Genomic DNA, 57,671 nt, shown 5'->3' on the forward strand with positions numbered 1-57,671 from the left:
AGCAGCCGCGCAACTGACAACAGAAGGCAAAAAAGTACGCGTAGTTTCTATGCCTGCAACGGATGTGTTTGATAAGCAAGACGCCGCTTATCGTGAAGCTGTTCTTCCTGCTGACGTAAGAGCACGTATTGCTGTTGAAGCAGGTATTGCTGATTTCTGGTACAAGTACGTTGGTTTTGACGGTCGTATTATCGGAATGACCACCTTTGGTGAGTCTGCTCCAGCGGGTGAACTCTTCAAGATGTTCGGCTTTACAGTCGAGAACGTGGTTAAAGCCGCGAATGAAGTGCTCGCGTAACCGTACGCATCATCGCGAAATCAAACCGAGCACTTTGCTCGGTTTTTTTCTGCATGCGATTTATCTCTATATCCAGTATTATCCTTGTTCAGACAAAAAGGATGAGATATCAGTCGATGCTAAAAATAGCAATTAATGGCTTCGGCCGGATAGGTCGTAATGTGCTGCGAGCGCTTTATGAAAGTGGTAAAAATAACCAGATTCAAGTTGTTGCCGTCAATGAGTTGGCACAACCGGATGCGATGGCGCATCTGCTTCAATACGACACTAGCCATGGACGTTTTGGTAAAAAAGTATCTAACGACCAAGAACACCTTTTTATCCATCATCAAAATGGCGAGTTTGATTCGGTTCGAATTCTTCATTTAGCGGATATTGAGCTACTACCGTGGAGAGATCTGCAAGTCGATATTGTTTTAGATTGCACGGGTGTATATGGAAATAGAGAAGATGGGCTTAAACATATTGCGGCGGGCTCAAAAAAGGTATTGTTTTCTCATCCAGGAGCAAACGATCTAGACAATACCATTATCTATGGTGTTAACCATGAAACGCTTCTGGATAAGCACAATATTGTGTCAAATGGTTCCTGTACAACCAACTGTATCGTACCGATAATTAAAGTATTGGATGAGGCATTTGGAATCGACTCTGGCACTATCACCACGATTCATTCATCGATGAATGATCAACAAGTTATTGATGCTTATCATCCGGATCTGAGAAGGTCTCGCTCCGCTAGCCAGTCAATCATTCCTGTGGATACGAAACTTCATAAAGGAATCGAAAGAATATTTCCGAAATTTTCCAACAAATTTGAAGCAATTTCGGTACGAGTACCGACTGTAAATGTGACGGCAATGGATTTAAGCGTCACAATTAACACAAAAGTGAAAGTTAATGACGTAAATCAAACCATCATAGAGGCATCTCAGTGTACATTACGTCACATTGTTGACTATACTGAGAAGCCTTTAGTTTCGATCGACTTCAATCATGATTCACACAGTGCAATCGTGGATGGTTCGCAAACTAGAGTGAGTGATGGTCGTCTAGTGAAAATGCTAGTTTGGTGTGACAACGAATGGGGTTTCGCCAATAGGATGCTAGACACAACTATTGCAATGCTGTCGTGTAAAAAGTAGCTTAAATAATTTATTTGCCCATTGAAATAAATGGAATCTACCCCCACATGACATAGCAGTTAAAGAATTTCTATGCTTGGGTATATGCCGAGCTAAACAAACTTTCTTAAATTTATAAATCGAGAGGACAAACAATGTCTGTAATCAAGATGACTGACCTGGATCTAGCAGGTAAACGTGTATTTATTCGTGCTGATCTAAACGTACCAGTAAAAAACGGTAAAGTAACTTCTGATGCGCGTATTCTAGCATCACTTCCAACTATCAAGATGTGCCTAGAAGCTGGCGCCAAAGTTATGGTTACTTCACACTTAGGTCGTCCTACAGAAGGCGAATATGCTGAAGAGTTCTCTCTAGCACCTGTAGTTAACTATTTAAACGATGCACTTGATTGCGAAGTAAAACTTGCAAAAGATTACCTAAACGGTCTTGAACTAAACACGGGTGAGCTTGTTGTTCTTGAAAATGTTCGCTTTAATAAAGGCGAGAAGAAGAACGAAGAAGCGCTTTCTAAGAAGTATGCGGCGCTTTGTGATGTATTTGTAATGGATGCGTTTGGTACTGCTCACCGAGCTCAAGCTTCAACTCACGGTGTTGGAACTAACGCACCAATTGCTTGTGCAGGCCCTCTTCTTGCTGCAGAACTTGAAGCACTAGGCAAAGCGATGGACAATCCAGCGCGTCCTCTTGTTGCTATTGTTGGTGGTTCTAAGGTTTCAACTAAACTAACCGTTCTTAAGTCACTCTCTAAAATTGCGGACCAACTTGTTGTTGGTGGTGGTATTGCGAATACATTTATCGCAGCTGAAGGTCACAATGTAGGTAAGTCTTTATACGAGGCAGACCTAGTTGAAACCGCTAAGATATTAATGAAAGAATGTGCAATCCCTGTAGCAACGGATGTTGCTTGTGCAAAAGCATTTGATGAAAATGCGGAAGCGGTAATTAAGCATGTATCTGAGGTTCAAGATGATGACATGATTTTTGACCTTGGCCCAGATTCTACCGCGGTTCTTGCTGATATTATCAGCAACGCTAAAACCATTCTTTGGAATGGTCCTGTTGGCGTATTTGAATTCAAAAACTTTGAAGCAGGCACCGCTGGTATCTCTAAAGCTATTGCTGAATCAGAAGGTTTCTCTGTCGCTGGAGGAGGTGATACTCTTGCTGCCATCGACAAATTCGGTATTAAAGCAGATGTGTCTTACATCTCAACAGGTGGCGGTGCATTCCTTGAGTTTGTTGAAGGCAAAGTACTTCCTGCTGTAGCAATGCTAGAAGAACGTGCTAAAGCATAATGATTTATGGAGGCGAGAATATACTCTCGCCTTTGTGTTTGCTGATGCTGGCTATTTATTGTTAGAATGCCTGCGCGTTATGAGCAAACGATTGCAAATTTTTAAGAATTTAATTTAAAACGACAGAAAATAGGACTCATTCCATGTCTAAGATCTTCGATTTCGTAAAACCAGGTGTTATCTCTGGAGCAGACGTACAAAAAGTATTTGAAGTTGCAAAAGAAAACAACTTTGCACTTCCAGCAGTTAACTGTATTGGTACTGATTCTGTAAACGCAGTATTAGAAGCAGCAGCTAAAGCTAAAGCTCCTGTTATCGTTCAGTTCTCTAACGGCGGTGCTGCATTCTTCGCTGGTAAAGGTGTTAAGTTAGAAGGTCAAGGCGCTGCGGTTCTAGGTGCTGTAGCTGGTGCTAAATATGTACACGCTGTTGCCGCTACTTACGGTGTTCCAGTTATTCTGCATACTGACCACGCAGCTAAGAAGCTTCTTCCTTGGATTGACGGAATGCTAGATGCAGGTGAAGAGTTCTTCGCTCAAACGGGTAAGCCTCTATTCTCTTCTCACATGATCGATCTTTCTGAAGAGCCTCTTGAAGAAAACATTGAAATTTGTGGTCAATATCTTGCTCGCATGGCGAAAATGGGTATGACTCTAGAGATTGAACTAGGTTGTACTGGTGGTGAAGAAGATGGCGTAGATAACTCTGATATGGACGCGTCTGAGCTTTACACTTCTCCTGAAGATGTTGCATATTCATATGAGAAGTTGAACGCTATCAGCCCTAACTTCACTATCGCTGCATCTTTCGGTAACGTACACGGTGTTTACCAAGCTGGTAACGTTGTACTTACTCCAACTATTTTACGTGACTCTCAAGCTTACTGTATTGAGAAATTTGGTCTTGCACCAAATGCACTTAACTTCGTATTCCACGGTGGATCTGGTTCTTCTGAAGAAGAGATTCAAGAGTCTATCGGTTATGGTGTTATCAAAATGAACATCGATACTGATACTCAGTGGGCATGTTGGGATGGTATCCGTCAATACGAAGCGGCTAATCACGATTTCTTGCAGGGTCAAATCGGTAACCCAACGGGTGAATCAGCACCTAACAAGAAACATTACGATCCACGTGTATGGTTACGTGCTGCTCAAGTTTCTATGGTTACGCGCCTTGAAAAAGCGTTCTCTGACCTTAACGCGGTAGACGTACTATAATTCGTTTAAATCGTTAAATAGTAAAAACCGCTCGATAGAGCGGTTTTTTTGTGCTTAAATTTCACAACAGCATAACAATAAACAACATTAGTAGTGAAATTATCGTTATTTTTAGTTTAGAGTCTGGATTTTTTTTTGGTGGTTGCGTTATCGTCTACCTATCAGAAACATGTTTCTTTATGAACGATAAAACAACAGCATGCTAATGTAGTATAAATTAATTTAATGTAATTTTGTTTTGAGCTGACTAAAGCGATATAAATCATGATGCCTTTGCTACGGGAATAAAATTCTTATAGCGTAAGGTCAGTGGTATAACTAATTTTTAAGGATGGAAAAATGGCGAGTGAAGACACGGTAGTTGCAGGTGTAACGGATAGTCTCTCAATGGCAGAGACGTGGTTTACCGATAACTCAGATCTATTGATTCAATACGGCGTAAATATCATCTCTGCTGTGCTGATTCTCTTTATTGGTAACTTGATTGTAAAAGGTATAGCTAACACTGTCGCCAAGGCTTTAAATAAGAAAAACTTGGACAAAGCGGTTGTTGATTTTGTCCATGCTTTAGTTCGTTATCTTTTGTTTGTCATCGTATTGATTGCTGCGTTAGGTCGGCTTGGTGTTCAAACCGCCTCAGTGGTTGCGGTTATTGGTGCTGCAGGCTTAGCCGTTGGTTTAGCCTTACAAGGATCGCTTTCTAATTTTGCTGCGGGTGTCCTTATTGTTGCGTTCCGTCCATTTAAGTCGGGTGACTATGTTGAAATTGGCGGAGTAGCTGGCTCAGTTCAATCTATTCAAATATTTCAAACGGTATTAACCACACCTGATAATAAAATGGTCGTGGTTCCTAATGGCGCTGTGATTGGTGGGGCAATTGTTAACTACTCACATCATGATACTCGCCGTATTGATCATGTTATCGGTGTATCATATTCTGCAGATCTTCAGAAAACTAAAGAAGTGATTACTCGAATTCTTGAAGCTGACGAACGTATTTTAAAAGAGCCGGGAATCACGGTTGGTGTTGTTGCTCTTGCTGATTCATCGGTTAACTTTGTTGCTCGCCCTTGGTGCAGCACTGCAGATTACTGGGCTGTTTATTTTGATACCCTTCAAGCTATCAAAGAAGGCTTGGATAAAGAGGGCATTGAGATTCCGTTCCCACAGATGGATGTGCATCTAAACAAAGAGAGTTAAATAATAATCCTTTTCATTATAAGAAAGCCCTTAGATTGGGCAATGTTGTTCACTTAAGAGATCAAACTCCGTCATCCTCACGAAAGTGGGGATCTAAACCCACACAGATTCCCGTTTTCACGGGAATGACGATGACTACTTTGTCTTAAATGATCGGCATTACCTAAATTGGGGCTTTTTTTTGATGCAAATTTCATCCGTTATAGATGTTGAATGATAAGTTCTTTGGCAAGAGACGCCGCAATGAGAAACATAATTAGAGCGACACCTATATCGATACTTGCTTTTACTTTGGGTTTTGACAGTGTTGGCGCGAGCTTAGATGCTGCAATTGATAAGGCAAAAAACCAGACAAATGAAGCGGTCATGGTACCAATAGCGAAAGATAATCTATCATTCCCTTCAAATTGACCTCCAATGGAACCGAGGACAACAACGGTATCCAAATAGACATGTGGGTTGAGTAGAGACACGGCGAACACACTTAGAATTACGCTACGTCGACTTTTGGTAATGGTACTGATATCGAGCTTTTCAGTTTGAGATTGAAAGGCACTTTTTAGAGATAAGTAACCGTAAAAAGTAAGAAAAGCAATGCCACCTATAGTTACCGTGCTTAATAAAAGTTCGTTTTGAGATAAAATGGCACCGCCACCAAAAACACCAAGTGAGATTAATAATGCATCTATCAAGCTGCACAACGTGGCGGCGGTTAAATGATGATTCTTTTTTATCCCTTGATTTAAGATATAAGCGTTCTGCGCACCAATGGGGATGATCATGCTCGCCCCCAATCCAAAACCTTGAAATAAAATCCAAAAATTCACGTCTGTACCTTAATGTCGATCAGAAATTGAATACAGCATAATGAATGTACTAACATAAATAAATTTAATAATATTAATATATAATAAGTAATGCTAATAATTATTAAGGAACTCTCTATGAGAGGTTTGGATTATCGATGGATAGAAACGCTAGATGCCGTGGTTGACTATCGCAGTTTTGAGAAAGCCGCAAAAAAATTGTGTATTTCTCAATCGGCTGTTTCTCAAAGAATTAAGCAGTTGGAGAAGTGGTCTTCACAACCAGTATTGGTAAGAGAGCAACCACCGAGAGCAACACTGGTAGGTCAAAAACTTTTGGGGCTATATCGTAGGGTTTCTCTGTTGGAACAAGATCTTCTGCCGGATCTAAACAGCAGCGACAGTGATCTGCCCATCGATGTGTCAATAGCGACTAATGCAGACAGTTTAGCCACTTGGTTGTTGCCAAGCCTTGCACCGATTCTTTTAGAATCCAAGTTAGCGCTTAACTTCATTGTTGATGATGAAAATCGAACCTTAGAGAAACTAAGGACAGGTGAAGTGGTGGGGGCAATATGTATAGAAAACGACTCAATACCCGGTTGCGTAGCTGATTTTTTGGGGGTGTCAGAGTATATATGTGTGGCAAGCCCAGACTTCTGCCAACGTTACTTCTCTGATGGTGTCACCAGAGAATCCTTAATGAAGGCGCCAGCTGTTGTATTTAATCAATACGATCATATGCATGAACAATTTATTCAAAAAAACTTCTCTTTATCGATCACGAGTGTGGTTAAACATACAGTAAGAAGTTCAGAAGCGTTTGTTAATTTGACCACCTTAGGCGTGGCGTATTCATTGATTCCTAAACTGCAAATTAGTGAAGAACTTAAAGTAGGAAGCTTAGTTAATATTGTTCCTGATCTTGGTATTTCTAACCCGTTGTATTGGCATCATTGGCAGCTGGAAAGCGGTGTGCTTAAGCAACTTTCTAATGCAATTATCCAATACGCAAAAGAAAAACTGCCACAATAGAAATAAATCTAACGTTTTGATGACGTAAATGAAATTTTAGCCGTTAACATATCATCTTCAAATTGTAATTAAGGTTATTGGAATGAAAAGAATTCTTACGTCAGTTGTCGCTATTTTATCGCTCTACAGCATACCTTCTTGGGCTGAAAACTGGAATTTCCCTCATGTAGAAACGTCTGGTTATGGTGAAGTGATTGTCAAACCCGATATGGCTGAATTTACGGTAAGAGTGGAAGAGTCAACGCTTACTGCAGAAGATGCAAAGAAAAGAGTGGATGACGTAGTAACTGCTTTCATAGCAAGACTAACCAATGCCGGCGTATCTAGAGATGACATCTCAGCGACGAATATTCACTTGTCTCCTAAATATAGTTACCCAAAATCAGGAAAATCAGAGCTTGTCGGATATCAAGCATCGAGAAGTATGACGGTTGTTGTGACGCAGTTAGAGCATTTGAATACTTATATTGATGGCGCGTTAGGTGATGGCATCAATCGCATAGATACTATTCAGTTGAAAGTAACCGAACACAAAAAATATCAAGAGCTAGCCAGAAACGAAGCCATTAAAGATGCTAACGAGAAAGCGCAATCTTTGGCGAGAGGGTTTGGGATGGATCTCGATGGTGTTTGGAAAATATCGTACAACAATTCATATGCGCCACCGATTATGATGAAAACAATGGATAGTCGAAGCGAGTCAGCTCCTGCTGGGTATGACGATTCTACCTTAGTTATTAAAGATAGAGTATCGGTGATATATAAATTGGCAGACTAAGTAATACTATTCGCGATGTTCATCTGATTGATATAGATTGAAGATGAACTCACTCGTTGTGAACAAAAAATCAAAGGTAAATAAAAACATCACCAGATGTAATGTTGTTCACTTAAGACATCAAACACCGTCATCCCGGTGAAAATTGACCTATTTTCACGAAAACCAACGTCATCCCCATGAAAATGGGGATCTAATATCACCAAGATTCCCGTTTGCACGGGAATGACGACGAATACCTTGTCTTAAATGCTAGGCATTAATCGCCAGATGCCATTTTATTTATATATACTTAGTGAAGTAGACGAGCTCTAATCGTGCCTTCAATCTCTTTCAGTTTTACAAGAGCTTCTTGCGAACGGCTTGCTTCTACATCAATAACCACGTAGCCCATATCAGAGTTTGTTTGCAGGTACTGACCCGCAATGTTAATACCTTCCTCAGCAAAGATGGTATTTATCTGGGTCAGGATGCCTGGACGGTTCTCGTGGATATGGAGCAATCGAGATGCCTCTTTATGGATTGGTAAAGATACCTCAGGAAAGTTCACTGAAGAAAGCGTTGAGCCATTATCAGAGTATTTAGCAAGTTTGCCCGCGACTTCAATACCGATATTCTCTTGTGCCTCTTGAGTCGATCCCCCGACATGAGGTGTTAAGATGACATTGTCAAACTTCATCAATGGGGATTCAAACGGGTCTGCATTTGTTTTTGGTTCTGTTGGGAATACATCAATAGCAGCACCACCAAGATGACCCGATTCAAGTGCCTCACAAAGCGCTGGGATATCCACGACGGTTCCGCGAGCGGCGTTGATAAAGATGGCACCAGGTTTCATGCGTGAGAACTCTTCAGCACCCATCATATTTTTAGTACCATCAGTTTCAGGTACGTGAAGTGAAATAACATCACATTTATTAAGCAGTTCGCTCATGGTATGGACTTGCGTCGCGTTACCTAACGATAACTTGTTTTCGATATCGTAAAAGTAGACGCGCATCCCTAAGTTCTCAGCAATAATGCCGAGTTGAGTACCGATATGTCCATAACCTATGATGCCAAGTCTTTTGCCACGAGCTTCGTATGAAGCATCGGCTGATTTTTTCCATATCCCACGGTGCGCTAGAGCATTTTTTTCTGGGATGCCTCTTAACATGAGAAGAACTTGACCTAATACCAACTCAGCTACGCTGCGCGTATTGGAGAATGGGGCGTTGAATACTGGAATGCCACGTTTTGCCGCGGACTTTAGGTTTACTTGGTTTGTCCCAATACAGAAGCAACCAACGGCAACTAACTTCTTTGCTGCTTGGAATACTTCGTCTGTTAAATTTGTTCGGGATCGTATACCAATAAAATGCACATCTTTTACCGCTTCTAGCAATTCTTCATCAGATAAAGAGCCTTTGTGGTATGCAATATTGGTATAACCAGCAGACTCTAAAACCTCTACAGTTGAAGGGTGTAGGCCTTCTAACAGCAGAATTTTAATCTTATCTTTTTCCAGTGATACTTTAGCCATTAATTCTCGTCCTTAAAATGGGGGGTGTTTCGTCGGCACAAATTATAGTAATCAATGTATAACCTTTGTCTGACTTATTTGCCAAACGATACTGCTGTACATTTTCTGACTCCTAAATTATCAAAAAAAATGACAAAAGGGTAAGAATATTACGGAATAATTAATAAAAAACGGCGCATAAATGCACCGTTTGTAGTCAAATTACGGAAAATTTATTATTTACTCTTCAATTCTTGCACCATTTGGTGTTCCAGTAATGACAACATCAGCGCCGCGATGAGCAAATAGACCAACGGTAACAACGCCAGGTAAAGCATTAATTTGATCTTCTAGTCGTTTTGGATTGATGATTTTTAAGCCGTACACGTCAATGATAATGTTTCCGTTGTCCGTTACCACGCCTTCGCGATAAGCAGGATCACCACCTAATTTAACTAGCTCGCGTCCAATGAATGAACGAGCCATTGGAATAACTTCTACAGGTAGGGGAAACTCGCCCATGACATCAACTGCTTTGCTGCCATCGACGATACAGATGAATTTGTCTGAAAGCGCAGCAACAATTTTTTCACGAGTCAGTGCTGCTCCACCGCCTTTGATCATCTCTTTTGCGGGATTGATTTCATCTGCGCCATCAACATACACATCTAATTTATCGATTTCGTTACAATCAAAGACCTCGATTCCCAGAGCCTTCAGTTTCTCTGTTGAGTCTATAGAGCTAGATACCGCCCCTTTGATGTCATCCTTCATGGTTCCAAGTGCATCAATGAAGTGTTTAACTGTTGAGCCTGTACCAACTCCAACAATGCTTCCTGCTTCAACATACTTGAGTGCAGCCCAGCCAGCTTCCTTCTTCATTTCATCTTGTGTCATGATGTTCTCCAGAACGTATAATTTAATAGTAAGGGTATGATAGTCTCGATAATGCGTGCGGGATTATAGCGACTAATTGACTAATTTCCCAATGGAGACCGTGACCACTGCCAAATTTTACTTGGTGTAATAATGATAGGTAGTGGGACATCCCAATTTTCGTTTGGTAGCTTGTCGACTTGTTGGCAGTTGTGAGCAATGCCAATTGGAGTTGCCCCTCGTCCGGTTTTAAACCATTGTTCCAACGTTCTATCGTAATACCCTCCCCCCATACCTAATCGGTTCCCAGTCATATCGAAAGCAACAAGTGGCGTAAATATAATATCGAGTTGAGCGATAGGGATAAGTTTGGTTTGGTCAAGCTTAGGTTCTTTTATATTGAATTTGTTCTCAATCATTGGCGTGTCTATATCGTAACGCAAAAAGAGCAGATGACCTTTAGCAAAAGGGTGTAGGACTGGTAGGTAAACGTTTTTGCCTTTTTGCCAGAAATATTCGATGGTGGGGTGGGTGTCGAGCTCGCCATCAACAGTAAGGTAGATGGCGATGTTTTTTGCTTCTTGCAGTCGCGGTAGTTGCTTTATCTTTGATAGCGTATCGTTAGCCGCTATGGTTTGATCAAGAGAAGAAATATGATTTCTTTTTTGCCTGATCTCTTTACGTATTGATAAACGTAAGTCTTGCATGAGGATACCCCAGAGTGCCGTTGAGGATTAATGGCCCTTGAACCAGCTGGTTCAAGGCGGATCAGCAATGGTTACCGTAGGCTTCTCGATACGAGTCGAGCTTGCGCAATAGTAATCAAGTACTAACCCTTGGGTATTGCTTATCGGCTCAGGGACTTAAATCCTACTGACAAACACCCCAGGGTAAAACAGTTTAATACGATCCTAGATAAATAGTCTACCTAGTAAAATTTATTTGGGTAAATTAAGCGCTTCATCTAATGAAGCACTGAGTTGTTCAATGCGTTTTGAAATTTGGTCTTGATTGTTATCTTTTTTATTCTGCACTTGTTGCAATTCATAGCAAACATTGAGGGCGGCGATAGTGAGCAGTTTTTCCGTATTGGACACTTTAGTTCGCTCTGTCATTTCTTTTAATCGATTATCAAGATCTTGCGCAGCTTCACGCAAAGACTCTTCTTGTCCTGGAGGACAATTAACTCGAGTTAACTTACCCAATATTTCAATTTCAACCGCATGATTACTCATAGTGAACTAACTCTTATCACGTATATACCCAAATCACCTGAGCTATAAAGTCACTTGGGTATATATTTGTGCTATAGCCGAACAAGCACTATAGAAAATGCCATGTGAAGATTCAAGTATTTCACACTATTACTAGCAAAATGGCGAAGTGACAACACAGTAATTCAGCAATGTGACCAAAAGGTAATCAAATTTTCTTTCAGTTTTCGCTAACAAGTGGAAATGCTAGAATATGTTATCTTTAGTAAAAATGTGAGCAATCATGAGCAAAACAACACTTCCAGATTATGTAACTATAGCATCTGGACTTCAGGCATCTAGCCTTTCTGTTACTCCAGCAGAATTACACGGGTTATTAGTTGGAATGTTAAGTGGTGGGTTGTCTATTTCAGACAAAAGTTGGCAACCACTGATTTTTGATTATACCAATGATGGGATGGGGTGGCCGGATAGGGCATTAAAGTATGCGGAGTCCGTGTTATCTCTAAGTATCGAGGAGCTAACAGGTACCGATATGGAATTGTTTATGCTACTTCCTGATGATGATGCCGATTTGATGGAAATGGCAGATGCGTTGTCTGAGTGGGTTAACCATTTTATTTCTGGCCTTGGTTTGGTCAATGTGGCTCTGAGAAAGGCGCCTAAAGACATAAAAGAAGCCCTGACTGATTTAGAAGAGATCAGTAAGTTAGGTATAGATGAAGATGACGATTTAGTAGAGCAAGCTGATTTACTAGAGCAAGTTATCGAGCATGTAAAAGCGTGCGTACTTACTATCCATGCAGAGTTTGGTAAAAAGCCGCCTCAAGATAAAGTGGATACAACGATACATTAAGGCGATACCACGAAATGAAAACTTACGACGTTGCAATTGCTGGCGGGGCGATGGCAGGATCTACTCTGGCTTTGGCTCTTAGCAATGTATCGAAAGGCGCTCTTTCCATTGCTGTTGTTGAACCATACCCAGTGGACAAAGAAAATCATCCAGGGTTTGACTCACGGTCTATTGCTTTGTCGTATGGTACTAAGTTGATCTTAGAAGGGTTTAAGCTTTGGCCTAAAATCAAACCACTTACGACTGAAATCAAATATATTCATGTTTCTGACCGTGGACATGCAGGAATCACAGAGATAACAAAAGACGAGTATAATACGCCAGCGTTGGGTTATGTTGTAGAACTGGCTAACGTCGGTTCTCTCTATAGCGATCTTATTTCAGAATCAGATAATATCGACTACTTATGCCCCGACTCTGTAGATCGGATTTCAAGACACGCGCAGAAGAATAAAATTATACTCAGCAGTGGCAAAGAGATTGAATGTAAACTTCTCGTTGCTGCAGATGGTGCAGATTCAATATGCAGTCATATATTGGGTCACAGCAACAGCGAATTTGATTTTGATCAGGTCGCCGTTATTGCCAATGTAGAGGTATCGGAACATCACAATGGAAGAGCATTTGAACGCTTTACACCAAGTGGTCCACTCGCATTATTACCTATGTCTAAAAATCGAATGTCCGTTGTGTGGTGCTTGAAACCTGCAGAAGCTGAAAAAATGGTAGGTCTATCAGACCAAGCATTCATAGAAGAGTTACAACAAGCTTTTGGATGGCGGTTAGGTAAAATAATTAAAACTGGAGTGATGGCTAGTTATCCATTGATCTTAAAACAGAAAGATCAAATAGTGTCTCACCGCTTTGCTACTGTTGGAAATGCAGCACAGTTGCTTCACCCTATGGCAGGTCAAGGGTTTAACCTTGGCATTCGTGATATTGCAAGTCTAGTCGAAAATATTGATGGTCAAATAGATGTAGGGGATTATTCAGTATTGAGTGGGTACAGGAAATGTCGGGAACAAGATCGTTCTCGCACGATAGCTTTAATTACTGGTATGGTACAAATATTCTCTAATGATTGGTTGTCTCTACGTGTAGGGCGAAACCTTGGATTAATGGCGATGGACAATATTCCTTTATTAAAAATGCCTCTGTTGCGAAGAACAATGGGTTTGGTGAAAAGGTAAATTATGATGCAGAGTGTAGACATTGCGATAATTGGCGGAGGAATGGTCGGATTAACCCTTGCCGCTGCTCTAAAAGATACCGATTTGCGAATAGCGGTTATTGAAGGTTATGAACCGGAAAGAACATTAAATATTTTGGCTGACGTTAGAGTGTCAGCCTTAAGCCGTGCAAGTGAGCAAATATTAAAAAATGTAGGGGCTTGGTCTGGTATAGAACAAAGAAGAACAGCCCCTTATTGCGCTATGGAAGTTTGGGAGCAAGATAGCTTTGCGCGTATAGAATTTGATTCTACACAACTTGGCCAGCCTAATTTAGGACATATTGTAGAAAATAGGATCATTCAGCTTGCTTTACTTGATCAAATAACAAGCCAAGAGAATGTGTCACTTTTCATGCCAGCTAAATGTAATGCGCTTGTAATGGGTGAAAGTGAAGCGTGGTTAACGTTAGATAGTGGCGAGTCTTTAACTGCGAAATTGGTTGTTGGTGCTGATGGTGCAAATTCTTGGGTTAGAGAACAGGCTGATATTCCGTTGACGCATTGGGATTATGGGCACAGTGCCTTAGTCGCTAATATTCAGACGTCTGAAGATCATGATAAAGTCGCAAGACAGGTATTTACCCCTCTTGGGCCTTTAGCTTTCCTACCTTTATCTGATACGAATATGAGCTCGATTGTGTGGTCAACAGAACCGAATAGAGCCCAGCAGTTACTTACTATGCCAGAAGTCGAATTTAATAAGCATCTCAGTGCAGAGTTTGATATGCGACTGGGTAAGTGCAAACTGATTGGTGAGAGGCAAGCCTTTCCTTTAAAAATGAGATACGCCAGAGATTTTGTTTTAGATCGAATCGCATTGGTCGGTGATGCTGCACATACTATTCACCCACTGGCTGGGCAAGGGGTAAACTTAGGCCTGTTGGATGCGGCTTCTCTTGCTCAAGAAGTCATTCGTTTGTGGAATGCAGGTGAAGATATAGGTAAACGCAGTAACCTACGTATATACGAGCGATGGCGTAAAGCTGAAGCGGCAAAAGTCATTGCGGCCATGCAAGGATTCAAAGACCTATTTGAGGGCGGAAATCCAGCTAAAAAGTTAATTCGAGGGCTTGGAATGACACTGGCTAGTCGCTTACCAGGTGCAAAAGATGAAGTAATGAAACGAGCCTTAGGGTTAAAAGGTAACTTACCTGATATTGCAAAACAACAAAATATATCGCAGCAGGTTTAAACTTGATAACAGGTTGTTCTATAAACTAAAAAGTTTGGCATTTGCCAAACTTTTTAGTTTTGTAATTAGTTTAAGAGTCAGTATGCTTTAAATAATTATGCGTCTTAATAGATTGAGAATCTAATTATGCGTAAGCACAGCGCAGTCTCATGATTTCTTGATTTATTTCTTTTACTGTCTGGAAATGACGCTTTTCTGCTTTTTCGGGAATAATTAATTTTCCATTATCAAATTCAAATCTTCCTATTCCGTAGATGTATATTCTTCCCTTAAAAAGTCGACTTATATGTTTCGCTATCATACTTGGTGTATAGCGCTTAAATAGCCTCATATTTTATCCTTGTTATATACCGTACGATGTAGATTATACCTTGAGGTATGTGAACATATTGTGATTGAATTGGTGGAATCCCGTCACGATGTGGATTAAATTGGGTTTTTGTGCTGATTAAGTCAAAAATGAAGCATTTATGCTATCTGGTCGTGATGTGTGCCTCAAAATAAAACATTCATTAGCAATTGATGAAATACTCAAAAGAAGCCTCTGATGGAAATTTATACAAACTACGATGAGTACTTTAAAAGAATAGACTACTTTCTGTTTTTTGTAACAAAATAGGGTACTAAGAGATAAAAAAAACCCGCCAAAAATGGCGGGCGAATAGTCATAGATGCATTACACAAAAGTGGATGTAACTGACTCAATCAGTGGATTCACTTTACCTGCTCTTAGGTGTTAACGGAGTATAAAAGCAGGGAAAGGGAGGATATAGGAGGCATGGAATAATGAGTATATATATTCATTAATCGGAATAAAAATGCACAACTAATGTCAGGTTATTATACATTTGTTCCATTTATTTGTCCCTTGTTACAGAAATTCTTAAATTTGATAACGCTATTTTCTAACACTATCGGATAGTTGAGGGAGGGAATTCAGATTATATAGAGGATGGTGGGATGTTACTTCGGTCATGTTGCTTTCGTTGTTCATTGCTATTTTTTGCATATTCAGTGCGATTTATATAGGGAGTCGTGAGGCAACATTCGATATGTCACCTCGTCCTCGGTTCCAAATTCACTGTGATTTTTTACATTACTCCTCAATAGAATATGGGAGATTTTCTATCTGCCAGTTAGTGTCGGGTTGATTGACTAGCCTTAATGTTGTTTCTTTATCTAAGTTGTTCGGAAGAATAATCAAGCCAATAGTGATTCCGTCAGCATATCTATAATGCGCAAATAATGCGCCTACACTACGCCAATTTTCGCCAACACTCCTTTCCAGTTCTAGTGGTAAGTCAGATGCAGATTCAAGATAGCCTTTAACTATCGCCATCGCCCTTTTGTTTGTTCCTCTATATTTTGCTCTTGCGACGGTTTCTTGGCCTGTATAACAACCTTTGCTAAAGCTAATACCATTGATGGCTTGTAAATTAAATGCCTGAGGGATTTGAGTGTTTTGGGTTGCCTCTATGATTCTTGGTATTCCTTTTTCAATATCAAATTTGTCCCAAATATCTTCTTCAGCGAAAAAGGCATTGTGTAGGTTATCTAAAATTGCTTCGACTGCATCACAATTCAATACTAGGAGCCATCGATTATTCTCAATTTTAACGGCACTTCCACCGTCTATCGCTCGTACGTTGCCACGAGTTGGGCCTAAGTTATCAATGACGTTATCCGCATTGCTACCAAGTAGACCAATAGCAATATCAGAACTGATATCTAGATCTACTTTGGAAAAAACAGAATATTTCTTTATTTCTTTCAAAGAGGTTTCAATTGTTGAGGAGTGATGAAAAAGCGCGTAACTATCTTTGTGCTGAAAACAGCGGAAGATACTAAACACTTTACCTTTCGCGTCACAATGAGCGGCTAGCGTCGATTCATGTGGGCTGACAGTCGCTAGGTCACAGGTTAGTTGGCCTTGCAGGTATGACTCTTTATCGTCTCCCGTGACCGATATTAAATTCCATGATTTAAGGTCGGTCACCATTAATTCTGGTATATGGTCAGTTGAATTTAGTTCGAGCTTTGTGAATCGGTTTTGCCATTTCATAGTAGTATCGCCTTGGCTATGTCATTCTTAGAATGGGTATCTTATTGCCATAATGTTAATCTGCTTACATTTTTTTGTCAGCTATCCTTTCATTATTGTTTATACCCATTGGATTAGCGTTATCATGTCTAGGTAGCTGTAATATTCAGTATAAAGGACTAATCAGAGGTAGTTAGATGTATAAACGAGAAGATAAAGCACGTATTAAATGGGCATGTCGAAGGGGCATGTTAGAGCTCGATGTTGTCATCATGCCGTTTTATGATGAGTGCTTTGATTCACTTTCTGAAGATGAGAAGCATGATTTTGTTGCTCTTTTAGAGTGCGATGATCCCGATCTTTTTAATTGGGTGATGAAGCACGGAAGAAGTGATGATGAAAAATTAGCCAATATGATTGATAAAATTGTTGCGCATAACAGAAGCAAACTACGCTAATAATAGTTTAGTTAGTCTGTACTTACGTCCTTCAAAAATGGCTCATTTCATTCAAATTAGTATTTTAATTTCGATGATATGGGCTGTGTTACATTCCACTCTACCCACAGTGGTCTCCTTGTATTTGATGGTTCCTCTTGTTCGGCTGATTTTTGTTGGTGACTTTTATTCGAATACTGGACGGTTAGAAATTTATTCGTCTGGTGATTTGAAGTTGAACAACCATCGGAGTAGGTGCAGAAGTGTTTTTATTTTGTATAAGCCAATTATGGTTCAGATCAGCACGCTTGAAGGGACCAAAATTAATATTTGGTGTGATGCATGTATTGAGAAAGATTATCGTCAGTTTCTCGTGATGTTACGATCTATCATCGCAAAGAAAAGGGAGTGATGACCATTACTCCCTTTTGCTTCGCAGTTGATATTAAGATTCTTCTCCAGGGACTAATATCGTTGGTCCAGAACCTTCAATAAGCTCAGGGTAGTCGAGCGTATAATGCAGTCCGCGACTCTCCTTACGCTTCATTGCACAGCGTACCATTAACTCCGCTACTTGGAGCAGGTTACGCATTTCCAATAGGTTATTAGACACCCTAAAGTTACTATAATAATCATGTGTTTCTTGTTGAAGCATCTGAATTCGTCTCATCGCGCGCTCCAAACGCTTATCGGTACGGACAATACCCATATAATCCCACATAAACAGTCTTAACTCGTGCCAGTTATGTTGAATGACTACCTCTTCATCCGAATTATTTACCTGACTTTCATCCCAAGCGGGTACTTTTGGCGGTAATTTTGCATCATCGAGTTTTGTTAGTATATCTTTTGCAGCAGACCATGCATAAACCACACACTCTAAAAGGGAGTTGGATGCCATACGATTCGCACCATGTAATCCTGTGTAACTCACTTCTCCAATCGCGTATAGGTGATTTAGATCGCTTTGACCTTGTTGATTCACCATTACACCGCCACAGGTATAGTGTGCTGCCGGTACAATAGGAATAGGTTCCTTCGTCATATCAATGCCTAAGTCTTGAAGACGCATATGAATGGTTGGGAAGTGTTTTTCAATAAACTCATCGGGTTTGTGACTAATATCTAGATACATACAATCCGCCCCCAATCGTTTCATTTCGAAATCTATCGCTCTCGCGACAACATCACGAGGCGCGAGTTCTTCTCTTTTATCAAAGTCAGGCATAAATCGAGAGCCATCAGGACGAAGCAGGTATGCCCCTTCACCTCTTAGAGCCTCGGTAAGTAAAAAATTACGCGCTTCAGGATGGAATAGACAAGTAGGGTGGAATTGGTTGAACTCCATATTCGCAACTCGACACCCTGCACGCCATGCCATTGCAATACCATCACCAGACGATACATCAGGATTTGAGGTGTACTGATAAACCTTAGACGCCCCACCAGTGGCTAAAACAACAAATTTGGCCCGAATAGTTTCAACGTGTTCATCGTTACGGTTCCATATGTACGCACCGATGATTTTTTTCTTGTCGCCGCCAACTTTATCTTCAGTAATGAGATCAAGTGCGTTGTATCTTTCAAAAATAGAAATATTGGGGTGGTTATGCGCATTATCTTGTAAAGAGGTTTGCATCGCCATTCCGGTTGCATCAGCCGCATGTAAGATACGACGATGGCTGTGGCCACCTTCTCGTGTTAAGTGGTAGCGTGGCTTTTCTTCGGAATAGTCTTCCTCTCTATCGAATGGCACACCGCCATCGATAAGCCATTGCACACATTTTTTGCCGTTTTTGGCAATAAATTCCACGGTTTCTTTTTCACAAAGATCGGCTCCTGCTATGAGCGTATCTTCTACGTGAGACTCAATACTATCGGATTCATCAAATACAGCAGCAATCCCTCCCTGCGCATAAAAAGTCGAGCCTTCACTTCTAGGCCCTTTACTTAATACAACGACTTTTGCATTTTTAGCAATACGCAACGCTAGAGTCAGGCCAGCCGCTCCGCTACCAATAACTAATACGTCACATTGATGATCTCGATTTGTGTCCATAAATCTTTTTTCCTGTTTAGAGCACGATACTACGCAGTCTTATATTACTTGAGTTACGCCAATGATTATGTGGCTAAAAGGCTTTGCCTTCAAATTTCTTTCACAATAAGGACAGAAGAACGGTTGCAATTCGGTAATATCGCCCTCACTATCCCAATTAAAGAAGCTGGTAAAGTTGAAGTGGTGGGCGTTTAAAAGCGCGAATTTTAACAACGGATAATCAGTTAGTTTGTGTTTACACAGTACACTGTTCAATAAATTGATAAATTATTCAATAATCATTGAACTTCTTTCATTTACTAGAGTCACAATAGTGCTCATGTAAACTGTGGTGTCAACACTACATTATTGAATAATAAAAGTTCATATCTGAGAAGATAAGGCCGTTAACATAGGAGTATGTGCTCGAATGAACGAGCAGTTGACCGATCAAGTACTCATTGAGCGAGTTCAGAATGGAGATAAACAAGCATTTAATCTTTTGGTCATTAAGTACCAAAATAAAGTGTGTAACCTAATCTCTAGGTATGTTGGTAATTCAGGTGATGTCCAAGATGTCGCGCAAGAGGCTTTTATAAAAGCTTATCGTGCTATCCCTAACTTTAGGGGTGAAAGTGCGTTTTATACTTGGCTTTATAGAATTGCTGTCAATACCGCGAAGAACCACATCGTTGCGCAAGGAAGAAGACCCCCTGCAAGCGATGTTGATGCTGATGAAGCTGAATATTACGAAACGGGCAGTGCATTAAAAGAAATATCGAACCCTGAGAACTTAGCGTTGTCCAATGAATTGAAACGCGTAGTTTTTGGTGCGATAGAAGCACTACCTGAAGATTTGAAAACAGCGATGACACTGCGAGAGCTAGATGGCTTAAGTTATGAAGATATCGCTGCAATAATGGATTGTCCTGTAGGGACAGTACGTTCACGTATTTTCCGTGCAAGAGAAGCGGTTGAAAAGAAGATTGAACCGCTTTTGAAACGTTAATGTTTTTTCTGGTTAGTTCCAGAATACTGATATGGTGAATTAAATGGCTGACAAAGAACTACTTTCAGCACTTATGGATGGAGAAACTGTGGATGAAGCTCTGATTGTAGAGCTCGAACAGGATGTTGAAAGTCAGGATACTTGGAAAAACTATCATCTTATTGGTGATGTTATGAGAGGTGAGGCTCCTGAAACAGTAAATTGGGATATTGCTGGAAGTGTAGCAGCAGCGCTCAATGCAGAGCCTGAACATCAACCAGTGGTTACTCCATTAATTGAGTCTCAACCTACTCCAGCACAAGCTCGGCGTCGTTTACCTGCATGGTTAACACAAATTGGTCAGGTTGGTGTGGCCGCGTGTGTTTCTCTTATGGTAATAGTTGGTGTGCAACAGTATGGTGGCTCTGAATCTACCAATATTGCATCTAAACAACTACCTGTTCTGCAAACTATCCCTTTTGCAGGTAGTGTAGAACCTGTAAGTTTGACTAGAGACTCGGTGTCTGCAAAGCAGAATAATGAGGCTCAACAACTGACGCAGCAGCGCAAACGTATAAACGCGATGCTACAAGATTATGAACTTCAACTTCGCCTATCGTCTGAGCAATCAGGTGTTAACGGATTAGAAGTAGAATCGGTAACTGAATGAAAAAATTTCTGATCAGTGCTTTGACACTGTTCAGTTTGATATCAACGCAAGCCTCAGCTGAGGAAATATCAGCTGAGGCTTTGTTGCATCAAATGAACCAAGCAAGCAAGCACTTAAATTATGAACTCTCCTATATTCTAATTAAAAAAAACAGTATTGAACCTCTTCGGTACATGCATGCTAATGACGATAATATGGTGTACGCGCATCTTGTTTATCTAAGCGGACCTGTTAGAGAAGTTATTCGCCGTGGGAAGGAAATTAGCTATATAGAGCCGGGTGTAGAGCCTTTTTCTATCGAATCAGGAAACATGGTTGCGCCACTCATTCCTATGCTTGATAGCGATGTTGGGAAACTGAGTGAGTATTACGACTTTGTACTGATGGGGCGGGCTAGAGAAGCCAATTCGGCTACACAAGTTGTTCGCGTTGTACCTAAAGACGGTCAACGATATTCTTATGTGATGTGGATAGATGAGAAATCTAAATTACCCCTTAGAGCCGACCTCGTTGACAGAGATGGTGAAGTATTAGAGCAATATAGAACGATCTCTTACACGGTGAGTGATCGTATTGCTTCAGCATTAGTTAAGTTAGGGGACGTTAAGCTACCAAATGTTATCTCATTGCCTAAGCAAGAAACGACGGAGTCATTTTGGAAGGTAAAATGGATACCATCAGGGTTCGAAGCACACAATTTAAATCGTTATAAAATGGTTACGACACAAAAAGTAGTAGAGAGCCAAATGTATAGCGATGGATTGTTCAGTTTTTCGGTTTACGTTTCTGAAGCGGATGATTTGTCACTAAAAAACAAACTAATTAGGCAAGGGAGAAGGACACTTCAGAGCTTCGTTAGAGGAAGCAAAGAAGTGACTGTTGTAGGCGACATTCCACCTGCGACTGCAGTTAAAATAGCCAAATCAGTGAACTTTAGTACCCCTGCAGAATTAGAATCGCCTTTGAAGGCAACTGAAGAAGTTTCTACTCAATGATGACAGCATTGGCAACCGTTGTTTCTGTGAAAGAGACAAAGCAGGGATATCAAATTGGCTTATCCTGTGAACAGCAGACCAGCTGTAGCCATTGCTCTTCACAAAAAAGTTGCGGTACTGGTATTGTCTCTAAAGCGATTGGTAATAAGAGCCATGCATGGACATTGATGACTCAAGAAAATGTAAAAGCAGGACAGATGATAGAGATTGGTCTACCTGAAAAAAACCTGCTTCAATTTGCTTCTCTTGTTTATCTTCTCCCCCTCGCTGCGTTGATGTTAGGGGCGCTATTTGGACAACTGGTTATTAGCCCACTGTTCGGTGGTGGAGATATCAGTGGCGGGGAAGGATGGACGATACTATGTTCCCTTCTTTTTATGGGAGGAGGAGTCTGGCTTGCTCGCCATTTTTCAACTAAGCTTCAATCGAAATCAGAACAAATGGTCACCTTACTAAAAGTGTTTGGCAACAAAATTGATATTGCTGAGCGAGTATCCTGACGTTAGTTAAAGGTAACAAATAACATCAAATTAACGTTTGAATGTAAATGAAGATAGCGGCAAAGCCTGAAATTGGGTAGAATCGCGCAACTTGATCGAAATACCATCATTGATGCGTATTTTTCCCATTCAATTTTTGCAACGAGTTAAGTCACACCAACCTATGAAGCACATTCGTAATTTTTCTATTATCGCCCATATCGACCACGGTAAGTCGACACTTTCAGACCGCTTGATCCAAATTTGCGGAGGCTTAAGTGAACGTGAAATGGATACTCAAGTCCTTGATTCTATGGATATAGAGCGCGAGCGCGGTATCACAATCAAAGCTCAGAGTGTTACGTTAGACTATAAAGCTCAAGATGGTGAAACATATCAACTGAACTTTATTGACACCCCAGGTCATGTAGATTTTTCTTATGAAGTATCTCGCTCTTTAGCGGCATGTGAAGGTGCGCTTCTTGTTGTTGATGCAGGCCAAGGTGTTGAAGCTCAAACGGTAGCGAATTGCTATACAGCGATTGAAATGGATTTAGAAGTCGTTCCAATCCTAAATAAAATTGATTTGCCTGCGGCTGATCCCGAACGTGTCTCTGAAGAGATCGAAGAAATCGTAGGTATTGAAGCATTAGAAGCAACATGTTGCTCGGCTAAAACAGGGCTAGGTGTTGATGCAGTACTTGAAAACATCGTTCGCTCAATTCCAGCGCCAAAAGGCGATACAAAAGCCCCGCTGCAAGCATTGATTATTGACTCTTGGTTTGATAACTATCTTGGTGTCGTTTCTCTGGTACGTATTAAAAATGGCGTATTGAAGAAAAATGACAAAATTAGAGTGATGAGTACAGGGCAAGATTGGGGTGTGGACCGAATTGGTATCTTCACTCCTAAGCGCCTTGATACTGATCAACTTAGCACTGGCGAAGTAGGTTGGGTTGTTTGTGGTATCAAAGACATATTGGGCGCACCCGTTGGTGATACATTAACGCATGCTAAGCACGGAAGTGTAGAAGCGCTACCGGGTTTCCAAAAGGTTAAGCCTCAGGTATATGCAGGCTTATTCCCCGTTTCGTCAGACGATTATGAAAACTTTCGTGATGCGCTCGGTAAACTTAGCCTTAATGACGCTTCACTATTCTATGAGCCTGAAAGTTCAGCCGCTCTAGGGTTTGGTTTTCGATGTGGTTTCTTAGGCATGTTGCATATGGAGATCATTCAAGAGCGTCTAGAGCGTGAATATGATCTCGACCTAATTACTACTGCTCCGACAGTGGTATACGAAGTTAAGAAAAACAATGGTGATGTACTCTATGTTGATAGTCCTGCGAAGCTCCCTGCAGTTAATGATCTAGAAGAAATTCGCGAACCAATCGCACGTTGTAATATTCTTGTGCCTGCAGAATATCTAGGTAATGTTATTACTCTGTGTGTCGAGAAGCGTGGTACACAAGTGGATATGGTTTATCACGGTACCCAAGTCGCGATTACTTATGATGTCCCAATGGCGGAAGTGGTTTTAGACTTCTTTGATCGTTTGAAATCGACCTCTCGTGGATATGCATCGCTTGACTACAATTTTCATCATTTTACTGAATCCGATATGGTACGCGTAGATGTACTTATTAACGGAGATAAAGTGGACGCACTTGCTATTATTACTCACAAAGATATCGCTCAGTCTCGTGGGCGTTTACTTGTCGAGAAAATGAAAGAGTTTATCCCTCGTCAAATGTTTGATATTGCGATTCAAGCCGCAATTGGTAGTCATATCATTGCTCGTTCAACGGTTAAACAGTTACGTAAAAACGTCATTGCAAAATGTTACGGCGGCGATATTAGCCGTAAGAAAAAACTGTTGAAAAAACAGAAAGAAGGTAAGAAACGTATGAAGCGGATAGGTAATGTTGAATTACCACAAGAAGCTTTCCTTGCGATTCTTCATGTCGGCAAAGATTAATAATACAATCTAGACCAAATTTTAATAAAGAAAGGGTATTTCAATGCCCTTTCTTCTTTTTAGAAATAAAGGGAAATCGATGGCTAATACATTCTCACTCATATTGGTAATAGTAACTCTCGTTACCGGAGTTGTTTGGCTCTTAGAAAGATTAGTATGGGGAAAAAGACGCCAGCTAAAGGTTGCAGAAGTACAAGCGCAAACAAATGGCTTAACAGAAGACATTACGCGTAAACTTTCGACGCAACCATGGTGGATTGAAAATAGCGTATCAATTTTTCCGGTTATTGCTTTTGTATTAATACTGCGTTCGTTTATTTATGAACCATTTCAGATTCCATCTGGATCCATGATGCCAACATTGTTGGTGGGTGATTTTATCTTGGTGGAGAAGTACGCTTATGGGATCAAAGATCCTGTGTTTCGCTCTCAATTAGTCGAAACAGGCAAACCAGAACGTGGTGATGTTGTTGTCTTTAAATATCCACCACAACCTAATATTGACTATATTAAACGTGTGGTTGGTATGCCTGGCGATACCGTACGATATAATAAGAAAAAAGAAGTTTGCATTCAACCACAAGGTGAGCAAACGTGTAAGCAAGTTGACTTATCTAACGTAGTAGAAAGTGAATTTCAGCAACAAGGTATTCCTCTTATTCAGCTTGATGAAAAGCTTGGAGAAGCGGATCACCAAATTTTAATTAACCCGCTTCGCCAAGATAATGTTGGCGCGTATCAACCACGTGGTGGTGTGAGCGAGTGGGTTGTACCAAAAGATCAGTACTTTGTTATGGGAGATAACCGCGACAACAGTGCAGATAGTCGTTACTGGGGCTTTGTACCAGAAGCGAACTTAGTTGGCAAAGCAGTCGGTATTTGGATTAGCTTTGAGTTTGAACGTGGTGCAAGCAGTGCACTGCCTTCATGGATTCCTACAGGTGTGCGTTTTAATCGCATCGGTGGCATAGATTAATATTAATAGAGAGAGCATGGTTACTACTCCAATCTCCAAATTAGAGAAAAAGATCGGCTATAAGTTTAATGATGCTGATCTTTTTCATTTGGCGCTTACTCATCGTAGCGCCAATGGAAAACACAACGAACGTCTTGAATTTCTGGGCGATTCAATTTTAAGTTTTGTCATTGCAGACGATCTTTATCACCGTTTCCCTAAGATTGATGAAGGGGACATGAGCCGCATGCGTGCAACTCTAGTGCGTGGAAAAACGCTAGCGGAACTAGGACGTGAGTTCGTTCTAGGAGATTACTTAAAATTAGGTCCAGGTGAGCTAAAAAGTGGTGGTTTTCGTCGTGACTCAATTCTTGCGGACGCAGTGGAAGCAATCATTGGTGCCGTTTATCTTGATAGCGATGTTGAGGGAGTACGAAGAATTATTCTCTCTTGGTATCAATCTCGTTTAGAGTCGATTGAGCCGGGTGTATCACAAAAAGATCCAAAGACTCGCTTGCAAGAGTGTTTGCAAGGACGTAAAAAGCCGTTGCCAATCTACACAGTGACTAATATTAAAGGTGAAGCCCATAACCAAGAGTTTACGGTTTCATGTATTTTAGCGGGTGTGGATAAACCTGTTATTGGAATTGGAACCAGTCGCCGCAAGGCAGAACAAGCGGCTGCAGAAATAGCACTGGAGAAAGTAACCAATGGCTGAAGATAACAATGAAATTGATTTGGATGCATATTTTGCTAAAAATAGTGAGAAAAGCGTCTCTACAGAAGATCAACGTTGCGGATTTATAGCGATTGTTGGTCGTCCGAATGTAGGAAAGTCGACTCTACTCAATCATATTCTTGGGCAGAAAATTTCGATCACATCGCGAAAGCCGCAAACGACTCGCCATAGAATTATGGGTGTAGAGACAGATGGTGACTTCCAGGCTATCTATATTGATACCCCTGGTTTACATATTGAAGAAAAGCGCGCGATTAACCGATTAATGAATCGAGCAGCAAATAGTTCATTAAGCGATGTTAACTTGGTTCTGTTTTTAGTGGATGGCACACACTGGACTAACGACGATGAGATGGTGTTGAACAAGCTGAAGAAAGCGAATTTCCCAGTTGTTCTTTGCATGAATAAGGTAGATAACGTCAAGGATCGTAACGACGTTATGCTCCATATGCAGGCGCTATCGACCAAGATGGATTTCGTTGATGTCGTGCCTATTTCAGCTAAAAATGGTAAGAACACAGACGTACTGCGTAAGCATGTTCGTGAGCACTTGCCTCTAGCCGTACACCACTTTCCAGAAGAGTATGTCACCGATCGTTCTCAGCGTTTCATGGCATCAGAAATCGTGCGCGAAAAACTGATGCGTTTTACTGGTGATGAATTACCATATTCCATTACCGTTGAGATAGAGAGATTTGATTACAACCCTGACACGGATGGGTTTCACATCAATGCCTTGATTTTTGTCGAGCGCAGTGGCCAGAAAAAAATGGTCATCGGTAAAGGTGGCGACAAGATAAAGACGATTGGACGTGAGGCTCGTTTAGATATGGAAGAGCTGTTTGGTCGCAAGGTTTATCTAGAAACATGGGTTAAAGTGAAATCTGGCTGGGCCGATGACGAAAGGGCGCTTCGTTCATTGGGTTACATGGACGATTTGTAAATTCTCCCATGAAAAACAGCAGCACTCTCAGGTGCTGTTGTTTTGCTTCTAGAAATCAACTGGCTGCATGGTGTAGCACATTTAAGGAACATGTATTTAGCTTCTTAGGGATGCACTATGATAGAAAATCTGCAGAGATGTTTTGTTCTTCATCGGCGTTCCTATAGCGAATCCAGCTTAATTCTTGATGTATTCAGCGAAGAATATGGACGGGTTAGCATTATGGCCAAGGGAGCCAGAGGAAAACGTTCCAATTTAAAAGGTGCATTACAACCCTTTACACCTTTACTCATGAAGTGGTCTGGAAAAGGCAGTATGAAAACACTTCGCCAGGCCGAACCAATTAGTTTGGGGCTGCCAATCCACGGTATTAATTTATACTCTGCACTGTATGTGAATGAACTGCTCGATCGAGTAATAGAAAATGAGACACCTTACCCTGCATTATTTCACGACTATCTTCATGCTCTTACTGAACTTGCACAAACTGAAAATCCAGAACCTGCGCTTAGGCGTTTTGAATTGGCATTGTTGTCCTCTTTAGGTTATGGCGTCGATTTTATGCATTGCGCAGGGACAGGAGAACCTGTTGATCCTGAAATGACCTATCGATTTAGAGAACAAAAAGGCTTTATTGCCAGTGTTCGCAACGATAACCTTACTTTCTTTGGTAATGAGCTTATTGCTATTTCAGAAAGACGATTTTTAACTAAAGAGCAGCTAAAAGCGGCAAAACGCTTTACACGTATAGCCTTAAAGCCTTATCTTGGCGGTAAACCATTAAAAAGTCGGGAACTATTTGCTGTCAGAACAGCTATTCCCAAAAACACGGAGTAATGAGAAATGAGCTCTATTCTTTTAGGGGTCAATATCGACCATATTGCCACTTTACGTAATGCACGAGGAACAAAATATCCCGATCCAGTACACGCAGCTGAGATAGCGGAAAGAGCGGGTGCCGATGGTATCACGGTTCATTTACGTGAAGATCGCCGTCATATTTTAGATCGAGATGTGCGAATTCTTCGTGAAACCATTCAGACTCGCATGAACTTAGAAATGGCGGTCACCGATGAAATGGTGGAAATAGCGATCGAGACCAAACCTGAGTTTGTTTGTCTTGTCCCTGAAAAACGTGAAGAACTTACCACTGAAGGTGGCTTGGATGTTAAAGGCCAATTAGAGAAGATTAAAGCAGCAACCAAAAAACTCACTGAAGCCGGTATTAAAGTATCGTTATTTATTGATGCTGACCGTGAGCAAATTGATGCAGCCAAAGCTTGTAAAGCACCATTTATAGAGCTTCATACCGGTCATTATGCGGACGCAAAAACAGAGCAAGATCAACAAGACGAACTCAAAAAAATTGCTGCGGCTGCAAGCTATGCAGATGATCAAGGCATAACCGTAAATGCAGGCCATGGATTAACGTATCACAACGTTGGTGCTATTGCCGCGCTTCCTGAGCTCTATGAGCTTAATATAGGGCACTCTATCATGGGGCGCGCTGTGTTTGACGGCCTAGACAAAGCGGTTGCAGATATGAGAACGGCAATGATACAAGCTAGACGATAGATCGATGGCTATTGTTGGGCTAGGAACGGATATTGCGGAAATAGAGCGATTAGAAAAAGCGTTATCAAGAAATGGTGATGCTTTTGCCAAAAGAATTCTAGCGGAATCTGAATATCGAATCTATCTGACTCTTAAGCAGCAAGGCCGTTTTTTGGCTAAGCGCTTTGCTGCAAAAGAAGCCGCGTCTAAAGCCTTGGGGACGGGGATTGCCCATGGCGTTACCTTCCATGACTTCGTCATTAGTAATGATGAAAATGGCAAACCGATTCTAATGTTAGAAAACAGAGCCAAAGATATTGCCGATAAGCGAGGTGTTACGCACGTACACTTGTCTATTTCTGATGAACGACATTACGCTGTCGCGACGGTATTGATGGAATCTTAGTCACCATAAAAGCTGTATTTATTATTAAGATACAGCTTTTATTTTAAGTACAGATCTTATTTGAGATAAAGCTTCGCTGTCGTGAGAACCTTGTCCATTTCGTCTTGCAGTTCAAATAGTTCTGGTTCGATATCTTCTATACTTCTTCCCGAACGAAGTGATTTTTCAATCTCAGCACACACCGCTTTTAATTTTGGAACACCGCTGTATGAACAACTGCCATGAAGTTTGTGGATGTAGTGTAAGAGTTCCTCTGTTGAATAATCATCCTCTTCCAATACCTGTTCCACTACCACTGAAACCTCAGCAATAAAGTCTATTAGCATTTGTAGCATTTCTTTAGCAAGTTCCACTTTATTGGCTGCCTGTTTTAGCGCGGTTTGCCAATCAACAATAACATCTGTTTTAGGTTTGTCGGTCGAACTCTCTATTATCACTTCAGAGGGCAGTTCCAGTTTCTCAACGGACTCTTGAGCGTTTGGGTTCCAGTGAACTAATACCTGCTGAAGGATATGTTCCTCTATCGGTTTGGTTAGATAATCATCCATGCCAGCGTTGAGTAAACGATCTCTTTCGCCGCTCATTGCGTGTGCTGTCACAGCAATGACAGGGGTATCGCTGTTTAGCTGTATTTCTCTTATCTTCCTACTCGCCGTTACCCCATCCATATGAGGCATCTGAATATCCATGAGCACAATATCAAATTTCTGCTTCGTCGCTTCGTCTATCGCCTTTTTGCCGCTAGAACAAGAGACCACATATTCAACACGTTCCGAAAGCAATGCTGTAATCAATTTTAGATTGGCAGGATTGTCATCTACTGCCATCACTTTGAGGTCCATTTTTTCGTAGTCATCTATTTCAACGACTTCAGGTTCAGCTAGCACCACACTTGTTTGCTGTTGATGCTTAGCAAGTGAACCTAATAGTTTTCTGCGTGAAAGTGGTTTCGTCATACATTGGATGTGAAAGGTTTCAGATATTTTTTCTGCTAACGCAAGTTCTGTGCTTGGAATTGCGATGATAACTTGATCCGCATAGGTTTGAGTTTTTTCTATCCATTCGCTGACCTCTTTAAAGCTATTCTCTTTTTTAGGAGAAAGACTGATCAATGCACAATCCTGTCTATCGAAATCATTTGGCACGCTGGTTTGGTAGGTAACCAGTAAGCCTTCTTGGCCAAGTTGTTGCTGAACGATCGAGGCGGCCTGCATATTTGGTTCAATAAGAAGAACGCGCTTATTTTGCAAATATTGGCTTTCAACTTGATGAAGCTGCGGAAGGTCGGTCGTTGCAAGACGTAAAGTAAACCAGAATGTAGACCCTTGGTGTAATCGGCTTGTAAGGCTAATCTCTCCTCCCATTTGACCAACTAATTTCTGGGTGATGACCAAACCTAAACCTGTCCCTCCATATCTTCTCGAAATACTCGCGTCTGCTTGACTAAATGCTTGAAATAGTTGAGATTGCTGCCTTTCTGAAATGCCTATACCGGTATCTCGAACCATAAATTGCAACTCAACACTGTCGTCTTTCTTTGCTCGTAACTCGACGCTGATATCAATGTTACCTCGTTCAGTGAATTTAATGGAATTACCCATCAAATTTGTCAAAACTTGTTGAATACGTAACGGATCACCAATGAGCCCCGCAGGGATTTTAGGGTCGACCTTGAGAGTGATTTCCAACCCCTTTTCATGAGCAGTGGTCGCCTGTAAGCTAACCACTTCTTCTAAACTTTCTTGGAATTCAAACGGGATGTTTTCGAGCAATAGCTTGCCGGCTTCAAGTTTCGAGAAGTCTAATATGTCATTGATAATATGTAATAAGTTGTTGGCGGAACGTTCAATAGTTTGTAGGTAATCAGTCTGGCTTGAGGATAGATTTGTCTTGAGCATTTGGCGCGTAAAACCAATTACGCCATTAAGTGGTGTTCTTAATTCATGAGACATATTAGCTAAGAATTCAGATTTAACGCGAGCGGCTTCCTGAGCCCGTTTTTTGGCGATATCTAATTCAACATTCTGAATTTCAAGTTGTTCTAATGTTTCTCTAAGATCGGATGTTGCTTGGTCAATACTATGCTGCATTTCTACATGGTATTCAGACAAAGACATTGCCATGGCATTGATACCATTTTTAAGAGAATCAAGTTCACCATGCATTGTGCCTTCAATTCGTGAATCTAGATGACCACGACGAATTCGGTCGACGGTCTCTTGCATGTTGGTGATGGGTTGTGTTACATCGTGCATTAACCGATACGCAAATACAGCAGAAAGACCAAGACCTAGAACTAATACGACGAGCGCAGCAAAGATTTCCTGATATTGTTGTAATCTAAGCGTCGATAAATCGAGCTCCATGGAAATGTAGCCAAGGGGTTGATTGAGATCAGTCGCGGTCTCACTCTGCAGAAAAAACTTTCCTTCGGCAATAATGGGTGCTCTTAGTATCAAACGAGAGTCAACAAGTTCGATATGGGTCAACAGCGGTATTGGTTTATCTCGGGGAAATGTTAGTGCTTCAAAATTTGGATGAAAATTAGATGTTACAAATAGTTGATGGTTAGCATCAAAAACGGCAATGCTCCGAACGATAGCCGAATTTTTTCTGTGCGCGTAACTAATAATGCGCCGAACCGCTTCATGGCTTTGTTCCGTCATTCCATATTCGCTTGCAATCGCGAGAGGTTCTAGAATACTCGTTCCTGAAGAGATCAGCTGAGTTTCCAAATCGTTATAACGATTTGAGGTAAAAAATGTACTCAATAACAAGCCAACAATTAACGTTGGCGCTAGAGTTAGAGTGATTACGCGGGCTCGTAGGCCATATCTGGTCATTATTATCTGATTACTTATTCGCTAATTACAATGCGGTCTGGATATGGGAAAATATATCAATAGCTTAAACAAAGCACATCAATTCGACAATCTTCCCAAGTAAGAATAGTGATACTAGGACAAAAGAGACTTAACATGGCGCGTTTTTATCAACCTAAAAAGAAAACTTCATTAGATCCAAAGCATCAGCAGGTTCGTGTTGAAAGGCTCGACCATCAAGGTGCTGGTATAGCATTTTTAAACAAAAAGACGGTTTTTATCGATGGCGTATTGCCTGAAGAAGAAGTGTTGATTCAACTCACTGAGAGCAAAAGTAAATTTTATCGTGCTAAGTTGATCAAAGTACTTAAACCAAGCCCTGAACGCACGGAGGCATTTTGTTCTGTTTATAAAGAGTGTGGAGGTTGCAATATGCAACACCTAAATCATTCTGCACAGGTAAAACATAAACAAAATTCTCTTCGCCAGTTGATAAAAAAGTTCTCTGGTGAAGAACTCGAATTGGCAGCGCCAATTCTTGGTGAAGATCAAGGTTACCGACGTCGTGCGCGCATAAGCCTGTATTTCAATACCAAAGGTGGCCAAAGAGGGAACGGTTCAAAACTTGAGTTTGGTTTTCGAAAAAAACAGAGCAAACAAATTGTGCAGGTATCCCATTGTGCCGCCCTAGAACCCAAGCTAAATGAATTGCTGCCTGAATTGTATAGTCTGCTCACTAGTTTTAAAAAACAGACAGAGTTAGGCCATTTAGAGCTGGCGTTGGGGGATGATCAACCGGTACTTATGTTGAGAGTGATGAAACCGTTACCCGATGTAGACTTGTTATCGTTACGTGAGTTTTCAAAAAGAAAAGCGTTAACGCTTTATGTTTTATCGGATCAAGACACATTACAGCTATTGGAAGGCGAAAAGCCAGCATACAGTGAAGGCGGATTTGTCATTCCATTTTTGCCAACGAACTTTATTCAGATTAACCGAAAGGTGAATCAGCAAATGGTGAGTCAGGCGATAGAGTGGCTAGATATTACCAGCGAAGACAGAGTGCTCGATCTATTTTGTGGCCTTGGGAACTTTAGTCTCCCAATGGCGACTAAAGCAAAAGCGGTTGTCGGTGTTGAAGGTATACAAGAAATGGTGGACCAAGCCAAAGCGAATGCAAAGAAAAACGAGATTAATAATGTCGAGTTTTTTCAAACCAATCTTGAACAAGATATATCGAATAATGAGTGGGCTAAATCTAAGTTTGATAAAGTGTTGCTAGACCCAGCTAGAGCAGGGGCAAGCGGTGTTGTAGATCAACTTTTTGAGCTTGGAGTTAAGAGCGTAGTGTACGTTTCTTGTAATCCTGCTACGCTTGCCAGAGATTGTCAGAGTTTACTTGACCAAGGCTTTAAATTGACCCGACTAGGCATGTTGGATATGTTTCCACATACTAGTCATTTAGAATCGATGGCTCTGTTTCAAAGAAAGAGTAAATACCAAATAAATAAGACGACAGACGACGTGTCAGTCTTCAAATAGAAAAAGCTAGGAATCAAAATGGTTGCGGTACGTAGTGCGCACTTAAACAAAGATGAAGAGTTTGAGTTAGAGACTTGGGTTTCTAGCTTAGGACAGGATAATAAAACCAGTAAAAAGCTTCTGGAAGTCTATAGACAGTGTGAGACTCACCTTGAAGGTAAGGAGCAAGCATCGTTATTGCTTTGGCGAGGTCGAGAGATGATCGAAATATTGATCACACTCTCTATGGACAGAGCAACCTTGATTGCTGCTCAGTTATTTCCTGTTGTTTCTAGCGGTTTCTTTGAAAGAGAGGCGCTGGAAGAAGTCTATGGCAAAGAGATTATCAAGCTTATCGATGGTGTTGAGGAGATGGCCGCCATCGGTCAACTCAACGTCACCAGAGCCGATTCAGCTGCGTCTGGTCAAGTGGATAACGTCCGTCGTATGTTACTTGCTATGGTCGACGATTTTCGCTGTGTTGTTATCAAGCTTGCTGAGCGCATCTGCAATCTTCGTGAAGTCAAAGATAAGCCTATTGAAGTGCGCCAAACCGCAGCAAAGGAGTGTGCCAATATCTATGCCCCTCTGGCTAATCGACTCGGCATCGGTCAGTTAAAATGGGAAATAGAAGATTACGCGTTTCGTTATCAGCAATCGGATATCTATAAGCAGATAGCCAAACAAATTTCTGAGCGTCGAATTGTACGTGAGTATTATATCGATGATTTTGTGGCAGACTTAATGTCTGAAATGAAAGCAACGAATATCAATGCTGAGGTGAGTGGTCGTCCAAAACATATTTACAGCATCTGGCGGAAGATGCAGAAAAAAAATCTCGCATTTGATGAGTTATTTGATGTTCGTGCGGTAAGGATTATTGCCGATGAACTTCAAGATTGTTATGCCGCACTAGGTATTGTTCACACCAAATACAAACACCTCCCTAGCGAATTTGATGACTATGTTGCCAATCCAAAACCAAACGGATATCAGTCTATCCATACCGTTATCCTTGGTCCGGAAGGCAAAACAATCGAGATTCAGATCAGAACGAAACAAATGCACGAGGATTCTGAACTAGGTGTCGCGGCGCACTGGAAATATAAAGAAGGCGCATCGACTGGACGCAGTGGCTATGATGAGAAAATCACGTGGTTGCGTAAATTGCTCGACTGGCAAGAAGAGATGTCGGACTCTGGTGAAATGTTGGATGAACTTCGTAGCCAAGTATTTGATGATCGTGTTTATGCCTTTACGCCAAAAGGTGATGTCGTTGATTTACCAATGGGAGCGACACCACTTGATTTTGCCTATCATATTCACTCAGAGGTAGGGCATCGATGTATTGGCACAAAAGTGGCCGGAAGAATTGTACCGTTTACCCATAAGCTTGAGATGGGTGATCAGGTGGAGATCATTACTCAAAAAGAGCCGAACCCATCGAGAGATTGGTTGAATAGCTCACTTGGGTTTGTTCATTCAAGCAGAGCTAGAGCCAAGATCAACGCCTGGTTTAGGAAAGAGAGCCGTGAACAGAATGTAGAAGCGGGTCGGGAAATCCTAGAGACAGAATTAGCAAAAATTGGCGCAACAGTGAAGGATGCCAATGATTACGCACTTCGACGGTTCAATGTAAATACATCGGATGAACTTTATGCAGGCATTGGTAGCGGCGACTTGAGAATAAATCAGGTTATTAACCATATAAATGCCCTCGTAAATAAGCCGACGGCGGAAGAAGAAGATAAACAAGCGCTAGAGAAACTACAAGAATCAGAATCTAAATCGTCAAGCCAAAGCCACTCCCATAAAGACGCCATCGTGGTTGAAGGGGTCGACAACCTCATGTCTCATCTCGCGCGCTGTTGTCAGCCAATACCTGGAGACATCATCGCCGGTTATATTACACAAGGACGGGGCATTTCTGTCCATAGAAGTGACTGTGAGCAACTGGCAGAGTTAAGGTTACATGCCCCTGAACGTATTATTGATACGGTTTGGGGAGCGAGCTTTGCGGGTAACTTTATACTTACGTTAAGGATTGAAGCATTAGAGCGAAGCGGCTTACTTAAAGACATAACCACGCTGTTAGCAAACGAAAAGTTAAAGATTTCTAGCATGAAAAGCCGCAGTGATTATAAGCGTCAAATGTCGATAATGGATTTCAACATAGAGGTCAGAAATGTTGAAATACTTAGTCGAATTGTTTCAAGGATTGAGCAGATTAAAGATGTCATTTCAGTCAGAAGATTAAACTAGAGTCTCTCAGACGCTCTATTCAATTACTATAAAAGGTTAAAAATGACAGCTAATCCTATTGATGAATTGATTTCGATTATGTCCCAACTCAGAGATCCAGAGCAAGGCTGTCCTTGGGATCTGAAACAGAGTTTTGAATCCATCGTACCTCATACTATTGAAGAGACATTTGAGGTAGTGGATGCGATACATAATAAAGATTGGGACAATCTCAAGGAGGAGTTAGGTGACCTTCTTTTTCAGGTCATTTTTTATAGTCAATTGGCGAAAGAACAACAGCTTTTTGATTTTAATGATGTTGTTGAGACGGTCAACGAAAAGCTTATTCGTCGTCATCCACATGTGTTTTCTCAAACTAAATTTGAGAGCGTTGACGATATAAATACACACTGGGAAGAAGAAAAAGCGAGAGAGAAGGCCAAATTAGGCAAAACAGAGGAGAGTATTCTCGATTCCGTATCGTCGTCGCTTCCCGCGCTTTCAAAGGCGAATAAAATTCAAAAACGCTGTGCTAAGCATGGATTTGATTGGGATACGCTTGGTCCTGTGGTAGATAAAGTAAAAGAAGAACTCGATGAAGTTCTAGAAGAAGTGCTTCAGGTAACGCCTAATGAAGATGCAGTAGAGGAAGAGCTGGGTGATCTTCTGTTTGCCACGGTTAACTTAGTTCGTCATCTAGGGAAAGATCCCGAAGCGGCATTACGTAAAGCAAACAATAAATTCGAAAAGCGCTTTAAAGGGGTTGAGCGTCTCGTTCGTGAGAAAGGAAAACAATTGGACGATTTTAGTTTGGATGAATTGGATGCCATGTGGGATGTTGTGAAAAAGGGTGGTTAGTGACCGCCACCGAAAATAGGTTTCTTAATTGATAAGATCTGACCAGTCGCATTGTGCCTTGCTAGAGTGAAGTATCGGTGTCTATACTTTGTTCCGAGAATCAGCCTAACCGTTCAGCGTCAGCTTATGATTGGTGGAATTGATTTGAAGCAAAAAATAAATTAACCAAGTGTGATAAGTTTCACGTTGTGGCGATAAAGGGCTTCTGGTATATTTACATCCCGTCCAGAAAGCACCTTTTTTCCCTCATTCAACCAATTTCAGGTTAAACATGACGACAAATTACATTTTTGTTACTGGCGGGGTTGTATCCTCACTAGGTAAAGGTATTGCAGCCGCATCTCTTGCCGCTATTTTAGAAGCTCGTGGTCTTAAAGTGACCATGATGAAGCTTGACCCTTACATCAACGTTGATCCGGGCACAATGAGCCCAACTCAGCACGGTGAAGTATTTGTTACAGAAGACGGGGCAGAAACCGATCTTGATCTTGGTCATTATGAGCGATTTATTCGTACCAAAATGACGAAACGTAACAACTTTACTGCAGGTCGTGTTTACGCCGATGTTCTTCGTAAAGAACGTCGTGGCGATTACCTTGGCGCGACAATTCAAGTTATCCCACATATTACTAATGAAATCAAAGATCGTGTTTATGCCGGCGCTAAAGGCCATGATATCGCACTTGTAGAAGTTGGCGGTACTGTTGGTGACATAGAGTCTTTGCCATTTATGGAAGCGATTCGTCAGTTAGCGGCTGAAGTAGGGCGTGAACATGCTATGTTTATGCACCTAACATTAGTCCCTTATTTAGCTGCTGCTGGTGAACTGAAAACTAAACCGACTCAACACTCGGTTAAAGAGCTGCTATCTATTGGTATACAACCTGATATTTTGGTTTGTCGTAGCGATCGTATCATTCCTGCGAATGAACGTAAGAAAATTGCTCTTTTCTGTAACGTACCAGAAAAAGCTGTTATCTCTATGAAGGATGTAGATTCAATCTACAAAATCCCTCAATTAATAAAAGCTCAATCTTTAGATGATTTAGTATGCACACGCTTCGGTATTGATGCACCAGACGCTGATCTATCTGAGTGGGAGCAAGTCATCTACGAAGAAGCAAACCCAACAGCGGATGTAACCATTGGAATGGTCGGTAAATATATCGAGCTTCCAGATGCTTACAAATCTGTTAATGAAGCACTTAAACATGCCGGATTAAAAAATCGTCTAAACGTAAAAATTAAGTACGTTGATTCTCAAGATGTTGAGAGTAAAGGTGATGAGGTGCTAGCAGGTCTAGATGCTATTCTTGTTCCTGGTGGATTTGGTGACCGTGGTATTAACGGAAAAATTCTTGCGGCACAATACGCACGTGAGAATAAAGTACCTTATTTAGGTATCTGTTTGGGTATGCAAGTCGCCTTAATAGAGTTTGCAAGAAATGTTGCAGGACTTGAAGGGGCACATTCAACAGAATTTGATAAAGAAACAAAGTATCCGGTGGTAGGATTGATTACCGAATGGGTCGATGGTGAAGGTAAAGTTGAAGAACGTACTGAGCAATCTGATCTTGGTGGTACTATGCGTCTTGGTTCTCAGCTATGTCATCTAGAAAAAGGCACATTGGCAAAAGAGCTCTACGGTAGCGCGACAATCCATGAGCGTCATCGCCACCGTTATGAAGTAAACAACAATCTTCGTCCGCAAATTGAAAAAGCAGGTCTGAAAGTATCAGGCCTATCCGCAGACAAGAAACTTGTTGAGGTAATTGAGAATCCAAACCATCCGTGGTTTGTCGCCTCTCAATTCCACCCAGAATTCACTTCTACACCTCGCGATGGTCATCCGTTGTTCGCAGGATTTGTAAAAGCAGCTGGTGAATATCAGCGCGGTGAATTAGAAATTAAATAAGTAAATACAAGAATCCGGACAGCCGCGCATAAGGTGCGGTTATCCTTAGTTTTGATATACAAATGAATGAGAGGAAACATCAATGTCTAAGATCGTTAAAGTTCTAGGTCGCGAAATCATCGACTCACGTGGTAACCCAACTGTAGAAGCTGAAGTACACCTAGAAGGCGGTTTCGTCGGTATGGCTGCTGCTCCATCTGGCGCATCTACTGGTTCTCGCGAAGCTCTTGAGCTACGTGATGGTGACAAAGCTCGTTTCCTAGGTAAAGGTGTTCTTAAAGCGGTTGACGCTGTAAATGGTGCAATTGCTGATGCTCTAACTGGTAAAGATGCTAAAGCTCAAGCTGAAGTTGACCAAGTAATGATCGACTTAGATGGCACAGATAACAAAGCTAAATTTGGTGCTAACGCAATCCTAGCGGTATCTCTGGCTAACGCTAAAGCAGCTGCAGCGGCTAAAGGTATGCCTTTGTTCGAGCACATTGCTGAACTAAACGGCACTCCAGGTCAATTCTCTATGCCTCTACCAATGATGAATATCATCAATGGTGGTGAGCACGCGGACAACAACGTTGATATCCAAGAATTTATGATTCAACCTGTTGGCGCTTCTACTCTTAAAGAAGCTCTACGCATCGGCGCAGAAGTATTCCACAACCTAGCTAAAGTACTTAAAGCTAAAGGCCTAAGCACTGCAGTTGGTGATGAAGGTGGTTTCGCTCCTAACCTAGAATCTAACGCTGCTGCACTAGCTGCAATCAAAGAAGCTGTAGAGCTTGCTGGTTACGAGCTAGGTAAAGACGTTACTCTTGCTATGGACTGTGCAGCATCTGAGTTTTACGACAAAGAAGCTGGAAACTACAACATGAAAGGCGAAGGAAAAGTCTTCACTTCTGAAGAATTCAACTTCTACCTACAAGATCTTGCTAACCAATACCCAATCGTATCTATCGAAGATGGTCTTGACGAGTCTGATTGGGATGGTTTCAAGCATCAAACTGATCTTATGGGCGACAAGCTTCAACTAGTTGGCGATGATCTATTCGTAACTAATACTAAGATTCTTGCTGAAGGTATCGAGAAAGGCGTTGCTAACTCTATCCTTATCAAGTTCAACCAAATCGGTACTCTAACTGAAACTCTAGCTGCAATTAAGATGGCTAAAGACGCTGGTTATACTGCGGTTATTTCTCACCGTTCAGGTGAAACTGAAGATGCAACTATCGCTGATCTAGCGGTAGGTACTGCTGCAGGTCAAATCAAAACTGGTTCTATGAGCCGTTCTGACCGTGTTGCTAAGTACAACCAACTTATCCGTATTGAAGAAGCGCTAGGTGCTCGTGCTCCTTTCAACGGTCTTAAAGAAGTTAAAGGTCAATAATCCATTAGGATTGTTTGATTTTGCAACTCTTTAGTTGTTAGTAATATTTAAAAGCGTCTCCTTGTGAGGCGCTTTTTTATGTCTAAAGGAGCCTAGGTTCTCGATTTGAAACGCTGGCTTTCTTTTCTTTTAGATGCAGATTCTCAGATTCACGGGCGAACCACTAATCTCGCCCCTAGCCTCAATTTATGCTATATATACTTCCCATATCATCCATAATTAATACAACGAGAATAATCTAGCGTGCGTCTATTTACTCTTGCCTTAGTACTACTGTTTTCTTTACTGATCTACACCCTTGTTTGGGGGAAGAACGGTATGCTTGAACGTACCAATGTAGTGAGTGAAATAGAGGTTCAACAGTCGGTAAACAGAGAGTTGAATGAAAGAAACGTGAAGATGTTTGCCGAAATCGAAGATCTAAGACAAGGATTAGACGCTATCGAAGAGAGAGCGAGAAATGAACTGGGCTTAGTTAAAGAAGGTGAAACTTTTTATCGAATCATCGACGACAGTTCTCAATAGGTCGAATGCGTAAATGACGACTCCACACTTAAAACCACTTTATGCCATTGTTCCTGCCGCCGGTATTGGTAGTAGAATGAAAGCAGATCTGCCTAAACAATACTTAAAACTGCACAATAAAACCATCTTAGAACACACCGTTGATAAGCTGTTAGAACATCCTTGTATTGATAAGGTTATTATTGCCGTTTCTGATGACGATACTTATTTCACGCAGCTTTCACTGGCGTCGAACAAGAATGTTATCCGTGTCATTGGCGGTTTAGAACGCGCTGATTCGGTATTATCTGGCCTTGATTATTTATTACATACAGTTAAGAAACCGGATGCGTGGGTATTGGTACATGATGCGGCTAGACCTTGTATAGATTTAGCTGACATCGATAAGTTGATCAAACAGGTAATGATGACAGAAGACGGGGGTATTTTAGCGGCGCCGGTACGAGACACAATGAAACGCGGAAACCGTTCGGCATTGATAAATGAAACCGTAGAGAGAGAAAATTTGTGGCATGCATTAACACCCCAAATGTTTAAAGTTCAGCCACTACGTGACGCACTGTTTGGTGCGATAAAGGCGGGAATCAACATTACTGACGAAGCATCGGCAATGGAGTGGGCAGGTTGTAAGCCTAAGTTAGTTGTAGGAAGGATGGATAATTTCAAGATAACGCAGCCCGAAGATTTAGCTTTAGCGGCTTTCTATCTAGGTGAACGCGTTAGTTGAATGAATATAATATTATTTCGAACAAAATGTAACCATGAAAGAACAATAGACCCTAGTATTTAGGAAGAAGGAAATAGTTGATGATCCGAATTGGCCACGGTTTTGATGTGCACAAGTTTGGTGGTGATGGCCCAATAATAATTGGTGGTGTTTCTATTCCTTATGAACAAGGGTTGATAGCGCACTCCGATGGTGATGTAGCACTTCATGCGTTAACAGATGCACTTTTGGGTGCCATTTCACAAGGTGATATTGGTCGTCATTTTCCGGATACGGATGAACAATGGAAAGGTGCAAATAGTCGTGAGTTGATGAAAGAAGTATACCGACTTGTCAACGATAAAGGCTATCAAATTGGCAACCTAGACGTGACCATTATTGCCCAGTCTCCTAAGATGTCACCTTATATTCAATGTATGCGTGATGTTATTTCAGAAGACCTACGAACGTCTGTGGATAATGTAAACGTGAAAGCAACAACAACAGAAAAACTCGGCTTTACCGGAAGAAAAGAAGGTATTGCGTGTGAAGCGGTTGTTTTATTAAAGAAGATAGAAAACTAATGACAGATATCCTCGCCGAATTGGCTTATTTACACGGTAAGCCAACTTCAAAAGCTAAATTGAAAGCGAAACCAGAGCACTTTGTTGTAAAAGAAAATCTAGGGTTTGAATTTTCAGGATCTGGTGAGCACTTAATGGTTCGTATTCGTAAAACAGGTGAAAATACCAGTTTTGTGGTGAATGAATTAGCCAAAGTATGCGGTGTTAAATCTAAGAATATCGGATGGGCTGGGTTAAAAGATAGGCATGCGATAACTGAGCAATGGCTCAGTATCCAGCTTCCAAAATTGGATACACCTGATTTTTCAACGTTTGAACAGCAGTATCCAAGTATTCAAATTCTCGAAACGGCACGCCATAACAGAAAGCTCCGTCCGGGAGACCTCATTGGTAACGATTTTGAAATTACGTTGTCTGAAGTGACGGATACAGACGATGTCGAAGCGAGAATACAACAAGTGATTGAAAACGGTGTACCTAATTATTTTGGTGCGCAAAGGTTTGGTAGAGAAGGCAATAATCTATCTGAAGCAAGACGCTGGGGTAGAGATAACGTTCGAACTAAAAATCAGAATCAACGAAGTCTTTATTTATCGACTGCTCGTTCTTGGATATTTAATCACATAGTGTCAAATCGGATGAATAGAGGGGTTCTTAATACGCTTATTGCTGGTGATATCGTTAGTCAATCTGATAAGTTAATTGAGATTGATACAGTAAACATGTCAAGCTCTCAGGTAGAATTAGAGGCAGGTAAATTCGCCTTAACAGCTGCATTAGCTGGTGATAATACTTTGCCTACAAAAGAAGCTGCGCTTGAGATAGAACAGGCCGTGGTTGATGCAGAGCCTGATCTGATGGCTCTCATTCGGGGTAACAGAATGCGTCACGATCGAAGGGAAGTACTATTGAGGCCTCTAGGTCTTCGCTACAAAGTGGAAGATAGTAGGATAGAACTTTCATTTTCATTAACATCTGGCAGCTTTGCAACGTCTATTGTTAGAGAGTTAATTGAAGAAATCCCAGTAGAGCGTTATTTTGATCAAGGATAAGCAATGAAAATTCTACTAAGTAATGATGATGGCGTGCATGCAAGTGGAATTAAAGCACTTGCTAAATCATTAAAGGATATGGCCGAAATTGTTATTGTTGCCCCAGACCGTAATCGCTCTGGGGCATCAAACTCGTTAACACTAGAAAATCCTTTGAGGGTGGTCGAAATTGAGAAAAACATCTATTCGGTTCAAGGGACGCCGACAGATTGTGTTCATTTTGCATTAAATGAGTTGCTTAAAGATGACATGCCCGATCTTGTGCTTTCTGGCATCAATCATGGTGCTAACTTAGGCGACGATGTGCTTTATTCGGGTACGGTAGCCGCCGCAATGGAAGGACATTTTCTTGGCGTTCAGTCGATTGCATTTTCATTAGTAGGCGATCAACATTTTGAGACCGCGGGTAAAATTGTCCGTGCCATTGTTGAGCAACATAATGTGTCGCCTATTCCGGCAAACCGACTTCTTAATATCAATATACCGGATGTACCATATGATGAACTGAAAGGGCAACAAGTCACACGACTTGGCGCACGTCATCATGCAGAAACCATGATCAAACAGCAAGACCCTAGAGGTCATGATGTTTATTGGTTAGGTCCTCCTGGAAAAGAACAAGATGCGGGTTTAGGTACTGACTTTTATGCAATAGAGAATGGATTGGTTTCTATTACTCCAATGCAGGTCGATTTAACAGCGCATGATTCTCTTGGTAGCATGGAAACTTGGCTAAAAGGTAATGTGAAATGAGTAACCCTCAAGCAGATAGATTAATAGATTTTCTATCTTCTAGTGGAATTCAATGTCCTAAAGTACTCGATGCTATTCGTCGAGTACCAAGAGAACATTTTATATCTGAAGCGCTAATGCATCAGGCCTATGATAACAATGCTTTACCGATTGCTCATGGACAAACAATCTCTCAGCCCTATATCGTCGCCAAGATGACGGAGTTGTTAAACTTGTTCCCTAATTCTAGATTACTAGAAATAGGAACAGGCTCAGGATACCAAACCGCGGTGTTGGCACAGTTAGTAGACAGAGTTTATTCCGTTGAGCGTATCAAATCATTGCAATGGGATGCGAAAAGACGGCTTAAGTTACTCGATATATACAATGTTTCTACTAAACATGCCGATGGTTGGCAAGGGTGGTCGACTCAAGCTCCTTTCGATGCGATCGTCGTCACGGCCGCGGCAACTCAGGTTCCGCAAGAGTTGTTAGCTCAGCTAGCAGACAAAGGGTGTTTAGTTATTCCAGTTGGTGGCGATAATCAACAATTGTTGAAAATAGTAAGGCAAGGTGGTGAATTCATTTCAACGGTTATTGAACCGGTTCGATTTGTACCTTTAATAGCAGGTGATTTAGCGTAAAGCATGAAAAGTAAATTGAAACTGATATTTTGTATAAGCATTTTGAGCTGCGTACTTATAGGGTGCACGGCAACTTCTCCTGCGCCAGTTTCAAGCATCAATAAAGACTACAGTACGATTGAAAGAGGCAGTTACAGAGGAAGTTTTTATCAAGTGCAAAAGGGAGATACCCTTTATTTTATCGCATACGTCACAGATAAGAATGTAAATGATCTGGTTCGTTACAATGGACTTGATGCTCCTTACACGATCAGACCGGGACAAAAACTCAAATTGTGGCAACCTGCCTATAAATCCCCAGCCTATGGAAGATCTGGCTCAAGATCTTCCGCAGTCACTGTTGCATCAGTAACCGCAGCTGGTGGAACATCTGTTACATCTGTTTCTGGGGGGAAATCAACAACTCAATCTGCTAATAAATCGATATCTAATACTAAAAAAGCAGCTTCAAATAATCCAAGTTCAACCAAAAACCCCACTAAAAAGAATGTTGATCAGAGTAAATCAAAAGAGTATGTTGGCTCTAAGAGTAAACAAAATGTTAACAAAACCGTCAGTAATCCAAAGCCAAAGAATAACAAAATTTCCAAATGGATTTGGCCTACTAAAGGTAGGGTTATTAAGAAGTTTTCTTCCGGAGATCAGGGAAATAAAGGCATTGACATAGCAGGGCAGCGAGGTCAATCCATCATTTCTACGGCAGGCGGTAAAATAGTTTACTCTGGTAATGCACTCCGAGGTTACGGTAATTTAATTATTGTGAAACATAATGATAACTATCTAAGTGCATATGCCCACAATGACCGTTTGCTAGTAAGTGAAGGACAAAATGTAAAAGCAGGACAAAAAATAGCGACCATGGGAAGCTCTGGTAGCAATAACGTAAAACTGCATTTTGAAATTCGTTATCAAGGTAAGTCTGTTAATCCACAGAGGTACTTGCCTTAAGAAAAAATTACTTCAACGACATTTATAAAAAGAATGTCTTGCTAGCTCGCCAAGGGGAGGCACTATGGGTATCAGCAATGCAGCAACAAAAGTCGAAGAGTTCGAGACAAACGAGAAAGCTCTGGAAGAGCTGGGTTCGGGTCGTCTTGTACAAGAAGTTAAATCTAAAAAGGTAGCCAAAGAAGAGTTAGAAGTCACCGCTAAAAGTCTAGATGCAACACAGCTTTATCTTGGGGAAATTGGTTTCTCTCCACTATTAACGGCAGAAGAAGAAGTATTGTACGCTCGAAGAGCTTTACGCGGCGACGAAGCAGCACGTAAACGCATGATTGAAAGCAACCTGCGTCTTGTGGTTAAAATATCACGTCGTTACAGTAACCGAGGACTCGCGTTACTTGATCTCATTGAAGAAGGCAACCTAGGCCTTATCCGTGCAGTTGAGAAGTTTGATCCAGAACGTGGATTTAGATTCTCTACATACGCCACGTGGTGGATTCGTCAAACAATAGAACGTGCATTGATGAACCAGACACGCACCATCCGTTTACCCATCCACGTTGTTAAAGAGTTAAATATCTATCTAAGAACCGCGCGTGAACTTTCACAAAAGTTGGATCACGAGCCTACAGCAGAAGAAATTGCTGAAAAACTAGATAAGCCTGTGAGTGACGTAAGTAAGATGTTACGTCTAAACGAGCGAGTAAGCTCGGTAGATACACCGATTGGTGGCGATGGCGAAAAAGTACTACTCGATATTATTCCAGATACTAACCATTCAGATCCTGAGGTATCAACTCAAGATGATGATATTAAAAATTCACTTATCGACTGGTTAGATGAATTAAACCCTAAGCAGAAAGAAGTACTCGCGAGACGGTTTGGTTTACTTGGTTACGAGCCGTCAACACTTGAAGAAGTTGGCCGTGAAATAAGCCTTACACGTGAACGTGTACGTCAGATACAGGTGGAAGGTTTACGCCGGTTACGTGAAATCTTACTCAAGCAGGGATTGAATATGGAATCTCTATTTGATGTTGATCAGATGTAATGTTACTTCGCTAAATTGAAAGGCGTTTGCTTGTTTAATCTACTAACCTAGCAGCGCCTTTTTTCATTGCTTTTAAAGCAGCTTTTTCAAACGATACAACTCATCTAAAGCCTGCCTTGGCGTTAGGTCATCCGGGTCGATATTCGATAACGCTTCTTCTACTTCACTTGGTTCAGGTATTAAGCTGAGTTGATTAGCAATATCGACTTCATTTTTGTTTCCACGTGGTTGATCGGCAAGTTTTTCTAGTTGATTTAGTTTTGCCCTTGCGTTTCTGATTACGGTCTTAGGTACGCCTGCTAATCCAGCCACAGCTAAACCGTAGGATTTGCTTGCGGCGCCTTCTTGCACTGCATGCATAAAGGCGATGCTGTCACCATGTTCGACAGCATCCAGATGAACATTGGCTAAATGGTCGACCAAATTTGGTAATTCTGTAAGCTCAAAATAGTGGGTAGCAAACAGCGTCATTGACCCAATTTGATTGGCCAGCCATTCTGCACTGGCCCAGGCCAAAGACAGCCCATCATAGGTACTGGTTCCGCGACCTATTTCGTCCATTAACACTAAGCTGTGTGGGGTTGCGTTGTGTAGAATATTGGCGGTTTCAGTCATTTCAACCATAAAGGTTGAACGACCAGATGCGAGATCATCAGAAGCACCAATTCGAGTAAAAATTCTGTCAATCGAGCCAATGACGGCCTCTTCTGCTGGTACATAGGAACCAATATGAGCGAGTAATACAATAAGCGCAGTTTGGCGCATATAGGTTGACTTACCCCCCATATTTGGACCCGTAATAATCAACATCTTTCGATTTGGATTCAGATCGATAGGATTCGCAATAAATGGGTCATTCATTACCTGTTCAACAACTGGGTGTCGTCCATTTTTTATCTGTATTCCAACGGAATCAGTCAATTTTGGACGGCAATAGCCTAAGCTATCGGCTCTTTCTGCTAAATTTTGCAGAACATCTAATTGTGAAATCGCAGACGCCAAATTTTGCATCTGTTCTAAATGAGGAAGCAGTAGGTCAAAAAGCTGCTCCCAAAGTTGTTTCTCTATCGCCAGTGCTTTAGATTTAGAGCTTAGCACCTTATCTTCATGTTCTTTCAGTTCTGGAATGATATAGCGTTCAGCGTGTTTTAGTGTTTGTCGACGCAAATAATGTGCGGGAACCAGATGGCTTTGACCACGGCTGACTTGAATATAAAAGCCATGTACGTTGTTGAATCCTACTTTTAGTGATTCTATACCGTGTGTTTCTCTCTCTTCTAATTCTAGCTTTTCTAAATATTCTGTCGCACCGTCTGCGAGTGCGCGCCATTCATCGAGTTCTTCACTATACCCTGGGGCGATGACGCCACCATCTCTGATAACCACTGGAGGATTCTCTTTCACTGCGGTTTCTAATAGATGACAGGTGTCGTCCATTGGTGCAGCATATTGAGCCAATTTAGCCACGTATGGATTTGATAAGGTTTGCAAATAGCTTTCAAGTTCAGGAAGCTGCTGCATTGCGTGACGTAGGCGGGCTAGATCTCGAGGTCTAGCGGTACGAATGGCTAAACGAGCAATGATTCGCTCAATATCCCCAATCTGCTTAAGAACTGGCTTGAGCTCGACAAATGCACCTTGATCTTTTATCTCTGATATTGCCGACAAACGCTGATTTAAAGTCTCTTTACAACGCATAGGCTGATGCAGCCAACGTTGAAGCATTCGGCTTCCCATTGCGGTAGAGCTATGATCTATTACAGAGCCGAGTGTATTGTCGTATCCACCTGATAGGTTTTGCGTTATTTCTAAGTTGCGGCGAGTGGCTGCATCGAGGATCACAGAATTATCTTGGCTGTCAAAGGTGAGCGAGCGAATATGTGGCAGTGCCGTTTTTTGGGTATCCTTTACATATTGTATTAGGCATCCCGCGGCACATAGGCCTAAGCTTGCGTGCTCTACGCCAAACCCAATTAAATCACGTGTACCAAACTGTTGATTGAGCTGTTGTTTGGCTGTGTCTAGTTCAAATTCCCAAACCGGACGACGACGGCTCCCTTTGATGCTTGAGATAACATCGATAGGTTCAAAGTCTTCAGGGAAAAGCAGTTCTTTTGGTGTGGTTCGCTGCAGCTCTGCAAGCATAGCTTCTTCAGTTTCAGGTTGAGATAACTGAAAGCGGCCAGAGGTAATATCCAATGTGGCATAACCAAATTTGCCTTTCTGGTGATAGATTGCCGCAACTAGGTTATCAGAACGTTCTGAAAGTAAGGCTTCATCAGTCACTGTTCCAGGCGTTATTATGCGAACAACTTGTCGTTCTACGGGGCCTTTACTGGTGGCAGGGTCGCCAATCTGCTCACATATAGCAATAGATTCACCCAACTGAACTAGCTTAGCGAGATAGCCTTCAACGGCATGAAAAGGAACGCCAGCCATCGGAATCGGTTCACCAGCAGACGCTCCACGTTTTGTGAGCGAAATGTCTAAAAGCTGGGACGCTTTTTTAGCATCATCATAGAAAAGCTCGTAGAAATCGCCCATGCGATAAAATAGCAAGATCTCAGGGTTTTCTGCCTTGAGTCTTAGGTATTGTTGCATCATCGGCGTGTGTGTGTGAGTCGCTTTTGTCATGGTGACCTTAGTGATCGCTAGTGAACGGATTTTTGAGATGTTAAGGATACTTGAATCGACATTACAGGCAAGATGATTTAGAGGAATTTTGGAACGTCCTTCATTCAGATAACGTTTATTTAAAAATAGGTGACATTCCTCAATGTCATTCTTTTCATTAGATATAAAGGCATTGCATAACCATTCATTTTTTGGATTGTCTTAGGTTGAAAATAATTAGCAAATAAAAATGAGTTCTTTGACAATGATTTTTTGAGCGTTAGGATATGTAAATAAATAATAAAAACAGAGTCAATCAGAGGGTTTGTGACCGATGCTATCATTAAGCGAATTAAGCCAAAAAGTAGGTGTTTTATTAGCAGATAATAGCCATGTTTTGGTTACGGCAGAATCTTGTACCGGGGGAGGTATTGCGTCTGCCATTACCGATGTTTCAGGGAGTTCCGCTTGGTTTGATAGAGCGTTCGTTACTTATAGCAATGAAGCAAAAATGGACATGATTGATGTCAATCCTAAAACACTTAATATCTATGGTGCAGTAAGTCAGGAAACGGTAGAAGAGATGGCATCTGGTGCGTTAAGACATTCACAAGCAACGATATCAATATCGGTGAGTGGGATTGCAGGTCCAACTGGAGGAACGGAGGATAAACCAGTAGGAACCGTATGGTTTGGCTGGAAAGTAGGCAACCAGTTTGAAGAGCAAGAGATGGTTTGTTTCAGTGGTAATAGAGAAAGAGTCCGCGAACAGGCGTGTTATCACGCCCTTGCGAAGTTAGTAGAGCTATTAAGTTAAGTCTATTACCGATGAAGAGCGAAAGTGGGTAGTGAGAGGTGCCACTTAATTGCACCCAATCGAATGATCAGTGTGGCGAAAGCGCCCGCGATAAATGCCGTTCTATTGCTGTAGTCGAAATAGAGGGCGCCTACGTGGATGCTACCACCGATAATACAAGCCGTGGCATACACTTCACTTCTTAGAACCATAGGGACCTCTCGAGCGAGTACGTCGCGAATAATACCGCCACCGCACCCAGTAATTACTCCCATAATTACTGCAATCAAGTACGAGTCTTGAAATAACAGAGACTTTTCCACACCGATACCGACGAATGCTCCTAGCCCTATGGCATCACAAACTGGCAATACAAACCAAGGTAAACGCTTCGGTCGACGGATAATTATCATGGTTAACAGGCAGGTGATGATAATTATCCAGATGTAGGCGATGTCTGTAATCCAAAATACAGGCGTTGCACCCAATGCCATGTCTCGGATAGATCCGCCCCCAATAGCCGTAACGCTACCAAGCACAATGACACCAAATGGGTCCATCTTTAACCGTCCAGCGAGCAGTACGCCTGAAATAGCAAAAACAGCGGTACCAAATATATCAATAAAATAAAGTAGGGTAGAATCCATAGGTGACTAAAAACTAGTTAGGATGAAAATTGGCTCGATTTTACTCCAATTTCTAGTGTGATGACGAAGTATTTATCCTAATCCGTCGGATTACATTAATGATGGATACACTACCGCGTATATTTTATCTACGCGTCTCCGGATAGTATTCCTTTCTAGCGATATCAAAAAACTCACAGGCTTGTGCGACGGCTTTTAATGAACGAGGAGTGGGTCGGTTTAACCAATCGGCATTAAGCGACCAAATAAACTGATGTTTAACTGCGGGTATTTGCTCTTGCCATGGCTGCCAAATTTCCGTGTTTTGTATCGTGTGAGGTGACGTAAACATCACTTCTGGTGCCTTTAGGATAACCTGTTCTAAACCTACTTGTGGGTAGGGTATTGGGGATTGCTCAAAGATATTCACGCCACCACACAGTGAAAAAACTTCGCTAGGCCAGTGGTTTTTCGCAATGGTGTATATGGGTTTGCTACTGAGTTGATAAAAATAGGAAACTGGAACGTTATTGGAGTACTGGTTTTGTAGCCTCTTTAGTTCTGTTCTATAGGCTTTTGCATTGTCGTGACCGATCTTTGCAGAGTCTGCATATTGACTTAATTCGTCAATTTTATCGGCTATTTCAGATAAATAAGTCGTATCGGAATAATAGATGGAAAAACCAAGCTCTTTAAGTTGGTTGAGAGACTTAACTGAACCACCAGATCGCCAAGCAACAATAAGATCTGGATTGAGAGCGACAATCCTTTCAATATTAACACTGTCAAAACTGGCCACTATTTCTAGTGATTGCGCCTCTTCTGGATAGTTACTGTATTTGCTCACAGCAACTAGTTTATCACCTAATCCTGCTGCGTAAATTAGTTCAGTAGATGATGGGGCAAGCGAGATCACTCGCTCTATGCAATAAGCGAATGGAGAGGCTGAAAATAATAAAACAAAGAAAGTAAGACGCAAGCTAAATCCCTTGATAAAACAAAAACATAATTATGCTTTGTAGTGCTATCCAGACAAAAAGTCGCCATGCGAGTAGTTTTTGAATTTGGCCAAGATGCAACGCCACGGGTGCAATTCTGCCACCTATTTTGGGTCGGATAGTTTTATTGTTGCCGTAAATAGCAGGCCCACCTAAGGAGAGCTCTAATTTATTGCCAACCGAAGAAAGAAGCCAAGCAGGTCCGGGCGTTGGCCATGTTTTGCTCTGCGTTAATACTTGAGAAAAAACCTGCATTGCATTCTTTCCAATGATGATCATGATACTGAACATGCGCAGTGGTATAAACTCAAACAGTGCCAACATTCGAATAGAAGTAAGGCCAAAAGGAAGGAACTCACTGCGACTAGGAGACCATGCTCTGGCTAATTCGGATATTAACCTAAACATGAGCGCGCCAATCCCGCCGGTTAAGCCAAACCAAAAAAGCACGGATACAACGTTTCGACCATAACCCAAAATCAAGGTTTCAGCACCCGCTTTGCCAATACCTAAAGGTGACAAAGACTTTGTTTCTCTATTTAGAATTGGCAGAAGAAGGCTTCGAGCAAGCTTTTTATCTTCTTTTGCAAGCGCATCCGCCAGAGCATGGCCTAGTTTTTCACTATTTCGCCAATCAATAGCAAGCAATAAAAGAGCAAGATCGAACAACTGAGATTGCCAAACCAATGGTTTTAGTGCAACCAAAACGGCAAATGCAGGCAAGATCATCAACATCCATGCTAAAGAGCCTGAAAGAATACTTTGGGAATGGCTTTTATTTGTATTGACCTTTTCTGCCAATATTCTGGCAAAGGCGCGCCATAATGTTGCAGGATGCGCGGACATAGGAATAGGTAAGATTAGGTGGAAAAGCAAGCCTCCCCACAAAACCAATAGAGCACCATTACTTACTATCTGGTCGAATGCTGTTTGCATATTGGTTATTTCAACAATTTAACCATGTTGATTACCATCTCAGATGAATTCTTTGCTGCCAGTGGCAGAAACTCATCAAAGCTTATTGGAGATTCTTTGTCCGCAACATCAGATATCGCGCGTACAACGACGAATGGGATATTAAATTGATGACAGGTTTGAGCAATGGCTGCCGCTTCCATTTCAACGGCAATAACCGACGGAAAGTAATTGTGGATATATTGTGCTTTCTCATCGGTACAGACAAAAACATCGCCAGTACAAATAAGACCTCGAACAGAGTGCTGACCATCTTTCATCGCAATCGCTTTCTCAGCGATGCTGATGAGATTATCATCGGCAGTAAATGCGGCGGGTTGTGCTGCCATTTGCCCCATTTCATAACCAAATGCGGTAACGTCTACATCATGATGACGTACCTCTGTAGATACAACAACATCACCTAGGTTTAGGCTCGAGTCAAAGCCTCCGGCAGAGCCAGTATTAATGACAATATCTGGACAATATTGGTCTAAAAGAATGGCGGTTCCAATGGAAGCGGCAACTTTACCAATACCCGATTGAAGTAAAACAACATCAACGCCTTCTATCTGGCCAGAAAAAAAAGTACTGCTTCCTTTTTTCTCTTCTACATAGTTAGACAATGCGTCTTTTAAGATGGACACTTCTTGTTCCATCGCACCAATAATGCCGATTTTCATGATTTTCTCTTAGAGATTTAAATAGATAACTAAGGTGAGATTGTAGCATATAGATTTGGACTGGGAATCTAGAATTTAGATGCGAGGCGCATTGTTAAGTGTACATGGATATCTTGAACGGTTCGCGAAACCGACTACATTTTGGACGTTTGAGAATTAAGACTCAAGAACAAAAAAGGCCAGCTAAAATAGCTGGCCAAAACAAAGTTTGGAAGGAAACCTTTGTTATATAAAAATATTAAGCATTTGAAAGCATCAATGAATCTGCTTTGGCTTCCAAATTAGTACCCCCCATCAAGTAAGCATCTACTGCGCGAGCACATTCACGACCTTCGTTGATACAACGAACCACCAATGATTGACCTGTACGCATATCACCTGCAGCAAAGATACCTTTTTGGTTAGTAGCAAAGTCTTCTGTCGCAACGTTGCCGCGATCATCCAGTTTTATGTCAAGTTGGGCGAGAACACCAGTTGGTTCTGGATGAAGGAAACCCATTGCCAAGAAAGCTTTATCACAAGGAACAACGCGCTCACTACCTTCTACTTCTTTAAAGTTTGGACGTTCGCCTGGCTTCGCGTCTTCCCACTCTATATCCGCTAAACGTAAACCCGTTACCTGACCAGATTCGTCACCGATGAACTCTTTGGTTAGAATGTTCCAGTGGCGTTCACAGCCTTCTTCATGGGAAGAGGATGTACGAAGAATCATTGGATACTCAGGCCATGGCATGTTTACAGGGCGCTTCTCTGGTGGCATTGGCATGATTTCAACTTGAGTAATACTTGTTGCACCATGACGGTTTGATGTACCAACACAGTCAGAACCAGTATCGCCACCGCCAATGACAATCACGTTGCAATCTTTCGCATGAATTTCTTCAGTCTTTAGATTCATGTTGTTTGCACGGCGGTTATTTTGACCGAGGAATTCCATCGCAAAATGAACGCCTTTAAGTTCACGGCCTGGGATTGGAAGATCACGAGGAACGGTAGAACCTCCGGTTAATATAACGGCATCAAAGTCTTGACGAAATTGCAGAGCGTTAATGTCTACACCGATATGAGAATGGGTTTCAAAAATGATTCCAGCATCTTCCATCAGATTGATTTTACGATCAATAACATCCATGCCAAGTTTAAAGTCAGGGATACCAAAACGTAATAAACCACCTATTTTTTCATCACGCTCATAAACAGTCACGCAGTGACCAGCGCTGTTTAGCTGCTCTGCAGCAGCAAGACCTGCAGGACCTGAACCGACAATGGCGACGGTTTTACCAGAGCGAATACGTGGTTTTTTAGGTTGAGCGTACCCTTCACGATACGCTGTCTCTACAATCGTTTTTTCAATGTTACAGATAGTGATTGGGTCTTGATTAATACCCAGTACACAGGCTGTCTCACAAGGAGCAGGGCAAATACGACCCGTGAACTCTGGGAAGTTGTTTGTGCTGCTTAGAATGTGCCATGCCTCTTCCCAGCTATCACGATAGACCGCATCGTTAAACTCGGGAATGATATTACCGATAGGGCAGCCGCTATGACAAAACGGCACACCACAGTCCATACAACGAGAAGCTTGAGTTTCAATGTTTTCACCAAACTCCTCGTTTAGAACGAACTCTTTATTGTTTTGAATACGAACACTAGGGTCGATCTTCTTTGGCAGTTCACGACCATGCTCTAAAAATCCAGTAGCCTTACCCATTATACTGCCTCCAACTCTTCCGTGTTTACTGCTTGAGCATCCGCTTTGCGTTTTTGCATTACTGCTTTGTAATCGCGTGGCATTACTTTGATCATTTGCGCTAAGTTTGCGTCAAAATCATCAAGGAAAGCTTTTGCTACCGTACTTCCAGTGAACTTGATGTGTTTAGTTAACATATCTTCAAGAAGATCTTTATCTTCTTGTTCAATTGGATCTAGGTCGACAAGTTCGGGGTTAAGTCTTTTATCGAAGTCCCCAACTTTGTCCCAAACATAAGCCGTACCGCCACTCATGCCTGCTGCAAAATTTCGACCTGTTGTGCCAAGGATAATGGCAATACCACCAGTCATATATTCACAACCGTGGTCTCCAATACCTTCTACAACTACTTTCGCTCCTGAGTTTCGTACACAGAAACGTTCGCCAGCAAGGCCTCGAATGAATGACTCTCCAGAGGTTGCGCCGTAAAAACAGACGTTACCAACAACGATATTCTCTTCTGGCACAATGGTAGCGCTTGAATCAGGGTAGAGCACGAGGGTACCGCCAGATAGGCCTTTACCCCAGTAATCATTCGCATTACCTTCAACTTCAAACTTCACGCCTTTTGCAAGGAATGCACCGAAGGATTGACCTGCAGAACCGGTGAATTTAACTTCCATCGGTTTTGGTAGCCCTTGGTCTTTGTATACTTTCGAAATTTCATTCGACAGCATAGTACCGGTACTACGATCGGTGTTTATTATTGGCAAGCTTGCTGAAACAGATTCGCCGTTCTCTAATGCAGGTTTCGCTATCTTAATAAGCTTACGGTCAATAACGTCTTCAAGTTGGTGGTTCTGTTTGATTTGGTTATAGACGCCATCTGCTTCACGCGCTTTTTCAACATGAAGTACTGGTGTTAGGTCAAGGTTCTTATATTTCCAATGTTTGATATCATCACGTACTTTTAGCTTGTGAGATTGACCAACCATTTCTTGAATAGTGCGGAACCCAAGTTCTGCCATTACTTCACGTAGACCTTCAGCCATGTACTGGAAGAAAGTAACCACGTCATCTACACGGCCGTCGAAACGCTCACGTAGTGTTTTGTTCTGTGTGGCGATACCTACAGGGCAAGTGTTTTTATGGCACTTACGCATCATGATACAACCTTCAACAACGAGTGCAGCTGTTGCTACACCCCACTCTTCAGCACCTAACAGTGTTGCTACTGCAAGGTCACGTGGTGTTTTCATCTGACCATCTGACTGAACAACAATACGGTTACGTAGACCATTTTTTAGTAACGTTTGGTGCGTTTCTGCCAACCCTAGTTCCCAAGGAAGGCCAGTATGGCGAATGGACGAAATAGGTGAAGCACCTGTACCGCCATCAAAGCCTGCAATAAGAACAACATCGGCTTTTGCTTTTGCAACACCAGAAGCGATAGTACCTACACCGGCTTCAGACACGAGTTTCACGTTCACTCGACCGTCACGGTTCGCATTCTTCAAGTCGTAGATCAGCTGAGCCAGATCCTCGATTGAGTAGATATCGTGGTGCGGTGGTGGTGAAATCAAGCCGACACCTGGAGTAGAGTGACGAGTTGCCCCGATCCAGTCATCCACTTTATCGCCAGGTAATTGACCACCTTCGCCTGGTTTCGCTCCCTGCGCCATCTTAATCTGAATTTCATCAGCATTCGTGAGGTAGTAAGAGGTAACACCAAAGCGTCCAGAGGCAACTTGTTTGATTGCCGAACGTTCCCAATCTCCATTCTCTTTTCTTTCGAAACGATCAGGGTCTTCACCACCTTCGCCGGAGTTCGATTTCGCTCCAATACGATTCATCGCAACAGCAAGTGTTGAGTGCGCCTCGTAGGAGATAGAACCAAAGCTCATTGCACCAGTAGCGAAGCGCTTGAGAATGCTTTCAATGGGTTCCACTTCCTCAAGAGGAATGGAGCCAGAAGGGTTGTTAACGAAATCTAACTGACTACGTAGTGTTGCTGCGTTGTCCCCTTGAGCGTCTACGGCATTGGTATACTGTTTGAACTGATCGTAGTCTTTGTTACGCGTAGACTTTTGAAGCAGTGAAATCGTTTCTGGATTAAACAAGTGCTTTTCACCACGTTGTTTCCATTGATAAACACCACCCACATCCAGCATCTGCACTGGAATCTCACGAGTCGGGAAGCCGATACGATGGCGTACCAAGACCTCTTTCGCAATGTCGTCGATAGTCAAACCTTGAATACGAGTAACGGTACCCGTGAAGTACTTATCAACCACAGATTTGCTGATACCAAGCGCTTCGAAGATCTGTGCGCCATGGTAAGACTGCAGTGTAGATATGCCCATCTTAGAGAAAATCTTAAGCAAGCCGCCATTGACACCATTACGATAGTTGCAAAACAACGTTTCTGATGGCGTTTCTGCGTCTAGCTTTTTCTTCTTTTGAAGGTCAACAATGGATTCCATTACTAGGTAAGGGTTAACCGCATTGGCACCATAACCAATAAGTGTTGCAAAATGGTGTGTTTCACGAGCATCACCTGTTTCAACAACGATGTCACATTTAGCACGTAATCCTTTACGAATTAAGTGATGATGAACGGCACCAACAGCAAGCATGGCAGGAATCGCCGCATGGTTAGAGTTGGTTGCACGGTCAGTCAGAAGAATAATTGAGTAGCCATCGTTAACCGCATCTTCAGCATACTGACAGATTCGTTTAAGAGCGCGCTCTAGCTTGCCTTCTTCTTCACTGGCACGGAATACTATATCAAGCGTTTTAGCTTGGAGGTACTCGTTATCGATCGCTCGTAGTTTCTCTAATTCAGAGTTAGAAAGAACAGGCGACTCAAGTTCAACTTTTTGACAGTGTTCTGCTGTTTCAGTCAGTAGGTTCTGATCTTTACCTAGGTAAGTATTCAGAGACATAACCATACGTTCACGAATCGGATCGATAGGCGGGTTGGTAACCTGAGCAAATAGCTGTTTAAAGTAGTTAGATAAGTGTTGGGACTGGTGAGAAAGTATCGCCAGTGGCCAATCTGCACCCATGGAGCCAAGAGGTTCTTTACCTTCTCTAGCCATAGGAACAATAATTTCGTTTACTTCTTCAGTGGTGATACCAAAAGCCTGTTGACTATGAAGTAAGCGTTCTGCTGAAGGTTGGTGATGCATGTTATCCGCATCAGGCAATTTCTTCAGGCTTAATAGGTTGTCTTTAACCCACTGCTGATAGGGTTGAGATGAAGCGATGCCATCTTTCACTTCTTCATCAGAAATAATGCGACCTTGTTCAAGGTCAGCCACAAAGATACGACCTGGTTGTAAACGACCGTGATATTCCACGTTGCTTGGCTCAATCTCTACCACACCAGATTCAGATGCCATCACTAGGAAGTTATCTTTGGTTACTGTATAGCGAGAAGGGCGAAGACCGTTACGGTC

General features: G+C 41.8%; 52 protein-coding genes and 1 other RNA gene (1 of these 53 running past the window's edge). 36 read left to right on the top strand and 17 right to left on the bottom strand.

Going from position 1 to position 57,671, the window contains the following annotated elements; all coding sequences use genetic code 11:
* From AACW90_RS18505 to mscS, 5 genes are all read left to right on the top strand, one after another.
* On the top strand, positions 1-298 hold a 298-nt coding region (locus AACW90_RS18505; RefSeq protein WP_390237401.1), incomplete at its 5' end, for a transketolase-like TK C-terminal-containing protein.
* 116 nt (positions 299-414) lie between these two features.
* Positions 415-1,443, top strand: a complete 1,029-nt coding sequence (gene epd / locus AACW90_RS18510) for an erythrose-4-phosphate dehydrogenase (protein WP_390237403.1) — start codon at positions 415-417, stop codon at positions 1,441-1,443.
* A gap of 134 nt (positions 1,444-1,577) precedes the next feature.
* Positions 1,578-2,741, top strand: coding sequence for a phosphoglycerate kinase (locus AACW90_RS18515; protein ID WP_390237406.1), 1,164 nt, complete (start codon positions 1,578-1,580; stop codon positions 2,739-2,741).
* Positions 2,742-2,884: 143 nt separating this feature from the next.
* Positions 2,885-3,961 carry a class II fructose-bisphosphate aldolase gene (fbaA, locus tag AACW90_RS18520; RefSeq protein WP_390237409.1) on the top strand — a complete coding sequence of 359 codons (1,077 nt, stop codon included), beginning with the start codon at positions 2,885-2,887 and terminating at the stop codon, positions 3,959-3,961.
* Between the two features lie 339 nt (positions 3,962-4,300).
* Entirely contained in the window at positions 4,301-5,161 is an 861-nt protein-coding gene (gene mscS / locus AACW90_RS18525) for a small-conductance mechanosensitive channel MscS (protein ID WP_390237411.1), read from the top strand.
* A 200-nt stretch (positions 5,162-5,361) separates the two neighbouring features.
* On the opposite strand, the gene AACW90_RS18530 is transcribed toward mscS, so the two are convergent.
* Positions 5,362-5,988, bottom strand: coding sequence for a LysE/ArgO family amino acid transporter (locus AACW90_RS18530; protein ID WP_390237414.1), 627 nt, complete (start codon positions 5,986-5,988; stop codon positions 5,362-5,364).
* A gap of 117 nt (positions 5,989-6,105) precedes the next feature.
* On the opposite strand from AACW90_RS18530, the gene AACW90_RS18535 reads away from it, so the two are divergent.
* Both AACW90_RS18535 and AACW90_RS18540 read left to right on the top strand, forming a co-directional pair.
* On the top strand, positions 6,106-7,002 hold the full coding sequence (locus AACW90_RS18535; protein WP_390237417.1) for a LysR family transcriptional regulator ArgP: 897 nt from the start codon (positions 6,106-6,108) through the stop codon (positions 7,000-7,002).
* An 82-nt stretch (positions 7,003-7,084) separates the two neighbouring features.
* A complete protein-coding gene (locus AACW90_RS18540; protein ID WP_390237419.1) occupies positions 7,085-7,780 on the top strand; it encodes an oxidative stress defense protein in 696 nt (231 codons plus the stop codon).
* A 292-nt stretch (positions 7,781-8,072) separates the two neighbouring features.
* Here AACW90_RS18540 and serA read toward each other — a convergent pair whose 3' ends face one another.
* The 5 genes from serA to zapA form a co-directional block, all read right to left on the bottom strand.
* A complete protein-coding gene (serA, locus tag AACW90_RS18545) occupies positions 8,073-9,302 on the bottom strand; it encodes a phosphoglycerate dehydrogenase (protein WP_390237421.1) in 1,230 nt (409 codons plus the stop codon).
* Positions 9,303-9,521: 219 nt separating this feature from the next.
* Complete coding sequence (rpiA, locus tag AACW90_RS18550) at positions 9,522-10,178, bottom strand: ribose-5-phosphate isomerase RpiA (protein WP_390237424.1); 657 nt, start codon at positions 10,176-10,178, stop codon at positions 9,522-9,524.
* An 80-nt stretch (positions 10,179-10,258) separates the two neighbouring features.
* Positions 10,259-10,864, bottom strand: coding sequence for a 5-formyltetrahydrofolate cyclo-ligase (locus AACW90_RS18555; RefSeq protein ID WP_390237427.1), 606 nt, complete (start codon positions 10,862-10,864; stop codon positions 10,259-10,261).
* Positions 10,865-10,866: 2 nt separating this feature from the next.
* Positions 10,867-11,052, bottom strand: a non-coding RNA gene (ssrS, locus tag AACW90_RS18560) — 6S RNA.
* Positions 11,053-11,095: 43 nt separating this feature from the next.
* Positions 11,096-11,392: a cell division protein ZapA gene (gene zapA, locus AACW90_RS18565; RefSeq protein ID WP_275135525.1), complete on the bottom strand. Its 297-nt coding sequence runs from the start codon at positions 11,390-11,392 to the stop codon at positions 11,096-11,098.
* A gap of 262 nt (positions 11,393-11,654) precedes the next feature.
* Between zapA and AACW90_RS18570 the strand changes: the two genes are divergently transcribed.
* Genes AACW90_RS18570 through AACW90_RS18580 form a run of 3 tightly spaced genes read left to right on the top strand, consistent with a single transcriptional unit; the run spans position 11,655 to position 14,650 of the window.
* Positions 11,655-12,227 (top strand): YecA/YgfB family protein, encoded by a 573-nt coding sequence (locus AACW90_RS18570; RefSeq protein ID WP_390237431.1) that lies wholly within the window; start codon positions 11,655-11,657, stop codon positions 12,225-12,227.
* Between the two features lie 14 nt (positions 12,228-12,241).
* Positions 12,242-13,417 (top strand): 2-octaprenyl-6-methoxyphenyl hydroxylase, encoded by a 1,176-nt coding sequence (gene ubiH, locus AACW90_RS18575; RefSeq protein ID WP_390237434.1) that lies wholly within the window; start codon positions 12,242-12,244, stop codon positions 13,415-13,417.
* A gap of 3 nt (positions 13,418-13,420) precedes the next feature.
* On the top strand, positions 13,421-14,650 hold the full coding sequence (locus AACW90_RS18580) for an FAD-dependent 2-octaprenylphenol hydroxylase (protein ID WP_390237436.1): 1,230 nt from the start codon (positions 13,421-13,423) through the stop codon (positions 14,648-14,650).
* Positions 14,651-14,774: 124 nt separating this feature from the next.
* Here the strand turns inward: AACW90_RS18580 and AACW90_RS18585 are convergent, their stop codons facing one another.
* Both AACW90_RS18585 and ygfZ read right to left on the bottom strand, forming a co-directional pair.
* A complete protein-coding gene (locus AACW90_RS18585; RefSeq protein WP_195702166.1) occupies positions 14,775-14,981 on the bottom strand; it encodes a DUF1107 domain-containing protein in 207 nt (68 codons plus the stop codon).
* A 765-nt stretch (positions 14,982-15,746) separates the two neighbouring features.
* On the bottom strand, positions 15,747-16,712 hold the full coding sequence (gene ygfZ, locus AACW90_RS18590) for a tRNA-modifying protein YgfZ (RefSeq protein WP_390237440.1): 966 nt from the start codon (positions 16,710-16,712) through the stop codon (positions 15,747-15,749).
* A 176-nt stretch (positions 16,713-16,888) separates the two neighbouring features.
* Between ygfZ and AACW90_RS18595 the strand changes: the two genes are divergently transcribed.
* A complete protein-coding gene (locus AACW90_RS18595) occupies positions 16,889-17,149 on the top strand; it encodes an FAD assembly factor SdhE (RefSeq protein WP_275135530.1) in 261 nt (86 codons plus the stop codon).
* A 424-nt stretch (positions 17,150-17,573) separates the two neighbouring features.
* On the opposite strand, the gene nadB is transcribed toward AACW90_RS18595, so the two are convergent.
* Positions 17,574-19,187: an L-aspartate oxidase gene (nadB, locus tag AACW90_RS18600; protein WP_390237443.1), complete on the bottom strand. Its 1,614-nt coding sequence runs from the start codon at positions 19,185-19,187 to the stop codon at positions 17,574-17,576.
* Between the two features lie 409 nt (positions 19,188-19,596).
* Between nadB and rpoE the strand changes: the two genes are divergently transcribed.
* The 11 genes from rpoE to acpS all read left to right on the top strand — a co-directional run bounded on the left by rpoE (position 19,597) and on the right by acpS (position 28,873).
* Complete coding sequence (gene rpoE, locus AACW90_RS18605) at positions 19,597-20,175, top strand: RNA polymerase sigma factor RpoE (RefSeq protein WP_390237445.1); 579 nt, start codon at positions 19,597-19,599, stop codon at positions 20,173-20,175.
* A 43-nt stretch (positions 20,176-20,218) separates the two neighbouring features.
* Positions 20,219-20,824 carry an RseA family anti-sigma factor gene (locus AACW90_RS18610; protein ID WP_390237447.1) on the top strand — a complete coding sequence of 202 codons (606 nt, stop codon included), beginning with the start codon at positions 20,219-20,221 and terminating at the stop codon, positions 20,822-20,824.
* On the top strand, positions 20,821-21,819 hold the full coding sequence (gene rseB / locus AACW90_RS18615) for a sigma-E factor regulatory protein RseB (protein WP_390237450.1): 999 nt from the start codon (positions 20,821-20,823) through the stop codon (positions 21,817-21,819). The genes AACW90_RS18610 and rseB overlap by 4 nt, the downstream gene beginning before the upstream one ends.
* The gene (locus tag AACW90_RS18620) at positions 21,816-22,319 is read left to right on the top strand and encodes a SoxR reducing system RseC family protein (protein ID WP_390237452.1); all 504 of its coding nucleotides are present in this window, start codon (positions 21,816-21,818) and stop codon (positions 22,317-22,319) included. The genes rseB and AACW90_RS18620 overlap by 4 nt, the downstream gene beginning before the upstream one ends.
* Positions 22,320-22,482: 163 nt before the next feature.
* Positions 22,483-24,276, top strand: coding sequence for a translation elongation factor 4 (gene lepA / locus AACW90_RS18625; RefSeq protein WP_390237455.1), 1,794 nt, complete (start codon positions 22,483-22,485; stop codon positions 24,274-24,276).
* Positions 24,277-24,355: 79 nt separating this feature from the next.
* Positions 24,356-25,252: a signal peptidase I gene (gene lepB / locus AACW90_RS18630; RefSeq protein ID WP_390237458.1), complete on the top strand. Its 897-nt coding sequence runs from the start codon at positions 24,356-24,358 to the stop codon at positions 25,250-25,252.
* 16 nt (positions 25,253-25,268) lie between these two features.
* On the top strand, positions 25,269-25,949 hold the full coding sequence (gene rnc, locus AACW90_RS18635) for a ribonuclease III (RefSeq protein WP_195702176.1): 681 nt from the start codon (positions 25,269-25,271) through the stop codon (positions 25,947-25,949).
* Positions 25,942-26,913, top strand: coding sequence for a GTPase Era (era, locus tag AACW90_RS18640; protein ID WP_390237461.1), 972 nt, complete (start codon positions 25,942-25,944; stop codon positions 26,911-26,913). The genes rnc and era overlap by 8 nt, the downstream gene beginning before the upstream one ends.
* A gap of 117 nt (positions 26,914-27,030) precedes the next feature.
* Entirely contained in the window at positions 27,031-27,750 is a 720-nt protein-coding gene (gene recO, locus AACW90_RS18645; protein WP_195702178.1) for a DNA repair protein RecO, read from the top strand.
* Between the two features lie 6 nt (positions 27,751-27,756).
* Positions 27,757-28,488, top strand: coding sequence for a pyridoxine 5'-phosphate synthase (gene pdxJ / locus AACW90_RS18650; protein WP_195702179.1), 732 nt, complete (start codon positions 27,757-27,759; stop codon positions 28,486-28,488).
* 4 nt (positions 28,489-28,492) lie between these two features.
* On the top strand, positions 28,493-28,873 hold the full coding sequence (acpS, locus tag AACW90_RS18655; RefSeq protein WP_390237465.1) for a holo-ACP synthase: 381 nt from the start codon (positions 28,493-28,495) through the stop codon (positions 28,871-28,873).
* Between the two features lie 56 nt (positions 28,874-28,929).
* Here the strand turns inward: acpS and barA are convergent, their stop codons facing one another.
* Positions 28,930-31,716 carry a two-component sensor histidine kinase BarA gene (gene barA, locus AACW90_RS18660; protein ID WP_390237468.1) on the bottom strand — a complete coding sequence of 929 codons (2,787 nt, stop codon included), beginning with the start codon at positions 31,714-31,716 and terminating at the stop codon, positions 28,930-28,932.
* A gap of 135 nt (positions 31,717-31,851) precedes the next feature.
* On the opposite strand from barA, the gene rlmD reads away from it, so the two are divergent.
* The 13 genes from rlmD to rpoS all read left to right on the top strand — a co-directional run bounded on the left by rlmD (position 31,852) and on the right by rpoS (position 45,850).
* On the top strand, positions 31,852-33,237 hold the full coding sequence (gene rlmD, locus AACW90_RS18665) for a 23S rRNA (uracil(1939)-C(5))-methyltransferase RlmD (protein WP_390237471.1): 1,386 nt from the start codon (positions 31,852-31,854) through the stop codon (positions 33,235-33,237).
* An 18-nt stretch (positions 33,238-33,255) separates the two neighbouring features.
* A complete protein-coding gene (relA, locus tag AACW90_RS18670) occupies positions 33,256-35,478 on the top strand; it encodes a GTP diphosphokinase (protein ID WP_390237474.1) in 2,223 nt (740 codons plus the stop codon).
* 42 nt (positions 35,479-35,520) lie between these two features.
* Complete coding sequence (mazG, locus tag AACW90_RS18675) at positions 35,521-36,315, top strand: nucleoside triphosphate pyrophosphohydrolase (RefSeq protein WP_390237477.1); 795 nt, start codon at positions 35,521-35,523, stop codon at positions 36,313-36,315.
* 271 nt (positions 36,316-36,586) lie between these two features.
* Positions 36,587-38,230: a CTP synthase gene (pyrG, locus tag AACW90_RS18680; protein WP_390237480.1), complete on the top strand. Its 1,644-nt coding sequence runs from the start codon at positions 36,587-36,589 to the stop codon at positions 38,228-38,230.
* Between the two features lie 82 nt (positions 38,231-38,312).
* Entirely contained in the window at positions 38,313-39,611 is a 1,299-nt protein-coding gene (gene eno / locus AACW90_RS18685) for a phosphopyruvate hydratase (RefSeq protein ID WP_390237482.1), read from the top strand.
* A 243-nt stretch (positions 39,612-39,854) separates the two neighbouring features.
* A complete protein-coding gene (ftsB, locus tag AACW90_RS18690; protein WP_390237485.1) occupies positions 39,855-40,136 on the top strand; it encodes a cell division protein FtsB in 282 nt (93 codons plus the stop codon).
* Between the two features lie 13 nt (positions 40,137-40,149).
* Positions 40,150-40,863 carry a 2-C-methyl-D-erythritol 4-phosphate cytidylyltransferase gene (ispD, locus tag AACW90_RS18695; RefSeq protein ID WP_390237488.1) on the top strand — a complete coding sequence of 238 codons (714 nt, stop codon included), beginning with the start codon at positions 40,150-40,152 and terminating at the stop codon, positions 40,861-40,863.
* A gap of 80 nt (positions 40,864-40,943) precedes the next feature.
* Positions 40,944-41,426 (top strand): 2-C-methyl-D-erythritol 2,4-cyclodiphosphate synthase, encoded by a 483-nt coding sequence (ispF, locus tag AACW90_RS18700; protein WP_390237491.1) that lies wholly within the window; start codon positions 40,944-40,946, stop codon positions 41,424-41,426.
* Positions 41,426-42,478, top strand: a complete 1,053-nt coding sequence (gene truD / locus AACW90_RS18705) for a tRNA pseudouridine(13) synthase TruD (protein WP_390237494.1) — start codon at positions 41,426-41,428, stop codon at positions 42,476-42,478. Before ispF ends, truD begins: the two co-directional genes overlap by 1 nt.
* Positions 42,479-42,481: 3 nt before the next feature.
* Positions 42,482-43,231 (top strand): 5'/3'-nucleotidase SurE, encoded by a 750-nt coding sequence (gene surE / locus AACW90_RS18710; RefSeq protein WP_390237497.1) that lies wholly within the window; start codon positions 42,482-42,484, stop codon positions 43,229-43,231.
* Entirely contained in the window at positions 43,228-43,854 is a 627-nt protein-coding gene (locus AACW90_RS18715) for a protein-L-isoaspartate(D-aspartate) O-methyltransferase (RefSeq protein WP_195702192.1), read from the top strand. Before surE ends, AACW90_RS18715 begins: the two co-directional genes overlap by 4 nt.
* Before the next feature lie 3 nt (positions 43,855-43,857).
* A complete protein-coding gene (locus tag AACW90_RS18720; RefSeq protein ID WP_390237501.1) occupies positions 43,858-44,802 on the top strand; it encodes a peptidoglycan DD-metalloendopeptidase family protein in 945 nt (314 codons plus the stop codon).
* Positions 44,803-44,866: 64 nt separating this feature from the next.
* On the top strand, positions 44,867-45,850 hold the full coding sequence (rpoS, locus tag AACW90_RS18725) for an RNA polymerase sigma factor RpoS (protein WP_195702194.1): 984 nt from the start codon (positions 44,867-44,869) through the stop codon (positions 45,848-45,850).
* Positions 45,851-45,922: 72 nt separating this feature from the next.
* Here the strand turns inward: rpoS and mutS are convergent, their stop codons facing one another.
* Positions 45,923-48,484 (bottom strand): DNA mismatch repair protein MutS, encoded by a 2,562-nt coding sequence (gene mutS / locus AACW90_RS18730; RefSeq protein ID WP_390237505.1) that lies wholly within the window; start codon positions 48,482-48,484, stop codon positions 45,923-45,925.
* Positions 48,485-48,797: 313 nt separating this feature from the next.
* On the opposite strand from mutS, the gene AACW90_RS18735 reads away from it, so the two are divergent.
* Entirely contained in the window at positions 48,798-49,280 is a 483-nt protein-coding gene (locus tag AACW90_RS18735) for a CinA family protein (protein ID WP_390237508.1), read from the top strand.
* 5 nt (positions 49,281-49,285) lie between these two features.
* Here the strand turns inward: AACW90_RS18735 and AACW90_RS18740 are convergent, their stop codons facing one another.
* The 6 genes from AACW90_RS18740 to gltB form a co-directional block, all read right to left on the bottom strand.
* A complete protein-coding gene (locus AACW90_RS18740) occupies positions 49,286-49,906 on the bottom strand; it encodes a TRIC cation channel family protein (protein WP_390237511.1) in 621 nt (206 codons plus the stop codon).
* Positions 49,907-50,030: 124 nt separating this feature from the next.
* The gene (gene btuF, locus AACW90_RS18745; RefSeq protein ID WP_390237514.1) at positions 50,031-50,864 is read right to left on the bottom strand and encodes a vitamin B12 ABC transporter substrate-binding protein BtuF; all 834 of its coding nucleotides are present in this window, start codon (positions 50,862-50,864) and stop codon (positions 50,031-50,033) included.
* Position 50,865: 1 nt separating this feature from the next.
* Positions 50,866-51,819, bottom strand: a complete 954-nt coding sequence (locus tag AACW90_RS18750; protein WP_390237517.1) for a cobalamin biosynthesis family protein — start codon at positions 51,817-51,819, stop codon at positions 50,866-50,868.
* A gap of 5 nt (positions 51,820-51,824) precedes the next feature.
* Positions 51,825-52,520 (bottom strand): 5'-methylthioadenosine/S-adenosylhomocysteine nucleosidase, encoded by a 696-nt coding sequence (gene mtnN, locus AACW90_RS18755; RefSeq protein WP_390237519.1) that lies wholly within the window; start codon positions 52,518-52,520, stop codon positions 51,825-51,827.
* Positions 52,521-52,758: 238 nt separating this feature from the next.
* Positions 52,759-54,231, bottom strand: coding sequence for a glutamate synthase subunit beta (locus AACW90_RS18760; protein WP_390237521.1), 1,473 nt, complete (start codon positions 54,229-54,231; stop codon positions 52,759-52,761).
* Positions 54,231-57,671, bottom strand: the 3' portion of a protein-coding gene (gene gltB, locus AACW90_RS18765; protein WP_390237523.1) for a glutamate synthase large subunit. It continues 1,107 nt past the right edge of the window; only the last 3,441 of its 4,548 coding nucleotides appear in the window; the start codon falls outside the window, past its right edge — the gene reads right to left on this strand; the stop codon is at positions 54,231-54,233. Before gltB ends, AACW90_RS18760 begins: the two co-directional genes overlap by 1 nt.

This window comes from Vibrio frigidus (assembly GCF_042465995.1).
Lineage (GTDB): Bacteria > Pseudomonadota > Gammaproteobacteria > Enterobacterales > Vibrionaceae > Vibrio.

What these genes read in the sequence shown, in the direction of transcription:
- truD (WP_390237494.1), top strand. Translation starts at nt 41,426, where the DNA reads ATGACAGATATCCTCGCCGAATTGGCTTATTTACACGGTAAGCCAACT.
- ispD (WP_390237488.1), top strand. Translation starts at nt 40,150, where the DNA reads ATGACGACTCCACACTTAAAACCACTTTATGCCATTGTTCCTGCCGCC.
- lepB (WP_390237458.1), top strand. Translation starts at nt 24,356, where the DNA reads ATGGCTAATACATTCTCACTCATATTGGTAATAGTAACTCTCGTTACC.
- AACW90_RS18610 (WP_390237447.1), top strand. Translation starts at nt 20,219, where the DNA reads ATGGCTGACAAAGAACTACTTTCAGCACTTATGGATGGAGAAACTGTG.
- AACW90_RS18715 (WP_195702192.1), top strand. Translation starts at nt 43,228, where the DNA reads ATGAGTAACCCTCAAGCAGATAGATTAATAGATTTTCTATCTTCTAGT.
- era (WP_390237461.1), top strand. Translation starts at nt 25,942, where the DNA reads ATGGCTGAAGATAACAATGAAATTGATTTGGATGCATATTTTGCTAAA.
- AACW90_RS18595 (WP_275135530.1), top strand. Translation starts at nt 16,889, where the DNA reads ATGTATAAACGAGAAGATAAAGCACGTATTAAATGGGCATGTCGAAGG.
- recO (WP_195702178.1), top strand. Translation starts at nt 27,031, where the DNA reads ATGATAGAAAATCTGCAGAGATGTTTTGTTCTTCATCGGCGTTCCTAT.
- AACW90_RS18760 (WP_390237521.1), bottom strand. Translation starts at nt 54,231, where the DNA reads ATGGGTAAGGCTACTGGATTTTTAGAGCATGGTCGTGAACTGCCAAAG.
- mscS (WP_390237411.1), top strand. Translation starts at nt 4,301, where the DNA reads ATGGCGAGTGAAGACACGGTAGTTGCAGGTGTAACGGATAGTCTCTCA.
- rnc (WP_195702176.1), top strand. Translation starts at nt 25,269, where the DNA reads ATGGTTACTACTCCAATCTCCAAATTAGAGAAAAAGATCGGCTATAAG.
- surE (WP_390237497.1), top strand. Translation starts at nt 42,482, where the DNA reads ATGAAAATTCTACTAAGTAATGATGATGGCGTGCATGCAAGTGGAATT.
- serA (WP_390237421.1), bottom strand. Translation starts at nt 9,302, where the DNA reads ATGGCTAAAGTATCACTGGAAAAAGATAAGATTAAAATTCTGCTGTTA.
- AACW90_RS18535 (WP_390237417.1), top strand. Translation starts at nt 6,106, where the DNA reads ATGAGAGGTTTGGATTATCGATGGATAGAAACGCTAGATGCCGTGGTT.
- AACW90_RS18555 (WP_390237427.1), bottom strand. Translation starts at nt 10,864, where the DNA reads ATGCAAGACTTACGTTTATCAATACGTAAAGAGATCAGGCAAAAAAGA.
- AACW90_RS18570 (WP_390237431.1), top strand. Translation starts at nt 11,655, where the DNA reads ATGAGCAAAACAACACTTCCAGATTATGTAACTATAGCATCTGGACTT.
- mazG (WP_390237477.1), top strand. Translation starts at nt 35,521, where the DNA reads ATGACAGCTAATCCTATTGATGAATTGATTTCGATTATGTCCCAACTC.
- rpoE (WP_390237445.1), top strand. Translation starts at nt 19,597, where the DNA reads ATGAACGAGCAGTTGACCGATCAAGTACTCATTGAGCGAGTTCAGAAT.
- ubiH (WP_390237434.1), top strand. Translation starts at nt 12,242, where the DNA reads ATGAAAACTTACGACGTTGCAATTGCTGGCGGGGCGATGGCAGGATCT.
- rseB (WP_390237450.1), top strand. Translation starts at nt 20,821, where the DNA reads ATGAAAAAATTTCTGATCAGTGCTTTGACACTGTTCAGTTTGATATCA.
- AACW90_RS18580 (WP_390237436.1), top strand. Translation starts at nt 13,421, where the DNA reads ATGATGCAGAGTGTAGACATTGCGATAATTGGCGGAGGAATGGTCGGA.
- AACW90_RS18540 (WP_390237419.1), top strand. Translation starts at nt 7,085, where the DNA reads ATGAAAAGAATTCTTACGTCAGTTGTCGCTATTTTATCGCTCTACAGC.
- AACW90_RS18620 (WP_390237452.1), top strand. Translation starts at nt 21,816, where the DNA reads ATGATGACAGCATTGGCAACCGTTGTTTCTGTGAAAGAGACAAAGCAG.
- barA (WP_390237468.1), bottom strand. Translation starts at nt 31,716, where the DNA reads ATGACCAGATATGGCCTACGAGCCCGCGTAATCACTCTAACTCTAGCG.
- AACW90_RS18720 (WP_390237501.1), top strand. Translation starts at nt 43,858, where the DNA reads ATGAAAAGTAAATTGAAACTGATATTTTGTATAAGCATTTTGAGCTGC.
- zapA (WP_275135525.1), bottom strand. Translation starts at nt 11,392, where the DNA reads ATGAGTAATCATGCGGTTGAAATTGAAATATTGGGTAAGTTAACTCGA.
- ygfZ (WP_390237440.1), bottom strand. Translation starts at nt 16,712, where the DNA reads ATGAAATGGCAAAACCGATTCACAAAGCTCGAACTAAATTCAACTGAC.
- epd (WP_390237403.1), top strand. Translation starts at nt 415, where the DNA reads ATGCTAAAAATAGCAATTAATGGCTTCGGCCGGATAGGTCGTAATGTG.
- fbaA (WP_390237409.1), top strand. Translation starts at nt 2,885, where the DNA reads ATGTCTAAGATCTTCGATTTCGTAAAACCAGGTGTTATCTCTGGAGCA.
- relA (WP_390237474.1), top strand. Translation starts at nt 33,256, where the DNA reads ATGGTTGCGGTACGTAGTGCGCACTTAAACAAAGATGAAGAGTTTGAG.
- nadB (WP_390237443.1), bottom strand. Translation starts at nt 19,187, where the DNA reads ATGGACACAAATCGAGATCATCAATGTGACGTATTAGTTATTGGTAGC.
- eno (WP_390237482.1), top strand. Translation starts at nt 38,313, where the DNA reads ATGTCTAAGATCGTTAAAGTTCTAGGTCGCGAAATCATCGACTCACGT.
- lepA (WP_390237455.1), top strand. Translation starts at nt 22,483, where the DNA reads ATGAAGCACATTCGTAATTTTTCTATTATCGCCCATATCGACCACGGT.
- AACW90_RS18750 (WP_390237517.1), bottom strand. Translation starts at nt 51,819, where the DNA reads ATGCAAACAGCATTCGACCAGATAGTAAGTAATGGTGCTCTATTGGTT.
- AACW90_RS18515 (WP_390237406.1), top strand. Translation starts at nt 1,578, where the DNA reads ATGTCTGTAATCAAGATGACTGACCTGGATCTAGCAGGTAAACGTGTA.
- AACW90_RS18585 (WP_195702166.1), bottom strand. Translation starts at nt 14,981, where the DNA reads ATGAGGCTATTTAAGCGCTATACACCAAGTATGATAGCGAAACATATA.
- rpiA (WP_390237424.1), bottom strand. Translation starts at nt 10,178, where the DNA reads ATGACACAAGATGAAATGAAGAAGGAAGCTGGCTGGGCTGCACTCAAG.
- AACW90_RS18740 (WP_390237511.1), bottom strand. Translation starts at nt 49,906, where the DNA reads ATGGATTCTACCCTACTTTATTTTATTGATATATTTGGTACCGCTGTT.
- AACW90_RS18735 (WP_390237508.1), top strand. Translation starts at nt 48,798, where the DNA reads ATGCTATCATTAAGCGAATTAAGCCAAAAAGTAGGTGTTTTATTAGCA.
- ispF (WP_390237491.1), top strand. Translation starts at nt 40,944, where the DNA reads ATGATCCGAATTGGCCACGGTTTTGATGTGCACAAGTTTGGTGGTGAT.
- rpoS (WP_195702194.1), top strand. Translation starts at nt 44,867, where the DNA reads ATGGGTATCAGCAATGCAGCAACAAAAGTCGAAGAGTTCGAGACAAAC.
- pdxJ (WP_195702179.1), top strand. Translation starts at nt 27,757, where the DNA reads ATGAGCTCTATTCTTTTAGGGGTCAATATCGACCATATTGCCACTTTA.
- pyrG (WP_390237480.1), top strand. Translation starts at nt 36,587, where the DNA reads ATGACGACAAATTACATTTTTGTTACTGGCGGGGTTGTATCCTCACTA.
- acpS (WP_390237465.1), top strand. Translation starts at nt 28,493, where the DNA reads ATGGCTATTGTTGGGCTAGGAACGGATATTGCGGAAATAGAGCGATTA.
- mutS (WP_390237505.1), bottom strand. Translation starts at nt 48,484, where the DNA reads ATGACAAAAGCGACTCACACACACACGCCGATGATGCAACAATACCTA.
- rlmD (WP_390237471.1), top strand. Translation starts at nt 31,852, where the DNA reads ATGGCGCGTTTTTATCAACCTAAAAAGAAAACTTCATTAGATCCAAAG.
- mtnN (WP_390237519.1), bottom strand. Translation starts at nt 52,520, where the DNA reads ATGAAAATCGGCATTATTGGTGCGATGGAACAAGAAGTGTCCATCTTA.